Source organism: Hymenobacter sedentarius (assembly GCF_001507645.1).
Taxonomy (GTDB): domain Bacteria; phylum Bacteroidota; class Bacteroidia; order Cytophagales; family Hymenobacteraceae; genus Hymenobacter; species Hymenobacter sedentarius.
The window spans coordinates 4362202-4419872 of sequence record NZ_CP013909.1 but is presented as its reverse complement, the minus strand read 5'-3'; the positions used below and the strand labels follow the sequence as shown (position 1 = coordinate 4419872).

Sequence of the window (57671 nt, the reverse complement as noted above, 5' to 3'; positions counted from 1 at the left end):
ATACGGTGGTGCAGCACTACTTCAACGACAACAGCCGGGGCATCGACCCCTACATTGGCCGCATCTACCAAAACCAGCCCCAGGCTTACCTGCGCACCATGGACGACGACGCCGGGGCCATGTCGGCCTGGTACGTGCTGACCGCCTGCGGCCTGATGCCGGCCTGTGTGGGCCAGCCAGTATATTACCTCAGCCTGCCCCTGTTTCCGGAGGTCAAAATGCAGGTCGGCGCCAAAAACTCGCTGGTTATTCAAACCAAAGACTATGCGCCGAAGCGCCGCTATATTCAGCAGGCCTGGCTGAATGGGAAGCCCCTCACTCGCAACTGGCTAACGCACCGGGAACTCACGGCAGGCGGCACGCTGCTGCTGCAAGCCAGCGATGTGCCCAATCCAGCCTGGGGCCGCCAGAACCCGTGGGTGTCGTCGGCACAGTAAACCACGGAATGAGCGGCTGCTTCAGCTATTGCAAATGGGTGGGCTAGAGTGTGTGGACAGTGCCTGGTCTAATTTTGGGCCATGCGCCGCCACGATTTAAGCGAGAGGGAATGGAAATTGGTCGAACCAAGGTCAAATTGAGTGGTTCAAAGCCGGCTCGGCCCTGAACCTGATTCGCTTGAAGGAAAGCGGCGTGGCGGAAGCAGCGACGCTGTAGTTCCTCAGCTTTTCGCTTCGGTAGAAAAACGGCCGATCCAGATTCTGGAGCGGCCGTTTTTTGTCTGAACTTGCACCTAATGAAAGCCATAACCCAATGTCTGAGCTTGCTGCTATTTGCCGGATGCAGCACTTCATTTCAGCCTTGCCCTGAGGGAATTAACCGGTTGCCCATGTATGGCAGGGCACCAAAGTGCCCGGAACAAGTCCGGGCAGATACAGAATTTCTTGCTGCTTGCGACAAGCAGTTTCCTAGCAGGAAGCTGGCTTCTGAGCACCATGTAAGTAAAGGGTGGGAGTATTTTCAGCAGCGACAATTAGACACCGCGATTATGCGGTTCAATCAGGCCTGGCTGCTCGATAGCACCAATGCAACCGTGTATTGGGGTTTTGCAAGTGTGTTGGGCATGAGGCAGCAGTACCGGGCTTCTGTCCCCTTGTTCAAAAAATATCTTGCGTTGAATCCCACGGAGGCTAATGCTTGGCAGGGGCTATCTACGAGCTACGGTCAGATGTTTTTTCAAACTAAGGACGTTGCGCTGCTTCAGAATAGTATCGAGGCATTGAAGCACTGCGTAAAGCTTGCTCCCCAAAACGCACGGGCATATGGTCAGCTGGCAGGAGCATATTCTTATTTTATCCAAAGGGATAGCGCCAGAAAATATTTGGCAATCGCTGACAGGCTAAACCCGTCAGCAGTCAATCCCGAGGTGCGTAAGATGCTAACGCAGTAGTCAGCGTCGCCAGTCGTGGTCGTGCTGAACGCGAATTTTTGTTGAGCTAAACTTGAGCCAGTCGGGCATCTGCCGCTGCGAAGTGCCGCATGCGGTAGCAGTTCATGGCCATGTAGCCGAGCTGCTCGATGAGGCGGTAGTTGGCCACGGCGCCCACCGCGGCGCCGATGACGGGCACAAGTTGAGCCATTTTGGCGATGTCGATGTAGTCGCGGTATTCCTGCTGCAGGGTGCGCCAGTCAAATTCGTGGACGTCGGTGGGCAGCGTGTGGCGGTAGGTTTCCCAGCTGGCAAGCCGCCGGTAGGTTTCGTTGCGGGTGTGCTGGCTGCTGAACGCCAGCTGAAACACGTGCAGCAGGTACAGCCGCTCGGTGTAGTCGCGCACGTCGTAGCCGTAGAGCGCGGCCACGTCAAAGAGCAGCTTGAGCTTGAGGCTAAGCAGGAGCGGAAAATCGGCCAGGCCCAGCAGGAAGCCCCCGGCGCCCGTGACGGCGCCTTCGGCCGTGGCCATGGTGCGGTAGTCGCGGATGCGGGCGCGCACGGCCTTTTCCCGCTCGGCCAAGGAGGCGCCGGCCAGGGGCTGGGCTGTGGTGTGCGTGGAGCCAAACAGCACGCCGCGCACCATGTGCTTAATGGCCGCCGTGATGGCTTGGTGCACCCGCTCGGGCAGCAGCGCGTTGAGCCGGGTTTGCACGCGGCGGGAAAAGCGGTTCAGAAACGAGGGCGGCCGCTGCATCTCCTGCTGCCAAACCTGCAGCTCGGCAAAGGCCTGCTGTTCTTCGATACTCATGGCGCGGGCGGGGTAGGGTGATGCGGTGCCGCTAAACTACGATGGCCGCCCGCGCCACGTTGAGGTTGCGCAGCTGCCCGAGCACCCGGTGGGCCCGGCTTACAGGGTGGCTACTTCAGGCTCCTGCGCTTCGCGGGGCTTCTGCACCAGGTAGTAGTATAGCAAAATGCCCAGCCCAATGAGGAAGGGCACCAGCGCCAGGTGCTTGCCCGTGACGTGCGGAACGACCTGCACGGTATCGAAGCCGAAAAACTCGCTGCTCATCCAGTAGGAGTTGGCCGCAATCCAGAACACAATGGCCAGGTTGTGCGCCAGCTCCGACTTATAGCCGCGCGTGCGCCAGGCAATGACCAGGGCAATGCCCAGCGTGGGCACCACCATGAGCAGGCCCAGGGGTTTCCAAATCATGCACCAGCTGATGTCTTTCACCAGCCAGAACAGGATGTGGGTGTTCTCCATTTTGCGGTAGGAGGCCGGAATGCTGTAGACGGGTTCGGGCGCGGAGGCAGGCGTGGGGGCGGGCATAAGCCCAAAAATACGGCGCCCGCTACTTTCCGGGCTCCTCAATACCCAAGGCGTGAAGCTGCGGGGCGTACTTCTGGTAAATCACGCGCAAGTCGGCGTTGTGCTTCGCGGCATCGACGCCGATGCTCACGTTGCGGGAGTGGAAACGGTGCAGGTGGCTGATGTGTGGGCACAGCACGGGCAGCTGCCCGGCCAGCAGAAACCGGACGTAGAGGTCGAGGTCTTCGGCCATGGGCAACTCGGCGTCGTAGCCGCCCACTTCGTCGATGAAAAGGCGGCTGTAGCACACGTTGCCCTGGATGAAGTGCTCGGCCCGGAAAATGGCGCGGAGCATGTCGGTCGGCGTCTCGAACTGCCAAGCGTAGTAATCCTCGTTGGGCAGGTAGCGGCCGTGCTCGTCTACGCGCAGGAAGTCGGCCACAAACCACGGCCGGTCGGGGTGGGCGGCAATCTGGGCCGCGTAGTGGTGCAGGGTGCGCTGCAGCATGATGTCGTCATCATCCAAAGGCACCACCCAAGCCTCGGGGTCTGTTTCCTGAATGAGCTGGTTGCGGGCCAAGCCGGCAAGCTGGCGGGCGGGGTCGTGCCAGTGGCGGAGTGGCGGGCCGGGCTGGGCGGCGGCTTCGCGCAGGTAGGCGGCCGTGCCGTCGCGCGAGCCGTTGTCGTAGATAAGGTGTTCGAACGAGAAGTCAAGCGGCGCGCTGACGCTGGCGCGCACGCTGGCCACGGCCTCAGGCAGCAGGTCCCGGCGCTGGTGGGTGGGGGTGATGATGGCAAAGTGCATGGCTTCCTTGTTCGGCTTATGCGCCCAAAAAGTTGCTTACGGCTCAGCTCAACCTTGCTCAGGGGCCAGCTGCGCCACTCGCTTACTGCCACCCAAGTGCCGCTTTGGCCCATAAGGCCGTTACTTTGCCATGGTATGAAAGAGCAGGCAATTTTCAATTGGAGCGGCGGCAAAGACTCGGCCCTGGCGCTGTATAAGGTGCTACAGGGCGGGCAATACGACGTGCTGGAGTTGCTGACCACCGTGAGCGAGCCGTACCGGCGCACCTCCATGCACGGCGTGCGCGTGGCCCTGCTCGAGCAGCAGGCGGCCAGCCTGAGGCTGCCCTGCCGCCAGCTCCTGCTGCCCGAAACGCCCACCATGGAAGCCTACGAGCAGCTGATGACCACCACACTGCAGGACTTGCAGCGGCGGGGCGCCACGGCGTCCATTTTCGGCGACATCTTCCTCGAAGACCTGCGCCGCTACCGCGAAGACCAGCTGGCCCGGCTCAATTTGCAAGCCGTGTTCCCGCTTTGGGGCCAGCCCACCGCCGCGCTTATCCGCGAATTTATTGGGCTGGGCTTTAAAACCATCACCACCTGCGTCAACGAAAAATACCTGGACCAAAGCTTTGTGGGCCGGGTGATTGACGAGGAGTTCCTGCGCGACCTGCCCGCCAATGTCGACCCCTGCGGCGAGAATGGCGAGTTCCACACCTTCGTGTTCGACGGCCCGTTGTTCCGGCAGCCCGTTGCCTTCGAGAAGGGAGAAATCGTGTACCGTAAATACACGCCTGCCCCGAAAACCGACGATTCCGGCTACGACTGCGCCGACGATAGCGCCGGCCCCAGCCCGTTTGATACCGGGTTCTGGTACTGCGACTTGGTCTAGCGGTCGGCGGGTCAGCGACGGAACGGGGCAGAGTTTCTACCGCCGATGCCGACCTAAAAACCGCGCTGCACGTACAGTTGGAGCCCGCCACGGCAGGGCTTATTGCCCGATTGCTGCTGTACCTGGCGGCCCCAAACTCCCCGCTTACCCATGCCCGCCCTCATTCGCAAAGTGTTGAAGCCCGTGGGCTACGTAGCCGGCACGCTTGTGGGCGTGGCGGGCCTGTACCTGGCCGCGGCGTTCGTGCTTTCGCGCATTCCCGTGCCCAAAGCGGACCCCACGGCCTCGCCCGATGTGCTGGTCTTCCTGCACACCAACGGCGTGCACACCGACATCGTGGTGCCCATCAAAACCGCCCAGATAGATTGGAGCAAGCAGCTGCCGTTCAGCAACATCCCTTCCGGCGATACCACCATGCGCTTCATCGCCTTTGGCTGGGGCGACAAGGGCTTTTACCTCGACACGCCCACCTGGGCCGACCTCAAATTCAGCACGGCGTTCGTGGCGGCGTTTTGGCTGGGTTCCTCGGCCATGCACACCACCTACCTGCACAGCATGGTGCCCGGCCCCGCCACGGTGCCGCTGTACCTGAGCCGCGCCGAGTATGCCCGCCTGATTGCCTATATCCAAAACAGCTTTCGCTACGATGCGGCCGGCCACGTGCAGCACATTAAGGGCCACAGCTACGGCCCCGACGACGCGTTCTACGAAGCCAAACGGGTCTACAGCTTCCTGTACACCTGCAACACCTGGACCAACGACGCCCTGAAAGCCAGCGGCCAAAAAGCCTGCCTCTGGACGCCCTCCGACCGGGGCATGTTCTACCAGTACGGCCATTAGCGGCACGCCCTTGCTTTGGTCTTTTGTTGAGCCAACCCCCAGACACAAACCGGCCCCGCTGGCTGCAAAGCCAACGGGGCCAAAATGGGTGAAACCATCGTGCCGACGGCTATGCCGGCTTAATTAAGCCACACATCGGCAATCTGCTCGAAGCGGTGGGCAGCGAAGGCGCCATAAGGACGCTCGGCATAAAAGCCGAGGACGTGCACTTGGGGCTTGCCGGTGCTCACGTGTGGCAGCACGCGCACGGAGTACACACGGCCGGCTTCGGGCCAGTCACCAACGTAGTCGGCGGGGCGTTGCGTGTCGTTCACGCAACGAGCGAATTGCTGCAGGGGCAGCGGCGTAGGGAGCTTGACTTTTGACATAACCAAAGTTACCAATTATACGATAAACTAAAAAGCTTGGAAATGATTTTTTTAGTCTTATTTAGAGAGAAGCGCTTGAATTACTTTAATTTGACATAACTATGTTACGAAGCTCGGTGAGGTACGTTGCCAGTATCTAGTTGGATTGTAGAAAGGCGTTAAAACAATTTACTAAAGTAATTAGTAAATAGCAACCCCAAGCCAACAGCTCAGGCGTTTGGGTGCTCTTATGTCCGCTTTCCTCTACAATTTCATAGCCGCCGCCCACCTCATCACTCGGGAGCTGCCGCTTTTTGGTTGCCCTATTCCGGCGGGCTTCCCGGCGGGTATCCCGTCGCCGGCCGACGACCACCTCGACGCGCCGCTCGACCTGACCAAGCACCTGTTTCAGCACCCGGCCTCCACGTTTCTGGCGCGCGTCAGCGGCGATTCCATGATTGGGGCCGGCCTTCACCCCGGCGACCTCGTGGCCGTGGACCGGGCGGTGCGCGCCCGCGATGGCAGCATTGTGGTGGCCGTGGTGGAAGGCGAGCACACCATCAAGCGCCTGCAGATGCGGGCCGGGCAGCCGTGGCTGGTGGCCGAGAACGCGCGCTACCCGCCGGTGGCCGTGGACCGGGGCGTGGGGCTGGTGGTTTGGGGCGTGGTCACGCACGTCATCCACCAATTAGCTGAGCAGTAAGCCGACGAATGGAAAATAACCCGTTAGCAAGGCCGCGCCCGTTAGCAAAATCACCACGCCCGTATGTACGCCCTCGTCGATTGCCATAATTTTTATGTTTCCTGCGAGCGGGTTTTTGCGCCGCACCAGGAAGTCAAGCCCGTGGTGGTGCTCTCGAACAACGACGGCAGCCTGATTTCGCGCTCCGACGAGGCCTAGGCTCTGGGTCTGAAGATGGGCGAGCCCTACCATCTGGTGCGCCCGCCGCGCCCTAGCACGAAGCGACTGTGCTATCCGAAGCCCTGGCCACCTTCACGGCCAAAGCCGCCGAGAAGCTGCGGCGGCACGGGCTGGCCGCGCACTTGGTCACGGTCATACTGGGTACCAACCGCTCTGCCGCTACGGCCGAGCCCACCACCCACACGGCTGTCATCAGCCTGCCCCACGCCGGCCACGACGTGACCATGCTAACCCAGGCCGCCCTACGCGGCCTGCACCGCTTGCGCCGCCCGGGCGTGGCGTACCACCGCGCCGGCATCCTGTTCACCGGCATCCTGTTCAGTGGGCTGGAGCCGGCCGGCCAAGCCCAGCTTGGCCTCTTTTCCAGCACCGCCGCCGACCAGCAGCGCCGCCAGCAACTCATGGCCACCCTCGACGCCCTGAATGCTCGCTTCGGCCAGCAACTGGTGCGGCTGGCCGAAGCTAGCCCGGCTAAAAACCTCGACGGCCAGCTCAACGAGCCCGCGTCGAACGGGCCGCGCGGCGCACAGCAATTGTACACCACCGGCTGGGCCGAAGCTCTGGCAGCTGCGCTGAGCTACTTAACGACTTAATGGACCATTACGGCCCGGGTGCGCACCCCGGCGGTGCCCTGCGCCCGCACCGTGTAGACGCCGGGCGCCAGGCCCGCCAGGTTCAGGCGCGCCAAGTTGCCGCTGCCGGCCTGGGCCCGCACCACTTGCCCCAGGGCATTGATAACGTGCACGCTCACCAAGCCAAACCGGGCGGGCAGCTCCAGCTGCAGGGGCCCGGAAGTGGGGTTGGGAAATACGCTGAACCCTTCCGCTAAGGCGGCCGGGCGCGTGGGCAGCAGCGTAGCATAAGCGTTGCGTGCGGCATCGGCCGCAGCTTGCAGCTGCGGCAGCGAGGTAGCCACCAGTAGGGCAAAGGTCACGGTAGTAGAGTCGCCGGGTGCCAGCCGGGTGATGCGGGTGCCCACCACCTGCGATACATCGGCGCCGCTGGGCAGGCCCGCGCTGCGCTGGGCGCGGGCGGTGCCGCTGCTCAGGGTCAGGAATTTTTCGGCGAGAGAGAAGCCGTCGGCCAGGCGCACGGGCGTGCCCGCGGGGGCGTTATTATTAATGGAGTACACGGCCGGGGCGCCACCGCGCAGCAGCCGCACGCCGGCGTAAGAAGCCGGTAGGGTGGAGGTGGACTGCTGGCTCAGGGCGTAGGTGTAGCCCAGGGCGCGGGTGCTGTCCCAGGCCGCGGCGTTGCTGGCGCCGCCATCGGGCGTGGGCAGGTCCCAGTCGGTATACAGGCCGGCATAGAGCGGCTTTAGCGTATCGGCGGTGAGGTTCTTGAGTGAATATTCCAGCAGCACAAAGTCGCGGCGGCCGGGCGTGCTCCAGGCGTAGGCGCGCTGACGCACGGCCATGCCCACGCTCCGAATGCGGCTGCCCGCCACCGGAATGGTGTCCTGAAACGCCGCCCGCACTTCTTGGTCGGCGCGGGGCCCGGGCTGCTGGCGCGTGGCCTGGCCAAGGCTGAAAAACGACTGCCGCGCCTGCCCGCCGCTGGAGCGCAGCCGGTCCGAGACCCGGGTGGGCGTGGTGGCCAGCAGCAGGCCGCCCTCGCTCAGGATGTTGCCGCTGCCCCGGTACGTCAAGCCCAAACCCACGGAGCCGGCCAGGTCATCAAACGCCAGGTTGCCGCGGCTGGTAAGCGTCACGGCCAGGTCGCTGGCGTTGAGCACCACGTAGTCGGGGTTGAGCACGATGTCGAGGTACTGGTCGGACTGGTAGCCGCCGGCGGCCGTGAGGCGGTAGCGCAGCGTGGCCGTGGTATTGAGCGGAATGCCGCTGGTGGCCACGGCCAGTCGAAAAGGAGTGCCGGCGTTGTTGGCCCGGCCCAACATGGCCAGGTTGCCGGCGGCAAAAGTGCCCTGCCGCACCGTGATGTAGGGCGAGAGCGCCGTGAGCGTGACCGTGAGCCCGGCAATGGGCTGCAACAGGTTTTGCACGTTCACCGCCAGCCGGATGGTGTCGCCGGGCAGGTAGGCGGGGCGGGCCGGGGCCAGGGTGCTGGTGAGCACGCGGGCCTCTTGGCGGGAGGTTTGGGTGAGGGCTTTCAGCACGTTGAGCCGGCCGGTGCCCAAGCGGGTAGCCCAGGCCGCGTTGGCAGGCAGGCCGTCGATGTTGTCGGTGGTCTGGCGGAGCTGGGCGGCTACCTGGTCGGCGGTGAACTGCGGAAACCGCCACCGCACCAGCGCGGCCGCGGCGGCCACCAGCGGCGCGGCAAACGAGGTGCCGCCCACGGCCACGTAGTCGGCATCGGCAGTGCCCTGCGGAGTGGTGCCATGGTAGCCGTAGGTGGTGAGGATGCTCAGGCCGGGCGCCACCAGGTCCACACGGTGGCCGTAGGTGGCGGCCGGGCTTTTCTGGTCTTTGTTGTCAACGCCCGACACCGACAGCACGTGGTCGTAGGAGGCGGGGTAGAACTGCAGGTCGGCGTTGGTGTTGCCGGCGGCGGCCACCAGCACGGCGTCGCGGTTTACGGCGGCGTAGGTCATGGCGTCCTGCTCGTAGCGGGAGTAGCCGCCGGCGGCGCCCCAGCTCATGTTAATCACCTTGCAGTTGTGGTCGGCGGCGTACACCACGGCCTCCACGCCAGCAAAGTAGCCGGTAGGGGTGTTGGGGTAAATGTTGAGCGGCAGAAACCGGCAGCGGTTGCCCAGGCCGGCGATGCCCACGCCGTTGTCGGTACGGGCGGTGGCCACGCCCGCCACCAGCGTGCCGTGGACGATTTTGATGTCGTAACCGGGGTCGTTGTCGTTGTTGGCCAGGTCCCAGCCGGTAAAGTTGTCCACGTAGCCGTCGCCGTCGTCGTCGCGGCCGTTGATGGGGTCGGCGTAGTTGTGCTTAATCTGCTGGCGCAGGTCTTCGTGGGTGAGGCGCACCCCGCTGTCGGTGATGCCGATGACGATGGAGCTGTCGCCGCGGGTCACGTCCCAGGCCCGGTAGGCCTGAATCTGCTTTAAGTAGTACTGGCTGGCGGCGAGGTCGGTGAGGGTGGAGTCGGCCAGCGGGTCGTTGGGCTGGTACTGCGGCATGCGGATGTAGAGCGGCTCCACATACTCGACTACGCCGGTGCCCAGGAGCACGATGCGGGCACGCTCGAGGCTCAGCGTGACCGGCACCTCAATTTGGTAGATGCCGCGCAAGTTCACGCTGCCGCGCTTCTCGAGGCAGGGCGCCAGGGCACGGGGGAACTTCTGCTGCCGGCCGTGGGCGCCCAGCGCGCGCAGGGCCGCGTCCACGGCGGTGGCCGGGCGGCCGGGCAGCAGCTTTAGCACCAGGCGGCCTGGCACGGTAGGGGGCGCAGTGGCCGCCCCGGCCGCCAAGGTCAACGTGTTAACTAACAGAAGCAATAGCAGGCGTAACGTGTTTCTCATCAAGTAAAAGAATAGGGTATGCGGTAGGATAAAGTGTGCCTTCTACGGGCATGCAGCGGCTTGGGTGAGCAGCCAAAAGCAAAAAGTTGAACAATTGATGAGAGCGAGACCTAACTAATTAATTAAATGTACAAAAGAAAACATTTTCGCTTGATTATGCCATTGGTTATAAGGCACTGCGGTTCTGGCGCAGGCGCCTAGCCGTAACTTGCGTAGCTGTTATTTCTCCGTCCTGCCATCGCCTTTTCTACTTCCCACCCACGATGATTGCCAAGCACCAAGCCACCCTCGACGCCGCCGTGCAGGCCCTGCACGGACGCACCTTCTTCGCCGCCTTTCCCGAAAACCCATCGCCCGAAATCTACGGGGCCGATGCCGACGTGCAGGGCCGCGAGAAATTCGCTGCCCTGCGCGGCCAGCACTTCACGGAGCTGCAGCAAGGCCCGCCCGAAGGATGGGCCGGCCAGGAAGAATCGCCCTACGAGCAGGCGCCGCTGGGCATTAAGTACCCGTTCTACTCGCCCGATACGCTGGTTAAGCATGCCCAGGGAGCGTTTGACGAGTGGCGCAAGGTGAAGCCCGCCCTGCGCGCGGCCCTGCTCACCGAGGCGCTGGAAGGCATGAAGAGCCGCTTCTTCGAAATTGCCTACGCCACCATGCACACCACGGGGCAGGCCTTCATGATGTCGTTTCAGGCCAGCGGTCCCCACGCCGCTGACCGCGCGCTGGAAGCCATTGCGGCCGGCTACGAGGAGCAAACCCGCTTCCCCGAAGAAACCCGCTGGGAAAAGCCCATGGGCAAGTACAGCATTGCCCTGCACAAGACCTGGCGCGCCGTGCCCAAGGGCCTGGCCCTGGTCATCGGCTGCTCCACGTTTCCCACCTGGAACACGGTGCCGGGCATGTTTGCCTCGCTCGTGACCGGCAACCCCACCATCATCAAGCCCCATCCCAAAGCGGTGCTGCCCATTGCCATCGTGGTAGCCGAGGTGCAGAAAGTGCTCCAGGAGCATGGCCTGAACCCCTGCATCTGCCAGCTGGGCGTCGACGCCGACGACCATCTTATTGCCAAGGAGCTGGCTGAAAACCCCGCCATTAAGCTCATCGACTACACCGGCGGCTCGCAGTTTGGCGACTACATCGAGAGCCTGAAGGGCAAGACGGTATTTACCGAAAAAACGGGCGTCAACAGCATCATCCTTGACTCCTGCGACGACCTGGACAAGGTGGCCCAGAACCTGGCTTTCTCCGTCAGCCTCTACTCGGGCCAGATGTGCACCGCGCCCCAAAACTTCTTCATTCCCGAAACCGGGGTAAAAGTGGGCGACACGCAAGTGCCCTACGAGGAAGTGGTGCAGAAACTAGCGGCCGCCGTTACGGGCCTGGCCACCAACCCCAAGGCCGGCGCGCACGTGCTCGGTGCCATCCAAAATCCCGGCACGCACGAGCGGGTAAAGCAGCTGGCCTTCGAAGGTGGCCGCAGCATTCTGGACGCCGGCAGCGTCGACCACCCCACCTTTAAGAATGCCCGCACCTGCTCGCCCAGCATTCACGAAGTCGATGCCCGCCACGTGGAGCAGTTCAGCCAGGAGCTGTTCGGCCCCATCATGCTGGTCATCAAAACCAAGAGCACGCAGGAGAGCATTCACCTCGCGGCCAAGCTGGCCCGCGAGCACGGCGCCATTTCGTGCGGGGCCTACACCACCGACCTTATCGTAAAGGAACAGATTATGGACGAGATGAGCCTGGCCGGCACGCCCGTCAGCTTCAACCTCACCGGCGGCATCTATGTGAACCAGAACGCCGGCTTCTCCGACTTCCACGTGACCGGCGGCAACCCCGCCGGCAACGCCAGCTTCACCAACCCCGAATTCGTCATCAAGCGCTTCACCTGGGTCGGCTTCCGCGAACCAGCATAGTTTAATGAAGAATGAGGAATGAGGAATTAGCCCAACGACCAATTCTTCATTCCTCATTATTAATTCTTCATTAACGAAAAAGCCGCCGCTTCAGTAGAAGCGGCGGCTTTTTCGTTAAACCCCCATGGTGAATTTGTAATTTTTGGCGGCTTTGGTAGTTTTAAATTTTCCCTGTCTTCTCGGGTTGAAATCGATGATGGGGTGCACGTTGTTTTCGGGTCGGAAGTGGGCTTTGGCCTTTTTGCCTTTCGACGATTCGGTGGTGTGCGCGTAGTTGCGCTTGGCTTTCAGGTGGGGCTTTTTGCCCTGGGCCTGGGCATGGCTGGCCGTGGTGACCAGGAAAGGAAACAGCAAGAGGAGGAGGAGCTTCTTCATGGCGAATAACGGCTAAGGGGATAGAATCGGATGGAAAATAAAGCTGCTGGCAAGGGTGGCCGTGCGGTGGCCTACGGGGCTGAAACGTAGATACTGTTCAGCGGGTTGTCGGTTTTAGTGTGGGCCTAAAGGGCTACAAAATGTTCCGTAAATCCTCGCGCAGATTTTCGATTCCGCGCAGAATCTGGGCCCATACACTGGGCTCGGTGCCATCAGCGGGAGCGGGGGCTTGCACGAGCTGCTGGGCCAGGCGTGCGCGTTTGGCTTCGAGGGCTTCGGCGTGGGCCTGGTAAGTATTGGGCGAACCCGCGGCCGTGGCGTGGGCGCGGTTATGGAGGGTCTGGATTTTGGCGTCTAACTCGCTCAGGGCTTGGCGCAAGGCGTGTTCGGACAACTGCGGCGGGCGCTGGGCATCGGGGCCGGGAGTGCTGGACATAACGAAGGAGGCGGGGATAAGGAGTTGATTATTGTACTGCCTTCCCCGCGGAAAAGATGCCTCCCCGCCTAACTTATGCAGTAGCTCCCGCTTCCCAGGTCCGCCCCGAAACCACCAATCCAGCTCAATTTGCCCTGAAAACCGCCTCCTAATCGACCAGAAAGACGCGCGGCAGGCCGGCTTCCCGCGCCAGGGGCGCTGCGCCCGATTGCCAGAGCGCGGCCAGCACGGCATTGGCGGTGGGGGCCAGCTCGGCGTGGTAGTCTTCGTGCAGCCGGGCGGTTTGCTTCAGGGCCTCGTGGGTGCGCTTGGTGAGGTGCTGGAGCAGCGGCTGCGTGGGGCCGTGCAGCCGCGCCGTGACGGCGGCCTGGTGCCGGAACACGTTGGCCAGCAGCCGCCAGCTTAGCTCAACTTCGCCGTAAGTATCCTCCGTAATCTTAGCGTGGTAGGCCAGCCGCACCTGCAGCTGCCGCAGTATCACGAGCAGGTCGTTGGGGGTTTGGTGGAAGCCCCGCACGGGGTCGTCGACTTGGGCCCGCAGCACGGCGCGGCGGGTTTCCAGCGCCTCGGGCCCTTCGAGCAGGCGGTAGGCCAGCTGCTCGGTGAGCACCACGTCCTGGGCTACGAGGCGGGCCAGGAGCTGGTCTTTCTCTTTTTGCGGAAGCTGAAAAAGCGCTTTGCGCAGGTCGGGTGGGAGGGCGGGCATTACTGGTTTAGCGGTGTTGCAAATGACGCTTCAGTTGCAAGCAGTTGCTTGCTGTCAAATAAATCAACAAAGCGAATGGAATCCCCCATTGAGGTTGGTGAAAAGAAATTAAAATTTCACGCCATTGCTGGAATACCTTCCACAGGTATTCTCGCTCTGGGCTAAAGATTGGTTCTATATAAGATGGCCCGTACGGATAATTTTCTGCTTTGTAGGGTGGCTTTGGATTCCATAAATCAGTCACCCAATTATCAAAGCGCAATAAATAAGAGGTGGAATGATACAAGGGAGGAGCGAAGCGTGGTAATTCGATGTAACGCACGCATTGTCCCAGTGGAAAAGTGTTTTTCTTTTCACCAACCACGGGCCGCACTGTTATCGCGTAAAAGGTTATGGGCGTGTGTACAATGTCGAACCAGTATTTCTTGATGTTGTACTGACTCATTAGGTCCAAAACGAGCACAAATTCAGCATAAGTAGCAGAGGAGCTAAAAGAAACACGCAATCCATCATCGTTTGCGGAGTTAGCTTCCAAGCCAGCTACTGCCGCTAAAAGCTGCTGTTTTGAAGTAGCATCAATACCCTGATGGCCATTCAGGGTGACGTCCCGCCATCTGCGAAATGAGTCCAGTCTTTGCCTCGACCATTTTATTGGGTTAGGAGGATTGGTTGGAAAGTCGTCCTGCAGATTTAGAGCCGGCATCGTTAACGGTACCACCGATTTCCTGCTCAACTTTTCTTGCCACGACCCAATAGCGACGCATCCCAGCCACAGCAGCCCCGCCAGCGCCAGCAGGCCCGGCGGAAATAGCAGCTGGCGGCGGTAGCGGCGGGGTAGGTACAAGTTCATGGCCGAAATAAAGCAGTGAGTTCGCGTCTTGTGGTGAAGCAATGCGCCAAAACGAATGTAGAGGCGCAACACTTTGCGTCTTCCATCTGGACGACAACGTGCGCACGGTGCAACCAAGGAGACGCAATATTTTGCCTCTCTACTTGAGCCTCGTGAAATAAAACGTATAAAACAGCCCACCGTTCCCCAGCGGGAGCGGTGGGCTGTGCGGGTGGCAGTGCAGGCCAGGTCTAGCCTTCGCTCGAGGGCACAATGTTCTGGTTTACCCGAAACAGATTCTGGGGGTCGTACTTGGTTTTAATGGCCACCAGGCGCGGGTAGTGGCTGCCGTAGGTGGCCTGCACGCGGTCGGTGCCTTCGTCCATCATGAAGTTGCTGTAGGCGCCGCCGGCGCTATATGGGTGCAGCGCCTGCCAGTACTCTTTGGCCCACGAAATCAACTTGTCGTTATTGGCCGGGTCGGGGTCGCTGCCCAAAATCACCATCGACCACGTGGCGTGGCGGTAGGCCCAGGCCGTGGCGTCGGGGGCCACGCGGGCAGCTGCGCCGTTGATGGGGTACAGGTGCATAGTGGACAGCGGAGTGGGCAGCATTTCGGCAAAACGCAGGTGAATGTCGATGGCCTCGTCGCTGAGTTCATTCACAAAATCGGCCTTCCAGTAATATTGGTAGCCTGGCGGCACCAGCCCATCGAACATGCTCTGCAGGACGGGCACGGGCAGGGGGCCCACCAGGTCGAGGGCCGGCGGGAAGGCCTGCCGGATGGGCGCAAAGGTGGCGTCGGCCCAATCGGGCGGGCCGGTGTAGTTCCACACGATGCCCACCATCTTTTTCATATGCAGGTGCTCGGGGAAGGGCGGGCCGGGCGGCACGGTCAGGAAGGCCAAAAAGCCGTTCACGTCGTCTGCGGCCGTTTTGATGAAGTCCTGGTACCAGCGCATCAGGGCGGGGGCATCGCTCAGCTCCCAGAGCATGGGCCCGGCATACACCGTGCTGATGGGGTGCGACCGAAACAGGAAGGACGTGACGATGCCGAAATTGCCGCCGCCCCCGCGCAGGGCCCAAAACAGGTCGGCGTTTTCCTCGGCCGAAGCCTTTACCAGTCGGCCGTTGGCCAGTACCACGTTGGCTTCCAGTAAATTGTCAATCGAGAGGCCGCACTGGCGGGTGAAGTAGCCTAGCCCGCCGCCCAGCGTGATGCCGCCCACGCCGGTCGTCGAGATGATGCCGCTGGGCACCACCGCCCCGAAGGCGTGCGCCACGTGGTCGAGCTGGCCCAGGGTGCAGCCGCCCTCCACCCGCACGGTTCGGGTGTCGGGGTCGACGTACACGCCGTTGAGCTGCGACAAGTCAATCACCAGGCCGTCGTCGCACAGGCCCATGCCGGCGGCGCTGTGCCCGCCGCCGCGCACCGCCACCAGCAGGTGGTGCTCGCGGGCGTAGTTCACACACGTAATCACGTCGGCCACGTCGGCGCAGTAGGCAATGCCGGCCGGGTGCTTGTGTATCATGCCGTTGTGCACGCGACGGCTGGCATCGTACTCGGCGTGGTGGGGCTCGATTAACCGGCCGCGCAGGTCAGTTGCGAGTTGCGAAATGGTTTCTTCGGCTATCATAGCAGTAGCGGGAAAGCGGCACCTAAGCGCCCGTGGAAGGAAAAGTCTTTCCCTAATTTAGCCGCGGGCCCCTGCTTTACATTGGACAAAAGTGACAGCCAAATGCGGGCCGCTCACTGCGTACCCAGCTGATTAAAAGCCAGATAAATGGTGGTGGTAACTGTGCTGAATCAGCGTGGGGAGGTCGTCGGTGTCGCCGGTAAGCAGCTGCGACGGAGCCTCTCCGCAAAAGAGCTTGACCTGCCGAATCAGGTGCGACTGGTCGCAGTAGCCGCCCGCGTAAGCGGCGTCGAGCCAGGAGTTGTGGGCCGTTTGCCGGACCCGCAGCATGGCGTTGAAGCGAATGATGCTGGCAAACAGCTTGGGCAAAATGCCCACTTCGGCCCTGAACTTGCGCTCCAGTGTGCGGCAGCCCACCCGCAGGGATTGGGCCAGCCCGCAGATGGACAGATTGCCCCGCGCGCTTAGAATAAGCTGCACAGCCTGGTCGATAATGGATTCGACTGCCGGGCCTTTGCCCAGGAAGCGCATCAGGAATTCTTCCACCACGGCCACCCGCGCTGCGGCCTCGCCGGCGTCGCACACCCGGCCGGCCAGGTAAGTGGCGCCGCCGCCCAGCACCAGTTCGGCATCCACGGCCCGGTCGGTGTAGGGAGCCATCGGTATGCCGAAAAGGCGGTAGAAGCCGGTGGGCTTAAAATGAACCCCCAGCACCTTTAGCCCACCGCAAGCTTCAAGAAACACATACTTCCGAAGCTGGCCAAAAACGAAGCTTTCGCTTAGCAATTCGTTCCGGTGGTGGTCATTTTCGAGCTGTAGTCGGTCGCCGTATTGCACCACTAGGCCGCTGGTTCCGCTGGGCGTCAGCTTCACCCGCTGGTAGCCCTCCCAGGGGTTGCCCTCCAGCACGTAGTAGCTGTCGATAAACGGGGCCAGCGGCTGGCAGGGAGCAAACACCTGATAAAACATAGCCGGGACACCAGCAGATTTCTTTCGTTTTGCCGCCCGGCTGCCGGGCAGCCGGAACAACGCACTGGTATCCGTAATTTACTGATTTTACTCCATATTATTATAAGGAGTGGTGGCGGGCGGTGCACTCCCCAATCGGCTGCGAAATGAGCACCTTTGCAGCTGCCCGGCCCGCAGAAAATTGGGCTGAAACCCCGGCGTCCGGCAACAATTTGCGGGCTCTGCCGGTCTGCGTGGTCTTACTTTCGTTGTCGTTCATGCCTGTTCGTTACCTGTTGCTTTTGGCGCTGTTGCTGCCCCAGCCGCGCGCTTTTGCCCAAACCCAGCCCGCTGATACCGCCCGCGCCGTGGCCCTGCCCGAGGCCACCGTGACGGGCTACGGCCAGCGCCTGCCGTTACGCCGCACCGCGGCGGCCGTGGGCGTGCTTGAGGCCCGCACAATTGAGCAATTCAGCCCCACGGCCCTCACGCAGGCCGTAAATACGCTGCCCGGCGTGCGGCTGGAGGAGCGGGCCACGGCCAGCTACCGGCTCAGTATTCGGGGCAGCACGCTGCGCTCACCCTTTGGGGTGCGCAACGTGAAGGTGTACTACAACGGCATCCCGTACACCGAAGCCAGCGGCAGCACGCCCCTGAATTTGCTCGACCCCGCCATTATCGGGCGGCTGGAAGTGCTGAAAGGACCCGCCGGCAGCGTGTACGGCGCGGGCACAGGCGGCGTGGCACTGTTCAGTACGCCGGAGGTGGCGGCGGGCACCAGCCGGGTAGCGGCCGGGGCCACGGTGGGCAGCTACGGCCTGCGCCGCAGCACGATTATCGCCGAAACCGGCAGTGCCACCAGCAGCGTGCGGGCCCAATACGCGCACCAGGAGCTGGATGGCTACCGGGTGCAAAGTGCCCTGCGGCGCGACGTTTTTACGCTGGATGCCCACACCGTGGCCTCGACCAAAACCACGCTGGCGGCCCATCTGCTCTATACCGACATCAACTACCAGCTGCCCGGCGGCCTCACGCGGGCCCAGTACGCGGCCGACCCGCGGCAGGCGCGGCCGGGCACGGCCACCGCCCCCGGCACCGTGGCCCAGCAGGCTTTCTACGCCTCGCGCACGGGCCTGCTGGGCCTCACGCACGATTACCGCTTTACCGAGCAGCTGGATTTGCTAACCACGCTCTATGGCAGCGGCACGGCCATACGCACGCCGTATTTGGTAGACTATGAGCGCAATACGGCCCTGGGCCTGGGCGGCCGCACGGCCCTGAGCTACCGCACGGCGCTGGCCGGGCGGGTGCTGCGGCTGCAGGGCGGGGGCGAGTGGCAGGGTAGCTTTGCCAGCGGCCGCAGCTACCAAAACAATGCCGGCACGCCCGGTGCGCTACGCTACGACGACGAAATCACGACCGCCACGGGCTTTGTTTTTGCCCAGGCCGACTACGCGCTGCCTGCCGATTGGCTCCTGACCGTGGCCGCGAGCTACAACCGGCTACACTACGGCATTGCACGGGTGAGCAATGCCGCCACGCGCCCCACGGAGTACCGGTTTAGCCGCGATTTCCGGCCCGAAGTGTCGCCCCGCGTGGCGCTGCTCAAGGAATTCAGCCCCACTTTATCGGTTTATGCCAGCGTCAGCACCGGCTTTTCGCCGCCCACGATAGAGGAAATTCGGCCCTCCGATGCCAGCCTGAACGGCGAGCTGCAGGCCGAGCGCGGCACCAGCTACGAGCTGGGCGCGCGGGGTAATTTCTTCGCCAATCGGCTGGTATATGAGCTGACGGCCTTTGACCTGGAGCTGCGCCAAACCGTGGTGAGCAGCACCACCGACCAGGGCACCGTTGTGTTCCGCAACACCGGCAGCACCCACCAGCGGGGCCTAGAAGCGGCGCTGAGCGGCTGGCTGTGGCAAGCGGCCCCGGCGGCGCCCGGCCCGGGCACGGCCCCCTCCGGCCTGCGGGCCTGGGCCAGCTACGCCTACAACAACTTCCGCTTCGGCAGCTACCCCAGCAGCGGGCGGGACTTGCACGGCAACCGCCTCACCGGCACCACGCCGCACACCCTCAGCGCCGGGCTTGATTTCAGCCATGCCACCGGCTTTTACCTCAACCCCAACCTAAGCCACCAGGCCCGTGTGGTGCTCAACGATGCCAATACCGAGGAGGCGCCGGGCTATTGGGTGTTTGGGGCGCGGGGCGGCTGGCGGCGCACCTGGGGCCGGCTCGAAACCAACATTTACGCCGGCCTCGACAACGCCACCAACCGCAAATACAGCCTGGGCAATGATTTGAATGCGTTCGGCGGCCGCTATTTTCAGCCGGCGCCGGGCCGCAGCTGGTATGCCGGGGCGCAATTGGGCTGGCGGTGGTAGCGGGGCACTTTTCGAACACAAAAAAGGCCTGCATCACCCGATGCAGGCCTTTTTTGTGTTTAGGGCCGGGGCATTGTCGGCTGGTTAATCCAGGGGGAGCGGGGGCGCTTGGTGGGCAGGCGCGGGAGCAGTTTCGTGGGCTTCCGGGGCCTGTTCGTTCAATTGGGTGGGCTGGGCCGGAGTGGTGGGGGCGGTGCTGTGGCTGGCCGCATACTGGAATCCGATAGCGCCTTTTTCAGTGGCGGGACTGGCGGGGGCGGTGGGGGCCGGCGCGCGATTGGTGGGGTGGCTGGCCGGTTGGAGCGGGGTGCTCACGGATATTTCTATCGGGATAGAAAACGTGAGCTTCGTTGGGCTTTCGGCGGGCGTCTGGGGGTTTGTCGCCGCCATAGGAGCCGGGCTGGCGGCCGCCGCTTGGGTAGGCATGGCCGCAGCCGGAGCGGTGATTACGACCGCCACCGGAGCGGGGCTGGCGGCGGCGATGGGGGCAGGAGCAGCGGCTGCTAGTGGCGCGGGAGCGGGCGCAGCGGCGGGGTTTTGAGCAGGAGCGGCGGCAACGGGAGTGGGGCCGGCAGCCGCGGCGGGCGCGGCTGCTGCCGGCGGCGCGGGCGTGGCATCAGCGGCGGCTGGAGCGGGGCTGGCGGCCGCGGCTGGAGCCGGGGCGGCGAGCTCTTGGTGGGGGGCTTGGGCGTCTTGGTGGCTGGCCAGTGGCGTCGGCGCGGAGGGGTCTGGGGTATCCTGCGTATCCATGGAAGTGAAAATGAAATAAAGGTGGAAAACAAACGGGCTCAGCCCGACGATGAAAATTATATATCCCTTTAGAACAGCAGATTGCCCCGAATAACCTGCTGCGTTGCGTGCCTCCAAGCGGGAGGGCCTCTCTTCGCTCAATTTACGCATTTATGCGTTTGAAATTAGCATGTTATCGACAATAAGTTTAACTCACTCCGGATGCTCATCGATGCCTTGTACTCAGTAGGTACACCGGCCCTCTACTAGCCGCAGCCTCAGCAGTGCCGATACCAAAACGCACGTAGTACCAGGGCGCAGTTGGGCTGAAATGGCATGGGGCAGGAGGGACGGTGGCCGGGCACGGCTGGCGGCCAGGCTGGGAATAAAGCATGCGGGCGGTCGGCGCCTCCTCCCGGATATCTGGAAGAAATGCCCGGCCGCTTTTTCGTGACCAGAAACCCGGCCCTGCGAACCAACGGGCGGTGCAATTGCCAAAGGATACACCTCAGCTAACCGGCCCCGGGCCGGGGAAGTGTACGGTTGTGGTTTGATGGGTCGGCGATAATTCAATTTTGCTTGCCCGGGTAGGCAGTAACCTGAACCGTGCTTGGGGCCGCAGAAAAAAAATATCTCAAATCCGCAAAGTCTTTCCGGCTCAAAAAAAACGCAAGCATTGGAACCTCGACCATACACCGGGCTAAAAGCTTCTTTAAACTACGGTTTGAGCTAAAACTCAAGGGCAGATATAGCGTTGTTTTATATAGTACAATCTATATAAACTTACTGTTTTTCAGTGAGTTGTAAAATTTTGTTATTGCATTGAGTATCAATCCGGCAGGCAATAACCAAGTCGAGAATAGAATAATTACTCATGGACGAGTTTGTAACAATATTTACTTTAAATACGATTAATCGAATCTATCTTCAGAAACGTACTCACGCATCGGCCGCACTTACCCCGCCGTAGCACTACAGCCAATATTCTATGGAATGTGAAGAATTTACTCCAGCAGCCTCGCTGCAAAACATAGTAGAGTGCTATTGGAATTTCGAAGAGGCCGGCTCGGCTACGCCGCTGCTTCACCCCGTTCTGCCCTCGCCCAAGCCCTCTATTATCGTGGTGCTGGGCAAGCCCAACCACCCGGTGACCTGTGAGGGCGCCAACGGCGAATGCATTGAGGAAAGCTGGATGCTGGGCCAGGTCACCGACCACCGGCTCAACCTGCGCTGCGCCCGGCCGGCCAGCCTGTTTGGGGTCATGTTTCAGCCCACCGGGTTTTACCAGCTGTTCGGCATGTCCATCGTGGTGGCGGCGAGCATGGGGACGGAGCAGGAATGTGCCCCGCGGCAGTTTGGCGAGGCCCTCACGCGCCGGGTGCAGGCCGCTACCAGCCCCGCCGAGTGCGTGGCCGCCGCCGAAGAGCTGCTTCTGGCCCAATTGAGCCGCCGCCGCGCCACCCCCGCCATCGAAGAAGTGGCCAAAGCCCTGCGGCAGCGGCGCGGGCAAGTGTGTGTTGATGAGCTGGCCCGCCTGGCCCACCTGAGCCGGCGGCAGCTCGAGCGCCGGTTTCGGGAAGCGGTGGGCGTTTCGCCCAAGCTTTTTGCCGAAATCAGCCGCTTCGCGCAGGTATTTCAGCTGTTGAAGGAGCAGCCCGATGCCAACTGGCAGGACGTGACCCACGCCTGCGGCTACTTCGACCAGGCCCACTTCATCCGGGAGTTCCGGCGCTTCACGGAGGAAACCCCAACTGCTTTTTTTCAGCAATCCCGCGAAATTAATCGGGTTTTTTGGGGCCGCTAGGGGCATGTGTCGCATTTGTACAATGCGCAGTATTGTTATAAGTTAATCTTTATTAAAATTCTGGGTCTCGCTTTAACGCACTGGTTGTCAAAAACAACCGCGGGAGGCCTTTGCCTGCATTTTCCACCCTAATTCTACTCCTATATGACATAAATGATGCACGTTTCAACCGCCTGGGTTGCCAGGCACGTGGCCAGATGGTCCTTCCAAATACCGCCGCCACATTTCCTTCTCGGTCCGGGTTCGACGCTTAGTTGAGTCGTGTCACGGTGGCTGCCAGGCAGCCAAACATGTTCACTTCACCCCTAACCATTCTTTATGTAAAACATGTTATCATGAGTAATCAATCCTCTTTTCACATACGTGGCCATAACTCCGATACAGTCGGGTGTTATGGCTTCGTCACATCCCGGCCGGGCGGGACAAAAAACCCACCCGGAGGGGCCCATTGGGTCGTCAGCTGGCTGCTCACGCTGCTGCTGCTGGCGGGCTTTAGCTCCAACGTGCTGGCCCAAGTCAATTGCGGGTTTGTGACCTACACGCAGGGCGGCTACGGCTCGCCGGCCCACGGGAGCAACCCGGGTACCCTGGTGCAGACCCGCTTCGCCAGTGCCTTCCCCAGTGGCCTCGTCATTGGGTGCACAGGCGCCGGTGGCCACACCCTTACCCTGACTACTGCGGCGGCGGTCACCGCCTTTTTGCCCTCGGGCAGCAACCCCGGCGCCCTGACCCAGAATTACATAAACCCGGGCCATAGCTATTCCAGCGAGTTTGCGGGCCAGCTGGCGTCCCTAACGCTGTCGGTTCACTTTTCGTCCACCAACCTGGGAGGTGCCGTCATCACGACGGGCACCTTTGCTGGTTTGACCGTGAACCAGCTGCTGGTTATCGCCAACAACGTGTACGGCGGGTGCTCTACCCAGTACACGCTTTCGCAGCTCAACACCATCCTCACGGCCATCAACGAGGCCTACGACGAGGGGCACGTCAGCACGCTGCTGAGCTGCTGCACCGTGGCGCTGGGCACCCCCAGCATCACCAACGTGGGTTGCACGGGCGGCAGCACGGGTAGCTTCACCATTGCCGCTACCGGTGGCTCGGGCTTCATGTACGCCCTGGCTACCGTGACCGGTGGTACGGTGGGCACCTACGGCACCGCGCAGGCTTCGGGCACGTTCTCGAACCTGGCCGCCGGCACCTACAGCGTCCGCGTCACGGCCGCCAACGGCTGCACGGCGGTTCGCCAGCTCACCATCAGCCAGCCGCTGGTGTCCTTGGGCATCACCACGGCCGCGGCCACCAACTCCAGCTGCACGGCAGCGGGTAGCATCACGGTAACGGCCACGGGCGGCACGGCTCCCTACACGTACCAGCTGGGCAGCGGCTCGTTTGGCACGAGCAACGTCTTCACCGGCCTGGCTCCAGGCACCTACACCGTCACCGTTCGTGACGCCAGCGGCTGCTCGGTTACCCGCACCAACGTTTCCGTGCTGGGCGTGCCCGGCAGCAACATCGTTTTGGCGCTCTCGAACGTGGTGAATGCCACCTGCACCAACAACGGCTCGGCCACGCTGAGCGCTACCGGCGGCACGGCTCCCTACACCTTCACGCTGACCAACGGCGCCACGGTGCTGACTAGCTCAACCGGTGCCTTCACTGGCCTGCTGCCCGGCACCTACCAGGTGCTGGTGCGCGATGCCAACGGCTGCACCGCTACCTGCGCTGCCATCCAAATCACTGGCACAGCGGCCGTCATTGCCCTGACTCCCACGGTAACCCCAGCCAACTGCTTCGGCACGGCTACGGGCCGGGTGCAGCTGGTGGCTACCGGCGGCACGGCTCCCTACACGTTCACCTTCGACGGCCGGCCCACCAACACCACGGGCCTGTTTGTAGACGTAGCCGCCGGCACATACCCCATCTCGGTGCGGGACGCCAACGGCTGCACGGCCACTGGCACGGTGAATGTTACGCAGCCCGCTGCGATTGCGCTGACGCTCTCGAACGTGGTAAATGCGACCTGCACCACCACGGGCTCGGCCACGCTGGGCGCTAGCGGCGGCACGGCTCCCTACACCTTCCGGCTGACTTCAGGCAGCACGGTGTTCACCAACACCACCGGTGTCTTCACCGGCCTGGGCGCTGGCCTCTACCAGGTATTGGTAACCGATGCGCGCGGCTGCACGGCCACTTGCGCCGCTATCCAAATCAACACCTCGCCGCCCATTACCCTGCTCTCTTCCACGCAGGTTAACGTGACTTGCTTCGGCGCCGCCAACGGCAGCGTTCGGCTCACGGCCACGGGTGGCACGGCTCCCTTCACCTTCACGCTGGATGGCCTGCCCACCAACACCACCGGTATTTTCACCGGCCTGGCGCCGGGCACGTACCCCATTTCGGTGCGCGATGCCAACGGCTGCACGGCCACCGGCACGGCGGTCATCATCACGCAGCCCGCTGCCATTACCCTGACCCTGTCGAACCTGGCGAATGCTACCTGCAGCGCTTCGAATGGCACGGCCACGCTGACGGCTACCGGTGGCACGGCTCCGTTCACTTACACGCTCACTTCGGGCGCTACGGTGATTAGCAACACGACGGGTATCTTCTCGGGTCTGGCTGCTGGCACCTATCAGGTACTCGTAACCGACGCTCGCGGCTGCACCGCTACCTGCGCTGCCATCCAAATCAACAGCACCCCCGCCATTACCTCGCTCACCTCCACGCAGCTGGTCAATGTGAACTGCTTCGGCACGGCCACGGGCCGGGTGCAGTTGGTGGCAGTGGGCGGCACGGCTCCCTTCACCTTCACCTTAGGCAGCCGGACCCCAAACAGCACGGGCTTGTTTGTTGACCTGGCCGCTGGCACGTACGCCGCTTCGGTGCGCGACGCCAACGGCTGCACGGCTTCGGCCGTGGTGGTTATCACGCAGCCAGTAGCGGCCCTTTCCCTGGCCACGGCTAGCGTGGTGAACGCCACCTGCAGCGCCAGCAACGGCTCTATTACCCTGGCCGCTACCGGCGGCACGGCTCCCTACACCTACGCCCTGGACGGCCTGCCCACCAACTCGACCGGTGTGTTCGCCGGCCTGCCTGCTGGTGTGTACCCCGCTTCGGTAACGGATGCCCGGGGCTGCACTTTCGTGCTGGGCAACGTGACCATCCTGGGCACGCCGGCCATCATCTCGCTGGGTTCTAGCCAGCAGGTAAACGTGAGCTGCTTCGGCACGGCTACTGGCAGCGTTCGGCTGACGGCAGTAGGCGGCACGGCTCCCTACACCTACACGCTGGATGCGCTGCCTTCCAACACCACCGGTATCTTCACCGGTCTGGCAGCTGGCACCTACACCACGTCGGTACGTGACGCCAATGGCTGCATCGCCACGGGCGCTTCTGTTGTTATCACGCAGCCGGCTGCTCTGACGGGTACGTTCACCGCCACCGGCATCAGATGCTTCGGTGGTTCGGCTACCCTAACTGGTGCTATCACGGGGGGTACGCCTCCTTACCAGGTTTCGGTCAACGGCGCGCAGTTCGTTCCGGCTCCGGTAGCTTCCGGCTCCATCTCGCTCCCCGCTGGCTCTTACAGCGTGGTAGTGCGCGATGCCAACCTCTGCACGGTTTCGAGTCAAATCGTAATCACGCAGCCCGCGCAAGTGGTGGCCTCGGCTAACACGCCCGTCATCAACTGCTTCGGCGGCACGACGACGCTGACGGCCTCGGCCGTGGGCGGCACGGGCGCTTACCAGTTCTCCTTCAACGGCGACGCCTTCGACGGCCCCAGCCGGGTAGTGGGCGCGGGCACCTACAGCATCGTGGCCCGCGACGCCAACGGCTGCCTCTCGGCCGCCGTAACGCGCGTGGTAGCACAGCCTGCTGCACTGGTTGTAACGCTCTCGAACCTGGTGAACGGCACCTGCACTACCGCCACGGGCTCGGCTACGCTGAGCGCTAGCGGCGGCACGGCTCCCTATGTGTATCAATTGAGCATGGGCAGCACGGTGGTAACGAGCACGACCGGCATCTTCACTGGTTTGGCTGCTGGCACTTATGCGGTTCTGGTGACGGATGCTCGCGGCTGCACGGCCACTTGCGCTGCCATCCAAATCAACAGCATCTTCGCCAACATCGTCCTGACCTCGACGCAAACGAACGTGAACTGCTTCGGCACGAACACGGGCAGCTTCACGGTTACGGCCACGGGTGGCGCAGCTCCCTATCAGTACTCGGTGAACGGTTCGGCCTTCGGCTCGAGCAACACGTTCAGCGGCCTGATTGCTGGCACGTACAACGCTACGGCACGGGACATAAACGGCTGCTTGGGCACCACCACGGTGACCATCACCCAGCCGCTGACCGCCCTGGCCATTGCCACGGCCGTTCCTTCCAACGCTATCTGCACGGCTGCTAATGGCAGCATTACCGTAACCGCTACCGGCGGGGCCGGTGGGTTCCAGTACGCCATCAACGGTGGTGCTTTCGGCTCGAGCAACGTATTTACCGGCCTGGCTGCCGGCAACTACACTGTATCGGTCCGGGACGCCAGCGCCTGCGTCGTAACCAGCTCCACTGTCACCATCCTGGGCGCACCCAGCCCAATTGTCCTCACTTCGGTGGTGACTCCGGTTCGCTGCTTCGGCGAAGCCAACGGCAGCGTTCAATTGGCCGCTAGCGGCGGCGCTGGTCCGTATGTCTTCACCCTTGACGGCCGCCCGAGCAACAGCACGGGCCTGTTCACGGGCCTGGCCGCTGGTACCTATCCCATCTCGGTAACGGGCGCCTTCGGCTGCGTGGCTACCGGCTCGGTGGTTATCTCGCAACCTGCTCAACTGGTGGTGACGCTCTCCAACCTGGTGAACGGCACCTGCACCACGGCTACCGGCTCAGCTCAACTGACCGCAACCGGTGGCACGGGTCCTTACACCTACACGCTGACTGCGGGTAGCACGGTAATTACCAACACCACCGGCATCTTCTCCGGCCTGGCTGCGGGCACGTATGCTGTCTTGGTAACGGATGCCCGCGGCTGCACGGCCACGTGTGCCGCCATCCAAATCAACAGCATCTTCGCCAACATCGTGGTGACCACGACGCAGCAAAACGTAACCTGCTTCGGCACGGCTACGGGCAACTTCGTTATCTCGGCCACGGGCGGCACGGCTCCCTATCAGTACTCGGTGAACGGTACGCCCTTCGCGGAGTTCAACGGCTTCCGCAACCTGCTGGCCGGCTTCTACATTGTGACGGTGCGCGACGCTAACGGCTGCCTGGGCAACACTTCGGTGACCATCACGCAGCCGCTGACGGCGCTGGCCATTACTACTGTAGTGCCAACTAACGCCATCTGCATTGCTGCCAATGGCAGCATCACCGTAACCGCCACGGGCGGCACGGCTCCCTACCAATACTCGCTTAATGGGGCGGCATTCGTTCCCGGAAACGTGTTCACTGGTCTGGCTGCTGGCACGTACACCGTCACCGTCCGCGACGCCAATGGCTGCATCGTAACCCAGAGCGGCGTTTCCATCCTGGGCTCGCCCAGCGCGCTGGTGCTGGCTTCGGCTGTAACTCCGGTTCGCTGCTTCGGCGAAGCCAACGGCAGCGTTCAATTGGCCGCTAGCGGCGGCGCTGGTCCGTATGTCTTCACCCTCGACGGCCGCCCGAGCAACAGCACGGGCCTGTTCACGGGCCTGGCCGCGGGCACGTACCCCGTATCGGTAACCGGCGCCTTCGGCTGCGTGGCTACCGGCTCGGTGGTTATCTCGCAACCTGCTCAACTGGTGGTGACGCTCTCCAACCTGGTGAATGCCAACTGCACGGCGGCTACCGGTTCGGCTCAGCTGACCGCCACGGGCGGCACGGGTCCCTACACCTACACGCTGACCAACGGCGCGACGGTGATTAGCAACACGACCGGCATCTTCTCCGGCCTCGTGGCTGGCACGTATGCGGTTCTGGTAACGGATGCTCGCGGCTGCACGGCCACGTGCGCTGCTATCCAAATCCTGGGTGTACCGTCCATCATTGCCCTCACGCCTTCCGTCCTCAACGCTACCTGCTTCGGCACGGCAACGGGCCGGGTACAGCTGACGGCAGTAGGCGGCACGGCTCCCTACACGTTCACCTTCGACGGCCGCGCTTCCAACAGCACGGGCTTGTTTACGGACGTAGCCGCTGGCACGTACCCCATCCTGGTGCGTGACGCCAACGGCTGCACCGCTTCGGGTACGGTAGTGGTTGGCCAGCCCACGCAGGTGGTGCTTGCCAATGCGGTGACCAACGTGACCTGCTTCGGCGCTAACAACGGTCGGGTTCAGCTCTCCGCTACCGGTGGTACGGGTGCTTACACCTTCACCCTGGACGGTGTCAGCAACGCTTCGGGCCTGTTCATCGGCCTGGCTCCCGGCACCTACCCCATCGCCGTGCGCGATGCCAACGGCTGCGTGGCTACCGGCTCGGTGGCCATCACGCAGCCCGCTCAACTGGTGGTGACGCTCTCCAACCTGGTGAACGGCACCTGCACCACGGCTACCGGCTCAGCTCAACTGACCGCCACCGGCGGCACGGGTCCTTACACCTACACGCTGACTTCGGGTAGCACGGTGATTACCAACACCACCGGCATCTTCACTGGGCTGGCTGCTGGCACTTATGCTGTCTTGGTAACGGATGCTCGCGGCTGCACGGCCACTTGCGCCGCCATCCAAATCAACAGCATCTTCGCCAACATCGTCCTGACCTCGACGCAAGTGAACGTGAACTGCACCGGCCTGAATACCGGCAGCTTCGCAATCACGGCCACGGGTGGTACGGCTCCCTATAGCTACTCGGTGAACGGCGGCGGCTTCGGCAGCGGCAACATCTTTAGCAACCTGGTAGCTGGCACCTACAACGTGATTGTTCGCGACGCCAACGGCTGCACGGCCACGCGTCAGATTGTTATCACGCAGCCGGTTATTGTGCTGGGCATCCCCACGGTAGATGTAATCAATGCTACCTGCATCGGTGCTAACGGCAGCATCACTGTGAATGCTGCTGGTGGCCAGGGTGGCTACACCTACGCTCTCGACAACGGCGGCTTCGGCACGAGCAATGTGTTCAGCGGCCTGGCTGCTGGTACCTACACGGTATCGGTACGCGACGCTGGCAACTGCACCGTGACGCGCTCGAACGTGGCCATCCTGGGCACGCCGAGCACCATCGTACTCGCTTCGGCAGTAGTGTCTCCGGTACGTTGCTTCGGCGAAGCCAATGGCAGCGTGCAGCTCACGGCCACGGGCACGGGTCCCTTCACCTTCACCCTCGACGGCCGCCCGAGCAACAGCACGGGCCTGTTCACGGGTCTGGCGGCTGGTACCTATCCCATCTCGGTAACCGGCGCCTTCGGCTGCACGGCTACGGGCTCGGTGACCATCGCGCAGCCGGCGCCCATCGTGCTGACGCTGTCGAACCTGGTGAATGCTACGTGCACCACCGCTACCGGCTCGGCTCAGCTGACGGCTACCGGCGGCACGGCTCCGTTCACGTACCAGTTGACCAACGGCAGCCTCGTGCTGACGAACTCGACCGGTATCTTCTCGGGCTTGGCTGCTGGCACCTATCAGGTGCTCGTAACCGACGCTCGCGGCTGCACGGCTACGTGTGCCGCTATCGAAATCCGCAGCATCTTCGCCAACATCCTGGTGACTTCGACGCAAGTGAACGTGAGCTGCTTCGGCGCCAACACGGGCAACTTCATCGTATCGGCCACGGGTGGTACCGCTCCTTATCTGGTATCGGTAAACGGCGGTGCTTTCGGCTCGGCAAACGTGTTTGCTAACCTGACCGCCGGCACCTACAACGTGACGGTGCGCGATGCCAACGGCTGCCTGGGCACCACTGCGGTGACCATCTTGCAACCACTGGCTCCTGTTGCTATCGTCGCTTCGGTAAGCAACGCCATCTGCACGGCAGCTAACGGCAGCATCACCGTAACCGCTACGGGCGGGGTTGGTGGCTACCAGTTCTCTCTCGACGGCTACTCGTTCAGCTCGAGCAGCGTGTTCGCGGGCCTGGCCCCTGGCACCTACACGGTGACCGCACGTGATGCTAACGGCTGCATAGCCCGCGCCAACGTGACCATCCTCGGTACGCCCAGCCCAATTGTGCTGACCAATGCGGTGACCAACGTGAGCTGCTTTGGCTCGAACAATGGCAGCGTACAGCTCTCGGCTACGGGCACGGGTCCGTTCGTCTTCACCCTCACCGGCCGTCCCAGCAATGGTACGGGTCTGTTCACGGGCTTGGCCCCGGGTACTTACACGGCGTCGGTAACGGGTGCCTTCGGCTGCACGGCTACCACTACGGTCGTTATCTCGCAACCAGCGGTGCTGGGCGTGACGCTCTCGAACCTGGTGAACGCCAACTGCACCACCGCCACCGGCTCAGCGCAACTGACCGCAACGGGTGGCACGGGCCCCTACACTTACTCGTTGACGATGGGCAGCACGGTGCTGACCAACAACACGGGTATCTTCACGGGCCTGGCTCCGGGTGTCTACAATGTGCTGGTGGTTGACGCTCGCGGCTGCACGGCCACTTGCGCTGCTATCCAAATCAATAGCACCTTCGCCAGCATCGCCCTGACCTCGACCCAGGTGAACGTGAGCTGCTTCGGCGGCAACACGGGCAGCTTCGTCATCACGGCCACGGGCGGCACGGCTCCCTACAGCTATCAGTTGGGCAGCGGAGCCTTTGGCTCGAGCAACACGTTCAGCAACCTGACCGCCGGCACCTACAACGTGACGGTACGGGATGCCAACGGCTGCACGGCCACGCGCCAAGTTGTTATCACGCAGCCCACGCAGCTCGTGCTGAGCTCTACGGCCACGAACGTGACTTGCTTCGGTGCTAACAACGGCCAGGTACAACTCACTGCTACCGGTGGTACAGGGGCTTATACCTTCACGCTGGATGGTGCTAGCAACGCAACGGGCCTGTTCATCGGCCTGGCTCCCGGCACCTACGCCATCGCAGTGCGCGATGCCAACAACTGCACGGCTACGGCCACGTCAGTGAGCATCACGCAGCCTGCATCGGCTCTGAGTGTCGTGTTCTCGGCCACGGTGAATGCCTGCAGCGGCACCGCCGGACAAGCTTCGGTGAGCGCAGTAGGCGGTACGGCTCCGTACACCTATCAGCTCCGCGTTGCCTCCACGGGTGTAGTAGTTGCTACTTCGCCGGTTACGTCGGGTAGCTACAACTTCACGGGCTTGGCCGCGAATACGTATCGGTTGTTTGTAACCGATGCTCGTGGCTGCACCAAGGAGTGCACGACGCAACTGCTCATCACCAACGCCTGCTCGTCCTTCAGCAGCACCGGCAGCAATGGCTCGTCGACTGCTAACTCGGCCGACCAGATTGTGGTGTACCCGAACCCCTTCAAAGAGAAGGCAACGGTTGAGTTCCGTGTAGCCGAAGGTGAGCACTACTCGCTCGCCATCTACGACATGGTAGGTCGCGTGGTGAGCCGCGTAGCCGAAGGCACGGGCGAAGCCAACCACACCTATCAGGTGGTGGTAGGCCAAGGCCTGGAAGAAGGCATCTACATGATGCGTCTGACCCTCGGCAACAAAGTGAAATCGGTCCGTCTCCACGTACAGAAGTAATTCTGTAGCAAGGAGTGTCTAAGAAGCCGCCGGCAATTTGCCGGCGGCTTTTTTGTTTTTGCCAGCCCACCGAACCTCGTCTTGAGCCAGTGCGGAAAAGGGCAGGGGTGAAACGCAGCAGGGGCTTCCATCATTCGATGGAAGCCCCTTTGCACGTACTGCCGCCGCAGCCAAGCGCCAGGGGGCCATGCGGTGCCCCACCCAATCCGGGAGCCCGATGGATGGCTGCCCCCAGCCAGGTCCCGGCTCAGGCTACGCTGAGCTGCGCCAGGTGGGACGCACCAGGATTGCAGGCCGCCATCGTCCAATGGTAATTGAGTTAGAATGAACCGTCAGCCTGAGCAGTGTGCCTGCCGGCCGGCCCTTTTATTGCCGGTTTCAGAAATTATTGATAGGGGTAAAACGGACTGCAGGTAATCTTGGCGGTGCGCGGTGCGCAGGCACTGCTTTACTGGCCTTTAGGTGCTGGGTGTACTAGGCTTGTCACGCAGCAGGCCCCATATATATCATTGTTCCACAAGTATTTAATGGCAAAAAGGGAGCGTATTGAAAATCAGCTTCTCTCGGAAAAGCTATGAGGAGTAACAACCATCTCCTTATGTGCGAGACTTTGATAATATCTATTTTTTATTTGACTAATACAATGTATATTCAAGGACTCAATTACGCCGCGGCCTGCTAAGCTCAGCCGTAGCACTGCTGGTGAAAGTGTATGGTATGGCAGGAATTTACTCCATCGGCTTCCCTGCAAAATATAGTAGAGTGCTACTGGGCCTACGAAGAGCCGAACCCGGCTGCGCCCCGGCAGCACGCGGTGCTGCCCTCGCCCAAGCCGTCGATAATTGTGGTGCTGGGCCAGCACGAGCAGCCGGTGGTTTTCGAAAGCACCAGCGGCCAGCGCATTACAGAAGGCTGGATGCTGGGCCAGGTCACGGACCACCGCCTGAGCCTGCGTTGCGCCCGGCCGGCCAGTCTGTTTGGGGTCATGTTTCAGCCCACCGGGTTCTACCAGCTGCTGGGGATGTCCATGGCCGCCGCGGCGAGCATGGGGCCGGAGCAGGCATGTGCCCCGCGCCAGTTTGGCGAGGCCCTCACGCGCCGGGTGCAGGCCGCTACCAGCCCCGCCGAGCGCGTGGCCGCCGCCGAGGAACTGCTCCTGGCCCAACCGGTGCGGCCCACCCCCGGCACCCCGGTGGTGGAAGTGGTAGCGGCGGCCCTACGGCAGCGGCGCGGGCAGGTATACGCCGACGAGCTGGCCCGCCTGGCCCACCTGAGCCGGCGGCAGCTCGAGCGCCGGTTTCGCGAAGCGGTGGGCGTCTCGCCCAAGCTCTTCGCCGAGATTAGCCGCTTTGCCCGGGTATTTGAGCTGCTGAAGGAGCAGCCCCACACCAACTGGCATGACCTGGCCCAGGCCTGTGGGTACTTCGACCAGGCCCATTTCATCCGGGAGTTCCGGCGCTTCACGGAGGAAACACCCGCCGCCTTTTTTCAGCACGGCCGCGACGCGGACCCGCTGTTTGGGAGCGCCTGAAAACGTCGCATCTGTACAATGCTGGTCCTGCCTATACGAGTATGTTTGCATTATTTTCGACGGGTCAGCTAAACAGTTGATTGTCAATCTGAACACTATAAATTATTTTTTTATTGTTCCACTTTTATCCCCAAATGCTATGACCTAAGCACTTGCACGTTCGTCGGCCTGCCTAGCAGGTGCGTGGCCAACTGGGTCCTTCCAACTGGTGCCACCCCATTTTTCTCTCGGTCCGTGACGGCGCTTCAATGAGTCGTGTCACGGTGGCTGCCTGACAGCCAAACGAGTATCCATTTCACTTTTTCGACTGCTACCGTATGTAAAAATCAGTTATCATGAATAAGCAAACCCCGGCTAACACATTTGGCCTCCACCCCAATGCCCTCGCCTGTTACGTCACCTTGGCTCCGCGCCATGACGGGAAAAATTACCCAACCAAAAGCATGCATTGGGTGGCCAGTTGGCTACTCACCCTGTTCCTACTAGCAGGCTTAGGCTCCAGCGTTGCCGCGCAAGGCAATCTGCCCAATACCAATTGCGGGTTCGTGACGTATACCCAGGGCGGCTACGGTGCCGAGCCGCATGGCAACAACCCGGGCACTATCGTGCGGGCGCGTTTCGAAACCTTCTTCCCCAATGACCTCATCATTGGCTGCACGGGCACCGGAGGGCACACCATCCGGCTCACCAGTGCCGCGGCCGTGGCCGCCTTTCTGCCCTCGGGCAGCAACCCCGGCGTCCTGACCCAGAACTATGTGGACCCCACTAAGAAAAACGGCAATTCCAAAAATAACGGGCCCAATAGCTACTCCAGCGAGTTTGCGGGCCAGCTGGTTGCCCTCACGCTGTCGGTGGCCTTCTCGCCGAATAACCTGGGAAGTGCCGTCATCACGTCGGGCACCTTTGCCGGGCTAACGGTGAACCAGCTGCTGGTTATCGCCAACAACGTGTACGGCGGCTGCTCCACCCAGTACTCACTCTCGCAACTAAATGACATTCTCACGGCCATCAACGAAGGCTACGACGAGGGCCATCGCAGCAACATTCTGAGCTGCCCGCCTGCCTGCACCCTGGCGCTGGGCACGCCCACCATCACCAACGTGAGCTGCTTTGGCGGCAACACGGGCGCCTTCACTATCTCGGCCACGGGTGGCACTACGTTTTCCTATGCCATTGCTCGGGTGACGGGCGGAGTGGTGGGTACCTATGGCACGGCGCAGTCTTCGGGCACGTTCTCGAACCTGGCTGCTGGCACCTACAGCGTTCGGGTTACCTCCGGCAATTGCACCGCCACGCGGTTGGTTACCATCACCCAGCCTTTGTCTGCGTTGGGCATCACCACGGTGGGGGTGGTCAACGCGACCTGCACGGCTACAGGTAGCATCACGGTAACGGCCGCCGGCGGCACGGCTCCCTACACCTACCAGCTGGGCAGCGGCGCCATCGGCACAAGCAACGTCTTCACGGGCCTGGCTCCGGGCAGCTACACCGTCACCGTGCGTGACGCCAGCGGCTGCACAACCACCCGCACCAACGTGGCCGTTCTGGGCGTGCCCGGCAACCTGGTCGTGACGCTCTCGAACCTGGTGAACGCCACGTGCACCAATAACGGCTCGGCTACGCTCAGCGCCAGTGGTGGCGCCGCGCCCTACTTCTTCTCCCTGACGATGGGGAGCACCACGCTCACCAGCACAACCGGTATTTTCAACAACTTGGCCCCCGGAACTTACCAGGTGCTGGTGCGCGATGCCAACGGCTGCACCGCTACCTGCGCGGCTATTGTAATCCTGGGCACCCCGGCCATCATCTCGCTGACTTCGAGCCAGCAGGTGAACGTGAGTTGCTTCGGCGGCACCAACGGCAGCGTTCAGCTGACGGCAGTAGGCGGCACCGCCCCCTACACCTACACGCTGGACGCCCGGCCCACCAACACCACCGGGATTTTCACTGGTCTGGCGGCGGGTACTTATGCTATTTCGGTGCGTGACGCCAACGGCTGCACCGCCACCGGTACGGCCGTTGTGATTACGCAGCCGGCCGTGTTGGGCGTGACGCTTTCCAACTTGATTGACGCTAACTGCAGCACGGCGACGGGCTCGGCCACGCTGACCGCCACGGGCGGCACGGGCCCCTTTACCTTCACGCTCACGCGCGGCACGCAGGTGCTCAATCTCACCACCACTGGCACCAACCGGTCGGTAACGTTCACGGGCTTAGCCCCCGGCACCTACCAAGTACTGGTGACTGATGCCAATGGCTGCACGGCCACTTGCGCCGCCATCGTAATCCAAGGCGTAAACACCATCACGGGCTTGGTGGCTTCTGCCGTAACCAACGTAAGTTGCTTTGGAGCTAACAATGGCAGCGTGACCCTGACCGTAGCCGGTGGGGCGGCTCCCTTCACCTTCCGGGTTGATGGGCAGACGATTGTGAGCAACAATAGCACGGTGACCTTCACGGGCCTGGCCCCGGGTACGAACATTCCCATTTCAGTAACAAGCGGAAGCTGCGTCTTCACCGGCACATCCATCAACATCACCCAGCCAGTGGTATTGGGCGTAACGCTCTCCAACTTGGTGAATGCTACCTGCACGGCTTCGACCGGCTCGGTGACGTTGGCAGCGACTGGCGGTACCGGTCCATACACCTACACGCTGACCATGGGTAGCACCGTTCGCACCATTGTCGACGGGGCTTCGGCCACGTTCTTGGGCTTGGCTCCGGGTATCTACCAGGTACTGGTAACCGATGCTCGCGGCTGCACCGCTACCTGCGCTGCTATCGAAATCCTTGGCGTGAACAACATCACGGCCTTGACCGAAACGGCGATTACGAATGTGACCTGCTTCGGCGCCAACAACGGCCGCGTTACCTTGACGGTGGCCGGTGGGTCGGCTCCATTCACTTTCACGGTGGACGCCCGCACGATTGTGAGCAACGACCGCACGGTGACCTTCACGAACCTGGCTCCTGGTACGAACATCCCTGTATCGGTAACCAGCGGCACCTGCACGTTTGCCGGTGCGTCTATCAACATCACGCAGCCCGCGGCGTTGGGCTTAGGCCAGACCATCGTGACAAATGCTAGCTGTGCTGGCCTAACCGGCTCGGTAACGACGCAGGCTACGGGTGGCACTGCTCCTTATACCTACAGCCTGCTCGGCCCGGGTGTTCGTCTGCCACAAGGACCCACTGCCGGCGCTGTTACCTTTAGCGGTCTGGGGGCTGGCACCTACAGTGTCAGAGTCGTTGATGCCAATGGCTGCGAATTCACGGGTTCTTCGTTCAGCATCCTCGGCGTGAACGCAATCACGACGCTGAGTGCAGTAGGAAGTCCAATTGTATGCTTCGGCACCAATAGCGGAAGCGTAACGCTGGCCGTGGCCGGTGGCACGGCGCCGTTTACCTATACCTTGGTAGGCCCCGGCGGCACCATCATCGTGTCGGACGGCTCTTCGGTGACCTTCCAGAACCTGGCCCCGGGCACCTACACGGGGTCGGTACGTGATGTTAACGGCTGCACGGCTACGGCCAACTCGGTGACCATCACGCAGCCCGCCGCTGCGCTCCAGGTCATCTTTGGCGCTACCGTGAATGCTTGCAATGATGCTTTTGGTCGGGTATTCGTGAGCGCCAGCGGCGGTACGGCTCCCTACACGTATCGCCTCAGCTTGGCTTCGGCTCCCAATCCGGTCGTTGCCAGTTCGGGAGCGGTTGCTGATGGGTTTACCTTCACCGGCTTAACTGCCAACAACTACCTGCTGACGGTGACCGATGCCCGTGGCTGCACGGCCGTGTGCCCCACTCAGTTGCAAATCACCAATGCCTGCACCAGCTCGACCTCTTCCGCTCTGACCGCCTCATCGGGTGGCACCCTCAAGATTGGTTCGGCTGACGTGTCGCTGCAAGTGTACCCGAACCCCGTTCGCGAGAGGGCTACTGTTGAGTTCCGCGTGGCCGAAGGCCAGAGCTACTCTGTAGCCATCTACGACATGGTGGGCCGCGTGGTACGCAACGTCACCAAAGGCGTAGGCGAAGCCAATCATACCTATCAAGTGCCCGTGAGCCTTGGTTTGGAAGACGGCATGTACCTGGTACGCCTCACCACTGGCAATACTGTGAAGACCGCTCGTCTCAACGTGCAGAAATAATGCTGCAGCCTTGAGTGTACAAAAGCCGCCGGCATCCGCCGGCGGCTTTTTTGTTACTGCCCAGCCAGGTTCGCGGCAGCCTATAAAAATTGGGCTGATTAGCACTTTGGGCTAAACGCAAAAAGGCTTCCATTTTCCAATGGAAGCCTTTTTCAAGTGGTCAGAGCCTTATTTGGAGGGCTCTTGCTCTTCGGGCAGCGTGAAGGCCCGGTCGCTGGGGTCGGTCAGCTCGCGGGGCAGGTTCTCGTCCGACGCGGGGGCGGGGCCGGAGAGGGTGCGGGCTTCGCGGTCCATGCGCATGGAGTCGTCCTCCAGGTCGGCCATGGCCTGGCCCGAAGGGTTGTTGTCGTCCACAATCTGACCGTAGGTTTCAGCGTCCAGCATGGGCGTGGAGGCCCCGTCTCCGGCGTTGGGGTCTTGGTTGTTTTCGAATTGGTCTGAATTTTCAGGAGACATCGTTTCGTATGGTTAGCAGTGCGCCTTGAGCAGGGCCCGGGTGTACTGATTGTGGATAATAGCTTATTCCTGGCCGTCTTTAGTGCTGGCCGATTCGTCGCGGGTGTTGTGCGTGCCGCCTCCGGCATAACGGGGGTCGTCGAGGGCCCAGGCGGCGCGTTGCTCGTCGTTGTCCTCGTTCTGGGTGGCGCGCACGGCGGCGGGGTTCTGGTTTTGCTCCACGTGGCCGGGCTGGTCGGCGGGGTTGCTGGGGGCCTCGCGGGCGTCCTTATCCCGGCTGCGCAACTCGCTGAATTCGTCGGGGTTGTCGTTGGAGCCGTCGCGGCCGGAATGCTGGGCCGCAGTCGGCGCGTTGGGGTCGATGCCGCCGAACTCCCCGTAGTTGGGGCTGGTGGCGGTCAGAATGGGGTCGTTGGGGTTGGGGCGGGCCGTGGCCGCGCGTTGTTGCTGGTCTTCGGGGCGGGTGTCGTTGGCCGGCGAATTGGAAGTGTTTTGCGTATCCATGGGAAAGAAGAAAGTAAGAAACGAATCGGGCCAAGCCCGTCTTTTGGTCTCTTTACGCAAACCAGCCGCCGCCGGCTATTTTCACGTACTGGCGCTGCCTTTCCCCATCGATTTACCCACTACCAAGCATGGCAATTCAGCACAATTCCAACGACCAGCAGTTCACCGTTATCCGCCGCGGCCACGAGGGCGAGCTGGCCTATTCGCTTCCCGCCGAGGGCATCATCGATTTCACCCACACCTTCGTAGCCGAGGAGCTGCGCGGCGAGGGCGTGGCCGACGAACTGGCCCGTGCCGCCCTGGAGTTTGCCCGCAACGAGAAGCTGAAAGTGAAAACCTCCTGTTCCTTTATGGCCAAGTTTGTCCGGCGCAATCAGTCGGAATACGCGGACCTGTTGGCCTAGAAATCTTAGAGGCTAGCCCGACCTTGGTTGTGTTTTTCTAATCGTCTGTCATGCAGAGCGCAGCGAAGCATCTTATCAGGTTCGAACAAATCGTTCCGCGGCGATAAGATGCTTCGCTGTGCTCTGCATGACAGGCGATTAGCCTTTCCACTCCAAAGCAAGCAAAAGCCCCGGCCGTGTCATACGGCCGGGGCTTTTGCTTGCTTTGAAGTGGGGTTGAGTTACTGCACCACCACGCGGCCCGTGTATTCAAGGCCGGCGCAGGTTACGCGCACGGCGTACAGGCCAGCGGGCAGGCCGTGCAGGTCCACCAGCGTCGCATCGGTGGCGCTGAGCTGGGCGGTGCGCTGGCGAACGGGGCGGCCCAGCATATCGAGCACGGCCACGGTGGCGGCGCGGGCGGTGGGCATGCCGGGCAGGCGCAGCTGCACAGTTCCGGTGGCGGGATTGGGGAAAATCTCCAGGGTGTTGCGCAGCACTGTGGCGGTGCGGGTGGCCGTGGGAATAAAGCAGCCGGCACTCACGTAGCTGCCGACGCCGGTATAGTTATCGACGCCGCCGGCCGACCACGTGACGCTGCCGTACGGGCCGTTCCAGCGGCCGCCCTGGCTTACGGTGGGCTGGCGCACCAGCGTGTTGTTCAAAGTTGAGCCGTTGGGCACGGTCCAGGCGCCACCGGCGGGTGTCTGGCCAATCACCCCGATAACGTCGAGGGTATCGGTGCCATCGAAAAGCGCTATTGCATCATCGCCATTGAAAAAAGCCACCCCGCTCTGCAGGTCGGTTTGAGCAGCTACGCCGGGGTCGGTCACGCCGGTGTTGGCAACCACGTAAACATCGCCGGGCGCAATGGTGCCCGTGAGCTGCTGCGTGGTAGTGGGGGTGGTGGCGCCGTTGGAGTACAGCACCACGCGCTTGCCGTTGAGCGACATGGGCGCGTTGGTGGGGTTATAAATCTCCACCACTTTGGTGTTGCCCAGCTGCGACTCCACGTACTGCGAGAAGTAGGCTTTGGTGCAGGGCGCACCCGCCGGGGCGGCGTCATCGTTCACGATGGTGAGTACGTGGGCCCCGGGCGTGCCCCGGATGATGGTAGTGTTGGAGGGCGCGCCCAGCACCAGCCGCACGGTTTCGCTGGGCTCGTAGGTGGCGTCGCCCACCACGGTCACCGTCACGGGTTGGGTGAGCGCCGTGGCGCTGGGGAACGTGACGGTAGTGGTGGTGAGGGTGTAATCGGTGGGGCTGGTGGCGGTGGTGCCGGCCGCATCCACCGTCACGGGCACTGTGATGGGGAAGCTAAGACTGCTTGGGTTGGTCAGGACGACGTTGGCGGTGTAGGTGGTGGTGCCGGCGTTACCTTCCGCAATGTTGCCCGCGGCCGTGGCGAAGGCCAGCATAGGAGCGGGGCCGTCGTCGTTGGTCAGGGTGAGGGTGTGGGCGCCGGGGCTGCCCACGCTGGTGCCGGTGCTGGGGTTGGTCAAGGTCAGGACCACGGTTTCGTCGGCTTCGGGCTGGGTGTCGCCGTTCACGGTCACGGTCACCGTCTGGCTGGTGGAGCCGGCTGGGAAGGTGACGGTGGTGGGCGAGGCGAAGGCAAAATCGGTGCCGCTGGTGGCCGTGGAGCTGGTGGCGTCCAGGTTCACCTGCACGGTGACGGGGGCGGTGGCGGCCGGGGCCAGGTTCAGGGTCACGGTGTAGGTGCTGGTGCCGGCGTTGCCTTCGGCGATAGCCCCAGTGGTGCTGGCAAAGCTGAACAGCGGGCCGGGAGGCGCCGGGCCCCAGGCCGTGGCAACCGTGGCGGGGTAAGCAATGTAGGGGTTGAAGTTGCCCTGGCTGGCGGCTACGCGGTTGTTGCGCTCAATTTCGTGGGCATCTACCGGGTCGGCGAGGTGCCAGGCGTAGAGGGTATTGATGTCGGCGGTGGCGCTGATGTTGTTGTGGCCCGTCAGAATCAGGTCGGGCTGGTCGGCGTGCACGGTGTAAAAATAGAAGATGGCGCGGGCCACGTTGCCCTTGTGGTCTTCTCGGGGCTCAAACTGGGTGTTGGTGTCTTCGCTCCACTCGTCGAGGTTGGCGGCCGGAATGGTGGGCTGGCTCACGAGGCCGCGCATCCAGGTCTGGGTGGTTGCGTCGGGAATGTCGGCGTAGGGGTCCGAGCCGCGCAGGTTGTTCCAGGTATCGTAGGTCGGGAACAGGTGGTGCATGTCGGAGCGCATCCGCACCGTCTGGTTAAACCACGACTGCGGCACGGTGTGCTCGCAGTTAATGCGGCTGACCACGGTGGTGCTGGTGTTCGTAGCGCTGTAGGGCACCGTTTCCTGGTACCCCGAGTACACGCAGGTCACTGTGTTGTTGTAGTTGTCGGCGTAGTTGTACATCTTGCCGCGGGCCGTGGCGTAGCTCAACTCCACGCGCTTGCCGTCGTACCAGTTGGTGCGGTACCAGTCGCGCAGCTGCACACCCGATAAGTTGGCCGGCGGAGCGGGCGGCAGGGGCGGCACGGTCTGGGCCTGCAGGGCCGTCGGCGCCAGCCCAAGCACGACCACCAAAGAAGCGAAAAAGTGTTTCATAGATTTGAATTAGAGGGGGAAGGAACAAAGGTAAGCGCTGGAGTAGGTGCCGTGATAAGCTCGGCCGTTACCATATCAAGATGACTTCCGGCGTACTTTCGCCCACCCGTTTATCCGTTCACTTTACCACCCATTTTCCATGGCTGACATCACCCCCGCCGAACTCCTGCAGCGCCAGAAAGCCGGCGAATCTCCTCTCATTCTCGACGTGCGCGAACCCTGGGAGCACGAGGAAGGCCGCATTCCCGGTGCCCAAAACATTCCGCTCAACTCACTGCCCGAAAAGCTCGACGACCTCGACGAGTGGAAAAATCAGGAAATCATCGTCCATTGTAAAGGCGGCGGCCGCGCCACCTCGGCCAAGGCCTACCTCACCCAGCAAGGCTTCACCAACGTGCGCAACCTCGAAGGCGGCTTCCAGGCTTATATGGCGGCTGGGATTTAGTATAAACGCACCCGTCGGCACCTCACCCCCAGCCCCTCTCCCGCGGAGAGGGGAGCCACGGCGGCGCTATTGTCATTGCGAGGAGGTACGACGAAGCAATCCATCCTGGTCTCAGCGACTAGCTCAATAATGTGACAAGCCCCGGCACTGCGCAGTGCCGGGGCTTTTGCTTTAAAAGAGTTTGTCACAAATCGGAGTTGGTCCCACCGATAGGACGGATTGCCGCGTTCCGCTGCGCTTCATTCGCAATGACGATAGCGCCGCCGTGGCTCCCCTCTCCGCGGGAGAGGGGCCGGGGGTGACGTTCTACAGGAGTGAGGTTCACCGCCCCAGCAAAAACGGCAGCGCCAGTGCCACCCGCTTTTTCCATGCTGCCTCGTTGTGCTCCGCGCCGGGGAAGCTGCGTGTTAGCCACGCTTTTGAGTTGTAGTGGTGGGCCCGGAGCACGCTGTCGATGCGCACCTGATGGGGCTCATACCAGGCGTCAAGGGTGGCAGAGCCATAGTCGAAGTACAGCTTTGGCTTATTGCGGCTCGGCAGCTTCTTATCCAGATACTGCACCATAGCCTCGGTAAAGGCCGGTGAATTCTCTTTGAGGCTCAGCGGCCAATGCGTCGAAAAGCAGGCCGCGCCCCCAAATACTTTGGGATATTCCAGCGCCGCGTATAGCGAAATCAGCCCGCCCATGCTAGAGCCGGCCACGAAGGTGTCGGCACGTCGAGGCGAGGTCTGGAAGTGCTGGTCTACGTAGGGCTTCAGCTCCTGCACTATGAACTTCAGGTACTCATCGGAGAGCGGCGCACCGGGCCGTTCCAGCTCAATTTTGGCGCGCTGGGCGGCGCTCATGGTGTAGTAGGGCTTGGCCGGCGTGTATTCCGGCAAGCGGCGGTCGGTGTTCCAAATGCCCACCACAATGCACGGACGTATCTCGCCGCGTTGGCGCAGGGCGGCCAGGGTGCTGTCTACTTCCCAGGCCACGCCGTAGCCGGCCTTTTTGGGGTCGAAGAGGTTTTGCCCGTCGTGCATGTACACCACTGCGTAGCGGGTGCCGGGCTGCGGGTAGCCGTCCGGCAGCCAGATATCGATGTTGCGCGGCTTTACATAGCGCGACTGAAAATCGGCCACATGCTCTATCCGGCCGGGCGCGGCCGGATTCGGGGCATCCGCACTTACCAGGGCCAGGAGTAAAGGCAACGCGGCCAGCCAAGAAGAAAAAGCCATGGGAAGCAGGAGAAATGTAGAGACGCGACACTTCGCGTCTTGCTAGTGAACGATGAAGGAATGACTCATTAGCCGCACAGTTCCAGAGCCGCAAACCGAAGTTCAACGTCAGCTAAAGCCGCATTTCTACGAGCCGGCCGGCACCTGCAATTTGCCATCGGCGGCATAGGCCAGCTCGCCCCGGTCCACCAACTCGCGCAGCGTGGCCGTAATGGCAGCGGCTTGCTGCGGCGCGAAAGCTGCCAGCAGCTGGCGCGGCGTTTGGGCAGCTTGCCGCACGTGCTGAAGCAACGGCTCCCGCAGCGAAGCCACCTCCGCGGCGGCCTGAGCTGCTTTTTTTTCGGCCAGGCACATGTCGCAGACCCCGCAGCGGGCCGGGTCGGTTTCGTCGAAATACGTGAGCAGCAACTGCTGGCGGCAGCGCGTGCCCACCAGGTATTGGGCCACGGCGTTGGTTTTGTGGCGGGCCAGGTCGCGGGCCGCCGTCATGCGCACCTGGTCGATGGGCAGCTTGGGGGCATCGAAGCGCGGCGTGGTGAACATGGCTTGTGGCGACTCCCGCCGGGGCTGGTAGTGCAGGATGCCCGCCGTGTGCAGGTAGCGCAGCTGCTGCCGCACTTCCACCACGCTGCGGCGCAGGTGCGTGGCCAGGGAGTTTTCTGAAATGGTCTGAAAATCGGCAAACAGCTCGCCCCCGTGTATCCGCAATAGCGACTTTATGAGCAGGTCGTGCTGGGCATTGGCCACTTGGAAGGCATACAAATCCTGGTGGTTCAGTACCAAGTGCACCCGCGCCGGGGTGTTCACGGCCTCGTTGAGCTGCACAAAGCCTTCGCGCTGCAGAATCTTGAGCGAGTTGTGCGCGTCCACGGCCTTGATGCGGTAGGTTTCGGCAAACTGCTGAAGCTCGAAATCGAACGCGGCCAGCTCACCGCCGCCCACGGCCGTGCGCGAATAGTTGGCCAGCGCCTGGTACACGCGCCGCACCGTATCGAGCGGCGGAAACGATTGGTTGGTGCGGCGGCGCAGCTCGTCGCCGTCGTTGGGCCCGGCCAGGAGCACGGCAAAGGCATACTGGCCGTCGCGCCCGGCGCGGCCGGCCTCCTGGTAGTAGGCCTCCAGCGTATCGGGCGCGTCGAGGTGGGCCACCAGGCGCACGTCAGGCTTGTCGATGCCCATGCCGAAGGCATTCGTAGCCACAATGAGGCGGACTTTGTCGGCAATCCAGTCCTGCTGCACCTGCGTGCGTTTGTCGGAGGGCAGCCCAGCGTGGTAGGCCGCTGCCGAGAACTTGTGCTGCTGCAGAAAGGCCGCCGTGTCCTCCGTCTGCCGGCGGGTGCGGGCGTACACGATGCCGGTTTTGCCGGGCCCCACGCCGCGCACCACTTCCAGCAGCCGGCGCAGCTTGTCTTCGGTTTGCAGCACCGAATATGACAGCTTGGGCCGGGCAAAACTTTGCCGAAAAATGCCGAAGCCCGGCCGGAATTTTAACTTCTCCACAATGTCGGCCTGCACCTGGGCGGTGGCCGTGGCCGTGAGCGCAATCACCGGCACGCCCGCCGGCAAGGCCTCCCGCAGCTCGGCAATGCGCAGGTAGGGCGGCCGGAAATCGTAGCCCCACTGCGAGAGGCAGTGCGCCTCATCAATGGCTAGCAGGCCCACGTTCATCTTCTTTACCCGCACCTGAAACAGCTCGGTGAGCAGCCGCTCCGGCGACACGTACAGGAACTTCACGCTGCGGCCGTACACGCAGTTGTCCAGCGCGTGGTCGATTTCCTGGTGGCTCATGCCCGCGTAAATGGCCTCGGCTTTCAGCCCCCGCTTGCGCAGGTTGTCGACCTGGTCCTTCATCAGCGCGATGAGCGGCGACACCACCACGCAGATGCCCGGCCGCGCCAGGGCCGGCACCTGGAAGCAGATGCTCTTGCCGCCGCCGGTGGGCAGCAGCGTCAGCGTATCGTGCCCCGCCAGTACCGAGGCAATGATTTCCTCCTGCCCCGGCCGGAACGCCGTGTGGCCCCAGTGCTCGCGCAGCAGCGCCAGGGGCGAGGTTTCGGGAGGAGGGGAGGACATGCGGCGAAGATACTGCCGCCGAAAATCCGAATCGTTCGTTATGGACAAGAGCGGGTACCGTTGCGTGAGATCCGTACGGCCGGCAACGTGCTCCAGGCACGGGCGTTATCGCACTGGTTCACGCGGGGTGCGATGAACCTGAAGGCGAGTTGGACGCCCCGCGAAGGAGGGAATGTGCCCGCGGCCCGAGTGAAAAAAGTGTCCAACGAGTATTTGTATACCGACTGACGGAACTGCCCAATCGGCCGACCGTCCAAGGTCTGTTTCAGAACTACGCGAGAAGGCCCGTCGAAGAAGTCAGCTGTTTGCCCAGGTAAGGCGCATACGGGCGCACCCCGCGGCGCCCCTTCCCCTCACCCCTTGAACCCAAGGCTGTCGGGGCGCTGGTCTGGCGGTTTTTTCCATGCCTGCGAATACTCCCCAACTCTACTACCGTAATCTGCTCAGCAGTATTAGCTACGACCCCCTCAGATTTGTGGTCCTGACCTGGTCGGATGTGCCGGTCGCCTCCGCCGAGTTGCATTCCCTGTACGCCCATACCCTCTAGGCCCTCCGACACCACGCCACCTGTAGATTGCTGACCGACCAAATGCACCGGCAGCCCTTGGCGGACGAGATGCAGACCTGCATTGTGGCGCAGTGGATTCCCCAGGCCATCGCCGACTGCGCCTATAGCCACTGCGCGATTGTGGAAAGCCCCCACGAAGGCAGCCGGCAGAGCGCGCGGGCCGTAGCCGCCTGACCGGCCCGCTCGAGTTTCGGTACTTTCCGGAGGAAACCGAAGCCCGCGAGTGGCTCCAGACCACCTTATGGGCATTGGGGCCATCTCCTGAGCGGCAGGCGGCAAGAAGTAGTCGGCGATAAGGAATTGCCTTCAACGGGGTGGCAATGCCAGCAAAGGCGCGGCGTGTGCTCGGCCGGCCGCGCTACTTGCCCACGATTGCGTAAGTTCGGTCCGTGAAGCTGGAGCAGTTTGGACGCAACACGAAGCTTCTCAGGGGCCGCTGCATACACCACAGCCCCGCTAATACTGCCTCTCTTCCAGGCTCTCGCCCTCTTCAGCAGCCTTCCCGGCCCCATTGTTTTGCAATGCAACTTCTGGCGTCCTACCCTTATTTAAAGCTTTACCTCCACGAGGGCGCTGGCCGCGCGCTGGAGGCCCAGTGGACCGGCGTGGCAGCCAGCCCGGTGCTGCGCCGGGCCACGCTCGAATGCATCGAGCTGGCCCGCGCGCACGGCGTTACTGGCTGGGTGGCCGACGACCGGCGCCTAGGCCCAGTTAGCCCAGTGGACCTGTCTTGGATATACACTTACGTCTTCCCTTTATTGGTCCAGGGGGGCGTCCGGCGCTTCGCCCGCCTCGAGGCCGAGGACCCGCAAACCCAGCGGGTGGTAAGTCGAGTCCAGGAAATCGCCGCGCAAAAACTGACCTTCGAACTGTGCTCGTTCAACGACCCCGCGGAGGCGCGGGCCTGGGCCTGCGGGGGCAGCCTTAGGTAGCTCAATTAGGTCAATAAAAACGGGTAGAAAGCAAAAGTAAGTTGTTCACGATGAGCCTACTGCCAATTGCGGCCCAATTGCGGCGCGCGCCGAAAACCAGTCTCTCGGGTAAGTGGGGTGGTACCGCCTCAGCCAAGGGGTAGACCCTTGGAACACAAAAACGTCCTGCTAAGCCAGCGGCTCAGCAGGACGTTCTGCGTTTTTGAGCTTATTTACTTGGCCGTCGGATACCAGTTGCGCAGCCGAACGTCGATTTTCTTGTTGGCCGCGTTCACGGTTTTCTTGAAGGCGGCCACGTCGCTCAGGCCGTTCTGGCCCCGATAGTGGTACGGGTACACAATGCTCGGCTTGAAGGCCAGTACGCCCTGCGCGGCCTGGTTCACGTCCATGGTGTAGGGCAGGTTCATGCACACGAACGCCACGTCGATGCCCTTGAGGGCGCGCATTTCGGGAATGTCTTCGGTATCGCCGGACAGGTACACGTTTTTGCCGCCCAGGCCCAGCACGTAGCCGTTGCCGCGGCCTTTGGTATGGGGCGCGTCGGCCGCTTCAGGCAGGTTATACATCGGAATGGCCGACACCGTCATACCCAGCGTGTCGAGCCGCTGGCCGTTGCTGAGAATGCGAACCTGCGGTTTGTACTCCGCCGGCAGCTTCTCGGCCACTGCTTTCGGCACCACCATCAGGGCCTTACCCACCGGGAGGCCCGCCAGCGTCTTCGGGTCCAGGTGGTCGCCGTGAATGTCGGTTATCAGGATAACATCGGGCGCGGCCAGCCCGGCATAAGCCTCGGCACCACCGTAGGGGTCCACGTAAATGGTCTTGCCGTTCCAGGTAAATACCACGCTGCCGTGCGTGATGGGCTGCACCGTGAGCGGACCTTTTTTGGTCGGAATCTGGTCGGCGGCCACACGCGGCGCGGCAGCGGTGGCGGTAGTTTGGGCTTGCGCCTGAATTGAAAAAACAGCCAGAGCGGCCGTAAGGAGGAGTGTTGATTTCATCAATTTTGTGTCTGTTGATTAAGAGTTGTTAACGGATTTTTCTGCAGCATGGCCCTGTAGCAGCGGCTGCCACCGAAAACCGTGACCATAACCTAATAGCCCCGCACAAGTTCAGCCCAGATTGCAGCCCGGCCAATAGCGGCCCCAGCGCAGCCCGTGTTGCCTGGGCGCTCCATGTTGGCCTTAATTAAAATTTTGGCCCAAAATACAACTGGGTTCATCACCAGGATAAAGCAGGCTAGACCCAAGGAGCCGTGTACTAGCTGCCCTGGTCGGAATACACGACGAGCCCGGCCGGGGTCCGGCGCATGACCAGCGCGGCGCAGGGCCTCCGCCTTAGAACGTGTTTGGGAATTTAACAGAACGTCATGCTGAGCTTGTCGAAGCATCTCTACCGCTTCGTTGAACGGCCCAACCGAAGCGGTAGAGATGCTTCGACAAGCTCAGCATGACGTTCGAAAAGTGATTTTATCAAAATCCAAACACGCTCTTAGACGCCTCGTCATATGTGCTTCGTTTATCGGGCGACGTTCCGCGCTTTTTAGCTGTCATCACAGAAGAGATATATCTCCTTCTTCTGTCCGGCTAAGCAAGACCTCCGCAGTACACGCAATACATAATAAAATAAATTTTTAATACATAAAATACAGTAACTTATTGGAACATTGCCTTTAACTGGCAATCCCACGCTGCTCTTCGCCATGCCTTCCGTACTTAATTGGCTGCGGGCGCGCCCCTGGGTGCCCGCTTTGCTGGCCCTGCTGGTGCTGCTGCCCGCGCTGCTGCTCAACCTGGGCCTGCTCCCGCTCATCGGCGATGAGCCCATTCGGGCACTGGTGGCCCTGGAATTGAAGCTGCACGGCAATTTCTTTGTTTCGACGCTCCAGGGCGAGCATTATTTCAACAAGCCACCCTTATTCAACTGGCTGCTGGTGGGGCTTTTCCAGCTTTTTGGCTCCGTCGAGGAGTGGGTGATTCGCCTGCCCACGGTGCTGGCGCTGCTGGGCATGGGGGCGAGTCTGTACTATTTCGTGAGCCGCCGGCTGGGTTGGGCGCTGGGCGTAGCCGCCGCGCTGGCCTTCATCACCAGTGGGCGCATGCTGTTCTACGACTCCTTCCTGGGGCTGATTGACACCCTGCACGCCTTGGTTACCTACCTCGGTTTCATGGCGGTGTTTGAGTTGGGCGAGCGGCGGCGCTGGGTGGCCCTGTTTGTGGTGAGCTACGCCCTCACGGCGGTGGGCTTTCTGCTCAAGGGCCTGCCGTCGCTGGTGTTTCAGGCGGTGGCGCTGGGCGTGTATTTCGGGTTTGTTGACGGCCACTGGCGGCGGTTGCTGTCGGGGGCGCACGCCCTGGGGCTGGGCGTGCTGTTGGGGTTGCTAGGCGGCTACTTTGCGGTGTACCGCCATTTTTACCCCCTGCACGATTATTTGGCCACGCTCCTCGACCAGTCGATGCAGCGCACCGTGGCCGCCCACGCCTGGTGGGAATCGTTGGCGCATCTGGCGAAGTTTCCGCTTGATTTCATCTCCTATTTCCTGCCCTGGACCCTGCTGTTGCTGTGTTTGGTCCGGCCCGGCTGGCGCCAGGTGCTGCGCGAGCAGCCCTTCCTGCGCTTCAATGCGGTGCTGTTTGCCGCGCTCACGCCGGTGTTCTGGCTATCGCCGGGCACTATTCCGCGCTACTTGTTCGTGCTCACGCCGCTGTGCTTCACGGTGGCGGTGTATTTCTACCAGCAGTTCTGGGCCGAGCGCCGCTGGCCCCACCGGGTGCTCGATGCCGTGCTGCTACTGGCCATGGCGCTGGTCAGCCTGAGCCTGGTGGCCGTGCCGTGGATACCAGCGGCCGCCGTGCAGCCCGGCGTGGTCTGGAAATCGGCGGCGGGGGTGCTGGCGCTGGCCGGCTGCACGCTGGCCTTCGGGTACCTGCCGGCCCAGCGGCTGGCGTGGCTGGGGCTGTTTTTGCTGTGCGCGCGCGTCGTTTTCAACTGGTTTGTGCTGCCCGCCCGCCTGCTCACCCGCGACGAAACGCCCTATCGCGCGGCCGCCATCCGGGTGGCGCAAATAGCCGGCCACGCCCCGGTGTACAGGCTGGCCGATACCCACGTCGATAACGACGAGGCGTTTTACATCACGCGGGGCACGGGCCACATCGTGTATTCGTCCACGTCGCCGCAGCTGCCCGCCGCTCCCGCCCCAAACGCCTTCTATCTGGCCGAAGACCGGTGCCTTACCGGCCGGCGCTACCGCCAGTACTACGAGTTCGTCATCGACCGGGGCATCCGTCTGCACCTGGTGAAATTCAACTAGTAGTCCCTATTTTACTTGCCAAACAGCGGTTTCCACCGCCACTTCTACCGGTGCCTTGACCCTCCCGCCCTCCCTGCGCACCGCCCTGCTGCTGCTGCTGAAGCTGGGGCTGCTGGTGGCCGCGCTGTGGTTCGTGTTTCGCCGCATCAGCCCCCGCCAGGTGGCCCAGGTGCTAGCCAGCGTGCAGCCCGGCTGGCTGGGGCTGGCGGTGGGGCTGTTCGCCGTTTCCAAGTGGCTGGCGGCCCGCCGCCTCAACTGTTTTCAGCGGGCCATCGGGGTCGATTTATCCGAAACGGCCAACCTGCGCCTCTACTGGCTGGGCATGTTCTACAATCTTTTTTTGCCCGGCGGCATCGGCGGCGATGGCTACAAGGTGCTGGTGCTGCGGCGGGCCTACCCGACCAAAACCACCGCTTTGGTGCGCGCCCTGGTGCTGGACCGCGTGAGCGGCCTGCTGGCACTGGGGGTGCTGCTGGTAGCCCTGGCCTGGGTGGTGCCCCTGCCGCTGCCCGGGCTTTGGGTTTGGCGCGGGGTGGCAGGCCTTGGCGCAGCGGGCCTGCTGCGGGGCGGAGCGGCCGTTACGGGGCGGTGGTTCGCACCTTTCAGCCCCACGTATTGGCACACCCAGGCACTGGCACTGGGCGTGCAGGCGGCCCAGCTGCTGTGCACACTGGCCTTGCTCGCCGCTACGCATACCACCACGCAACTGCCGGCGTATTTGCTGGTTTTTCTGGCTTCGTCGGTGGCCGCGGCGTTGCCCTTCACGGTGGGCGGGGCGGGAGCGCGCGAGGTGGTCTTTCTGCTCGGGGCGCAGTGGCTGGCGCTTAATGCGACGGTCTCGGTCAGCCTCAGCTTGCTCTTTTACCTGCTCTCGGCGGCCGTGGCGTTACCGGGGGCATTGGTAGGCGGAACAAGATTGCAGGGGGCAATGGAGCGCGGTTAAAAACCGATGTTTACCCAGGTGCGGCTCAGATTTCATCGTACCGAATCAAGCTGCCGCCCAGGTCCACCAGATGGTCGCGCCAGGTGCTCCCGCGCCAGAACTCATACTCCGTGCGGCGGGCCAGGTACGAGCCAGGCCGGTCGCTCAGGCCGGGGTGGGTCATAAATTCCACGGTGGGGCCGTGCCGCCGGGCGCGGGCCAGCCCCTGCGCAAACAAGGGCAACGTGGCCGTCTGTGCCGCCGAGAAATCGGCCGCCAGCGCATTGGGCGTGGCAAACCCCCGCAGGCCGCCGGAAGAAATGCGGCCGAATACGTTCAGAATGCGGCCGCGCTGCCCGTAGCTGGGCTGGGGCGTCCAGCGCCGCAGCCGCCGCACGCCCAGCTGGCCCAGTATGCGCGTAAGGGTAGGCCCCAGCCGGGGGTAAAGGTGCAGGTGCCGGTGCGAATCGGCATGGCTCGGGGAGAGGCCGTGGGCGCGCAGGCGCTCAATCTGGGCGGTCAGCTCCACGGCCAGCTCGGCCGGCCGCACCTGGCCGGCCAAGTAGCGCAGCCACAGCCGCTGCGCGGGCCAGAAATGGCCATCCGGCCCCAGCAGGCTGGGCACCGCAGCGGCCGGGGCCACCGGCGGCCCCAAAATCAGGTTCAGGTGGTAGCCAACCGATACGCGGCCGGCGAACCGGCGCAGGGCGGCCAGGTCTGTTTCGCTGGCCAGGTTGGCCATGACGGTGGTGCTGCTGAGGCAATCCTGGGCGGCCAGGTCGAGAATGGCGGCCGTGGCGGGCGCATCCCAGCCAAAGTCGTCGGCGTTGATGATGAGACGCAGCGCCATGCTTAAAGCGTTGGGGACGGCGCCCGCAGCTCGTGCCGCACCACGTAGGGTGCCCGGTTGCGGCGGGCGTAGTAGGCGTGCGTGCCAATTTCGGCCAACAGCCCGAAGCAAATCAGAAAAATGCCGCTCATTATCAGAAACAAGCTGAAAATAAACTCCATGGGAAACCGATGGGAAATATTCACCCCAAAGAAAACGGAGCCGACCAGCAGGCCGGCCGTGGCCAGCAGCCCCACGGCCAACGTCACTATCCCAAGCACCCCAAACAGCCGGAACGGTTTGCGCGAGTAACGCAGAAAAAAGCGCAGCATCACCAAATCGACCACCACCACCAGGGCTTTGCCCAGGCCGTAATGGCTGGCCCCAAACGGCCGTTGGCGCACCTCAATCGGAAATTCGCGGTAGCGAATGCCGCGCTGCGCCACCAGGGCCCCCAAAAAGCGGTGCGAGTCGCCGAGCAACTCTACGTTGCGCAGCAGGTAGCGGCGGTAGGCCTTGTACGTGGCCCCAAAATATTCGAGCTGCACCCCCGATAACAGGGAAATGACCTTGTGGGCCGTATTGGCGAGCAGCGAATGGGCGCGGCCCTCGGGGCGCTTCGCCTTGGCCCCGCTCACCATGTCGTAGCCCTCGCGGATGTAGGCCACAAACTGCGGGAGGTAGGCGGGGTCGTGCTGCAGGTCGCCGTCCATGGCCACCACGATGGCGCCCCGGGCCCGCTCAAAGCCCGCCCGTAGGCAGAGGGTCTGGCCGTAGTTGCCCGCTAGGTCGATGCCCACCACGGCCGGGTTTTCGGCAGCCAGGGCGGTAATGCGCGCCCAGGTCTGGTCTTCGCTGCCGTCGTTCACCAGCAGCAGCTCGTAGGGCAGCCCGTGGGCAGTCATCACGCCATCAATCTGCTCGGCCAGGGGGCGCACGCTGTCCTGCTCGTTGTAGAATGGCACCACGATGGATACCAATTCCTCGGTTTCCACGGCTGGTTCAGTAGCTGGGCCGGCCGGTGGGGGAGCAAGAAAATCAGTGCACATGGGTTGCTGACTGGTCAATGGGGCCTAGTTGTAAATATAAATTTATTTTATTTATTATTGGTTAAGCACAACTACTGCTAAAGCACAACTCAATCAGCATTGGAGAAAAGCAGCCTGCAGCGCCTTTTGAAGGGTGTTAAAGTCACAGGTTTGTCTCTCCCCATCAGTGGCTGGTTGGTCAACGACAGGAGGTAGGCGGGCCAGCTGCATCCGGGGCCGAAAGAGCCGCTGCTCACCCCACTTCGGCGGAAGCCATGCACGCAGCGACATCAGTGGCAATTGCTGACCCGGATGGCGACGAGGACGTGAATTTCGTGGCAGGCGTGGGCAACGCCAGTCCGCTTATCCGGGTGCGTTTCAACCAGGGCCCAACCTGCACGGTGGCCCACACCGCCCGCCACGCTCAGCCCGGCCGGGCTGAGCGTGGCGGGCGGTGAACTGAGGCTTGCGTCCCCGCGCACGTTTCAGCTGCAGGTTTTCAGCACCAGCCAGTAAGGCGACTTCTGGTCCAAAGCAGAAGCTGTTCCAGGCGTGTATTATTACCGTTGGAACTACTCCACGGAGTGCAGTCCTATCGAGCACACCGTGAAAGGTACCGTAGCGCTCGTTCGCTGGGGCAGGTTAATGACTAATTGAGGAAATCCGGGGATGAAAAAGCCCTGCCTCGGCTACCCCAGCGATGCACGCGACCATGAATGGGTGTTTGGGGCCGCTTATTGGGGCTCTACCCTTCATTTTCGGTGCGGCGAAAGCGCTCAATGGCTTTTGGGGTTTGTAAGCGCCGCCATAGATTGAGCTCACATTATTTATTTTCAAATAATTACAGTGTAAGAACGAAACCGCTGCACAGTCAGAAAACTGCTGCTGATATAGCTGGATTAAATGGCGATGCGCAACTCGTCCTTGCTGCCTCCAGAAGCTCCAACAGCCGTTTTGAAGGGGTTCTTAACGACTTATCAGGTGCTATTGCCTGGCTGAAGCGACAATACGGTTTTTAGTCATCCCTTCGTTAAAACATATTCAATCAGGGGCGGATCATATCGGTTTGCCGTGCATAAAGACGGGTTGGTCGTGCTTATAATACCGTTGGTCGCCGTGTTAGCTTAAACAACTGGTAAATTGCAGGCGTTATGTAATTGAGTTTATTTATAGAGCTATGCATTAGGGCAGAAACAATTCCCGCCGTTGCCCCGTGCCTTTGGTCAGTTAGCTCAACCCATTTATTTATCTATTATAGATAGGATGTTATGCTTAGTTCGTTCCCAACCCAGCCGGCTATATGACCGAGCTACAGCTGTATGCCACATTTGGGGCAGATGCTTCAAGGCAAGCACTGGTGGTCGGGATAACTGCCTTAGTCGTGTTAGGAAGCCTGCTTTATTGGCTAACACAGTACCTGATGCGCCAACAGTTGCGAACCCGGAAGCAGGAGGCGCGAATTCGCAATCGTATTGCCGCTAATCTGCACGATGAGCTGGGGTCGCTGCTCCTGCGTATTCAGCTGCAAACCGAAACCCTGCTGATGCAGCCCCGCGAAGACGAAGTCAGCCTGGAGCGGCTGCTGCATACCACCCGCTCGGCTTGCTCAGCCCTGCGCGATGTGGCGTGGGGGCTGGATGCCGAGGCCGATACGATGAACGCGCTGGAAGACCGCATGCGCGACATGCTCGACCAGTTGGCGCTGAGCACTTCGCTACACATCCGCTTCGCAGTGGAGGGAATGGAGGATGTAGCGATGCTGCCGGCCCGGTTGCGACAAGAACTCTACCTGGTATTTAAGGAAGCTACCACCAATGCCGTTCGCCACGCGCAAAGCCCTGTCTACCCGGCGGTACGCCTGTATCGTCAAAAAAACTCCGTAGTGTTGGAGGTTCAGGACGATGGCCGCGCAATGCCCCTGGCCGCCCAGGCTGGGATGGGCCTGCGCAACATGCGGCGCCGCGCTCTCGCCGTGGGGGGCACATTGGATGCGGCGCCGCGGGCCGACGGTCCCGGGTTTCGGGTCCGGTTTTGCGCGCCGCTCCACACCCCGGCTCCACTGAAATGGCCCTTTAGAGGCTAAACCAGCCCGCGCAGGTGCTGGCTGAGCAGCTGCGTGCGGCTGTTGACCTGCATTTTGCGGTATACGTGCTTGACGTGGGTGCGGATGGTGAGCGTCGACAAATCGAGGCGCGTGGAGATTTCCTTGTCGCTGAGCCCGTCCACGATGCCCTGCAGGACCTGCCGCTCGCGCGGGGTCAGCAAATCGGAGTGCGTGGTGGGCGTGGGCCGAAAGTGCGAGAGCACCTTTCGGCTGATGGCCCGGCTCATGGGCGCCCCGCCCCGGGCCACTTCCAGCACGGCTTCCTTGAGCTGCGCCAGTGGCGTAAACTTGGCCATGTACCCGGTGGCGCCGCAGCAGAGCGCCTGGTAAATGTGCTCCACGTCCTCGTAGGCCGTGAGCATTATCACCTCCATGGCGGGGTATTTGTCCTTTAGCAGCGGCAGGGCCTCGGTGCCGCTGATGCCGGGCAGGCCAATGTCGAGCAGCAGCACCTGCGGCACCAATGCCTCGTCCAGCTGCTCCAGCAGGTCCTCGATGGAATCGGCCGCCAGCACCTCGCAGATTTCCGGTTGTTGACTGAAATAATTCCTCAGAGATTCGAGCACGCTCAGGTCATCCTCCACAATACCTAGTAATAATGACACCACACCTAATTTCTGTACTTAATGAATAATATATTATTTTTTACTCTTCTCTTTCGGACGTGCCCTTTTGCTCCATTGCTACGGGAGCCAACTGCTTTACCGCGTGATAGAAACCGCTAATAAGTTCTTTGGAAGATATCTGGCGAAGGTAGGCTGAACCCCAAAGGGGAGTAGGCTCATTTCCTACCCTATTTGCGGGTGTCCATGCCGAAACGGCGCGTAAGGGTGCGGGCCGTGGTCCTGGCGGTTATCCTTGAGGAATTAACCTTACTTTTGCTTAACTATGAAACTGGGGATGAGCGGGGTTTCCGGCATGAATGTTCAGCTAACGGCAGGTTCGCCGATACGGTTGGCTTTGGCAGAAATAAGCGGCGTGGCCTGACCCGAATTTAGGGTAGATGCTTTGTGCAATTGCGCACTTGGATTACCAGACCTTTGCCTGGCAGCCCTTCTGCTGTTGAACGGCTTATTCCGTTTCGGGCTTAAACCGGTGTTGCTTCCAGTTAGGAGGCGTGCCCACGCGCCCCTGGTTGGTCCCGGGGCAACCAGAACTTAGTTTAATGAACGCACCCATGGGCCACCGCGACGACAACGACATGCTGAAGCAAGAGTCCGGCCATGCGCACAACCGCTTCGAGCTGGCCCAGAGCGAGCAGCGGTTTCGGCTGCTGTTCGAAAACAACCCCACCCTGGCGGTATTTCAGGACATCAACGGCTTGGTGCTGGACATCAACCCAGCCTTCCTGACCTTTCTCCACAAAGCCAAGCACGAAGTCATTGGCCAGCATCTGCACGATTTCCTGCCGGCCGAAGTACGGGCCCTGTTTGGGGAGAAATTTAAGGAAGCCATCGGCGGCCATAAAGTGCACTTTGAGGTAACGGTGCAGGGCCAGTACGGCGAGCAATACCTGAAGGTGAACAAAATACCGCTGGTGGTGGAGGAGCGGATTATTGGGCTGCACGTGGCGGCGGAAGACATCACGGAGATGGCCGCGGCGCAGAACCTGATCAAGCAGCAGGCGACGGCGCTCACCACGACCTTGGAAAGCATTACGGATGCATTTTTTTCGCTGGATAAGGACTGGAACCTGACCTACATCAACCGGGAAGCTGAGCGGCTCATTAACTTGAGCCGGGAGCAAAGCCTGGGGAAAAACATCTGGCAATTATTCCCCGAAGAAGCGAACGGCACCTACCGCCGGCAATACGAGCAGGCGCTCGAAACTGGAAAAACGGTACAATTCGAGACCTTTTTTGCGCGTGAAAGCCGCTGGCTGGAATTCAAAGCCTATCCTTCTGCCACCGGGCTATCCATCTATTTCTCGGACATCAGCGAGCGGGTGGAGGCAGATAAACAGCTCAAGCTGCTGGCCCTGGTGGCCCAGGGCACCGATAACGGCGTCGTCATCACCGACGCGCAGGGGCGCACCGAATGGGTGAACGCCGCCTTTACCCGACACACGGGCTACGCCCTGGCCGAGATGCTGGGCCAGCGGCCGGGAGCCATGCTCCAGGGGCCCGAAACCGACCCGGCCATGGTGCAGCGCATCCGCGAGCGGATGAAGCGCCGGAAGCCCTTTTCGGTGACCATCCTCAACTACAAGAAGTCGGGGCAAAAGCTGTGGCTGGCCATGGACATCACCCCCATCTACAACGACGCCGACGAGCTGACCCAGTTCGTGGCCCTGATGCAAAACATCAACTACCGCAAGGAAATCGAGGCCAGCCAGGCCAAAATGACCCAGGACCTGTACCGGCACAACCGCGATTTGCAGCAGTTCACCTACGTCATTTCCCACAACCTGCGCGGGCCCCTGGCCAATGCCCTGGGCCTGGCCAAAATGCTCACCAAAGTGGATAAAAACAGCGAGGCGTTTACGGTTTCGCTGGCCCACCTGCGCGAGAGCATGGGCCAGGCCGATGAGGTACTCAAGGATTTGAACCTGGTGCTGTCCATTCGGGATAAGCAGGACATTCAGGCGCAGGAAACGATGCCGCTGGTGGACGTGTGCGCGCAAGCGGTGAACAACCTGGATGAGGCGTTGCAGCAATGCGGCGGCCGGGTTAACCTCGACATAGCGGCGGGCCTTGTCGTGCACGGCAACCGCGCCTATCTCTACAGCATCTTCTATAATCTGTTGTCGAACTCCATCAAGTACCGCTTCGCCGCGCGCCCGCTGAAAGTGGATATCAGTTGCGAGCCCGGAGACCATGGGGGGCCCACCATCAGCTTTACCGACAATGGTTCCGGCTTCGACATGTTTAAGGCGGGTTCCGACGTATTCCAGCTCTATAAGCGCTTCCACACCAACCAGCGCGGCCGGGGCATCGGCCTGTTCCTGGTCAAAACCCACGTGGAAGCAATGGGCGGCAAGATTGAAGTGGCCAGCGACCTGAATTTTGGGACCCGGTTTCTGATTCACCTCGACCGGCACTAGCATGCGCACCTACCTTATCGACGAGGACCCTATCAGCCTTTTCCTGACCGAGCACGTGCTGCGGACGGAGGGATTTGCCGATGACATCCGGGCGTTCACCGCCGCCGAAGAGGCCCTCGCCTACCTGGTGCCGCGCATAGCCACTGCGGTGCCCCGGGTTATCTTTCTGGACCTGAATATGCCGGTGCTGGATGGGTGGGGCTTTCTGATGGCTTTGACTCCTTATGCGGCCGCGCTGCAAGGCCGCTGCCGAATCTACCTGCTCACT

43 protein-coding genes and 1 pseudogene (2 of these 44 only partly in view) are annotated in these 57671 nt (G+C 62.0%); 23 read left to right on the top strand and 21 right to left on the bottom strand.

Annotated elements, in window-relative coordinates; translation table 11 throughout:
• On the top strand, positions 1 to 437 hold the 3' portion of the coding sequence (locus AUC43_RS18040; protein ID WP_068198846.1) for a glycoside hydrolase domain-containing protein. Its footprint begins 1630 nt before the window's first position; the window shows 437 of its 2067 coding nt (coding positions 1631-2067); the start codon falls outside the window, past its left edge; the stop codon is at positions 435 to 437.
• A 296-nt stretch (positions 438 to 733) separates the two neighbouring features.
• The gene (locus AUC43_RS18035; protein ID WP_071885963.1) at positions 734 to 1387 is read left to right on the top strand and encodes a hypothetical protein; all 654 of its coding nucleotides are present in this window, start codon (positions 734 to 736) and stop codon (positions 1385 to 1387) included.
• A 46-nt stretch (positions 1388 to 1433) separates the two neighbouring features.
• Here the strand turns inward: AUC43_RS18035 and AUC43_RS18030 are convergent, their stop codons facing one another.
• The 3 genes from AUC43_RS18030 to AUC43_RS18020 all read right to left on the bottom strand — a co-directional run bounded on the left by AUC43_RS18030 (position 1434) and on the right by AUC43_RS18020 (position 3486).
• Positions 1434 to 2177 (bottom strand): EcsC family protein, encoded by a 744-nt coding sequence (locus AUC43_RS18030; protein ID WP_068196958.1) that lies wholly within the window; start codon positions 2175 to 2177, stop codon positions 1434 to 1436.
• A gap of 99 nt (positions 2178 to 2276) precedes the next feature.
• Positions 2277 to 2702, bottom strand: coding sequence for a hypothetical protein (locus AUC43_RS18025; protein ID WP_199243478.1), 426 nt, complete (start codon positions 2700 to 2702; stop codon positions 2277 to 2279).
• Positions 2703 to 2724: 22 nt separating this feature from the next.
• Complete coding sequence (locus AUC43_RS18020) at positions 2725 to 3486, bottom strand: glycosyltransferase family 2 protein (RefSeq protein WP_068196956.1); 762 nt, start codon at positions 3484 to 3486, stop codon at positions 2725 to 2727.
• A 135-nt stretch (positions 3487 to 3621) separates the two neighbouring features.
• Here AUC43_RS18020 and AUC43_RS18015 point away from each other — a divergent pair, with 135 nt between their 5' ends.
• The gene (locus tag AUC43_RS18015) at positions 3622 to 4359 is read left to right on the top strand and encodes a Dph6-related ATP pyrophosphatase (protein ID WP_068196954.1); all 738 of its coding nucleotides are present in this window, start codon (positions 3622 to 3624) and stop codon (positions 4357 to 4359) included.
• Positions 4360 to 4509: 150 nt separating this feature from the next.
• Positions 4510 to 5199, top strand: coding sequence for a TIGR02117 family protein (locus AUC43_RS18010; RefSeq protein WP_068196951.1), 690 nt, complete (start codon positions 4510 to 4512; stop codon positions 5197 to 5199).
• Between the two features lie 119 nt (positions 5200 to 5318).
• On the opposite strand, the gene AUC43_RS18005 is transcribed toward AUC43_RS18010, so the two are convergent.
• Positions 5319 to 5567: a hypothetical protein gene (locus AUC43_RS18005; protein WP_068196948.1), complete on the bottom strand. Its 249-nt coding sequence runs from the start codon at positions 5565 to 5567 to the stop codon at positions 5319 to 5321.
• A 229-nt stretch (positions 5568 to 5796) separates the two neighbouring features.
• Here AUC43_RS18005 and AUC43_RS18000 point away from each other — a divergent pair, with 229 nt between their 5' ends.
• The 3 genes and pseudogenes from AUC43_RS18000 (at position 5797) to AUC43_RS17990 (ending at position 7061) form a co-directional block, all read left to right on the top strand.
• Positions 5797 to 6249 (top strand): LexA family protein, encoded by a 453-nt coding sequence (locus AUC43_RS18000; RefSeq protein ID WP_068196944.1) that lies wholly within the window; start codon positions 5797 to 5799, stop codon positions 6247 to 6249.
• A gap of 63 nt (positions 6250 to 6312) precedes the next feature.
• Positions 6313 to 6444, top strand: a pseudogene (locus AUC43_RS20215) (Y-family DNA polymerase); the annotation flags it as partial.
• A gap of 71 nt (positions 6445 to 6515) precedes the next feature.
• A complete protein-coding gene (locus AUC43_RS17990) occupies positions 6516 to 7061 on the top strand; it encodes a DinB/UmuC family translesion DNA polymerase (protein WP_068196940.1) in 546 nt (181 codons plus the stop codon).
• Here AUC43_RS17990 and AUC43_RS21785 read toward each other — a convergent pair.
• Entirely contained in the window at positions 7058 to 9901 is a 2844-nt protein-coding gene (locus tag AUC43_RS21785) for a S8 family peptidase (RefSeq protein ID WP_082685194.1), read from the bottom strand. The two genes, AUC43_RS17990 and AUC43_RS21785, sit on opposite strands and share 4 nt — an antisense overlap.
• Positions 9902 to 10164: 263 nt before the next feature.
• Here AUC43_RS21785 and paaN point away from each other — a divergent pair, with 263 nt between their 5' ends.
• The gene (paaN, locus tag AUC43_RS17980) at positions 10165 to 11820 is read left to right on the top strand and encodes a phenylacetic acid degradation protein PaaN (RefSeq protein ID WP_068196930.1); all 1656 of its coding nucleotides are present in this window, start codon (positions 10165 to 10167) and stop codon (positions 11818 to 11820) included.
• Positions 11821 to 11934: 114 nt separating this feature from the next.
• On the opposite strand, the gene AUC43_RS17975 is transcribed toward paaN, so the two are convergent.
• From AUC43_RS17975 to AUC43_RS17955, 6 genes are all read right to left on the bottom strand, one after another.
• On the bottom strand, positions 11935 to 12195 hold the full coding sequence (locus AUC43_RS17975) for a hypothetical protein (protein ID WP_068196927.1): 261 nt from the start codon (positions 12193 to 12195) through the stop codon (positions 11935 to 11937).
• 133 nt (positions 12196 to 12328) lie between these two features.
• A complete protein-coding gene (locus AUC43_RS17970) occupies positions 12329 to 12631 on the bottom strand; it encodes a hypothetical protein (RefSeq protein WP_068196924.1) in 303 nt (100 codons plus the stop codon).
• A gap of 148 nt (positions 12632 to 12779) precedes the next feature.
• On the bottom strand, positions 12780 to 13337 hold the full coding sequence (locus tag AUC43_RS17965) for a hypothetical protein (protein WP_068196920.1): 558 nt from the start codon (positions 13335 to 13337) through the stop codon (positions 12780 to 12782).
• A 7-nt stretch (positions 13338 to 13344) separates the two neighbouring features.
• Positions 13345 to 14187, bottom strand: coding sequence for a hypothetical protein (locus AUC43_RS21125; protein WP_157781162.1), 843 nt, complete (start codon positions 14185 to 14187; stop codon positions 13345 to 13347).
• Between the two features lie 230 nt (positions 14188 to 14417).
• The gene (locus AUC43_RS17960) at positions 14418 to 15803 is read right to left on the bottom strand and encodes an FAD-binding oxidoreductase (protein ID WP_068196904.1); all 1386 of its coding nucleotides are present in this window, start codon (positions 15801 to 15803) and stop codon (positions 14418 to 14420) included.
• A gap of 132 nt (positions 15804 to 15935) precedes the next feature.
• Entirely contained in the window at positions 15936 to 16760 is an 825-nt protein-coding gene (locus AUC43_RS17955) for a helix-turn-helix domain-containing protein (RefSeq protein WP_157781161.1), read from the bottom strand.
• 269 nt (positions 16761 to 17029) lie between these two features.
• Here AUC43_RS17955 and AUC43_RS17950 point away from each other — a divergent pair, with 269 nt between their 5' ends.
• Positions 17030 to 19132: a TonB-dependent receptor family protein gene (locus tag AUC43_RS17950; protein ID WP_071886130.1), complete on the top strand. Its 2103-nt coding sequence runs from the start codon at positions 17030 to 17032 to the stop codon at positions 19130 to 19132.
• 84 nt (positions 19133 to 19216) lie between these two features.
• On the opposite strand, the gene AUC43_RS21340 is transcribed toward AUC43_RS17950, so the two are convergent.
• The gene (locus AUC43_RS21340; protein ID WP_199243477.1) at positions 19217 to 19882 is read right to left on the bottom strand and encodes a hypothetical protein; all 666 of its coding nucleotides are present in this window, start codon (positions 19880 to 19882) and stop codon (positions 19217 to 19219) included.
• Between the two features lie 967 nt (positions 19883 to 20849).
• Here AUC43_RS21340 and AUC43_RS17940 point away from each other — a divergent pair.
• The 4 genes from AUC43_RS17940 (at position 20850) to AUC43_RS17925 (ending at position 36994) form a co-directional block, all read left to right on the top strand.
• Complete coding sequence (locus AUC43_RS17940) at positions 20850 to 21665, top strand: helix-turn-helix domain-containing protein (protein ID WP_068196892.1); 816 nt, start codon at positions 20850 to 20852, stop codon at positions 21663 to 21665.
• 335 nt (positions 21666 to 22000) lie between these two features.
• Entirely contained in the window at positions 22001 to 31312 is a 9312-nt protein-coding gene (locus AUC43_RS20705; protein ID WP_199243476.1) for a T9SS type A sorting domain-containing protein, read from the top strand.
• A gap of 712 nt (positions 31313 to 32024) precedes the next feature.
• Positions 32025 to 32843 carry an AraC family transcriptional regulator gene (locus tag AUC43_RS17930; RefSeq protein WP_068196888.1) on the top strand — a complete coding sequence of 273 codons (819 nt, stop codon included), beginning with the start codon at positions 32025 to 32027 and terminating at the stop codon, positions 32841 to 32843.
• 545 nt (positions 32844 to 33388) lie between these two features.
• Positions 33389 to 36994: a T9SS type A sorting domain-containing protein gene (locus AUC43_RS17925; RefSeq protein WP_199243475.1), complete on the top strand. Its 3606-nt coding sequence runs from the start codon at positions 33389 to 33391 to the stop codon at positions 36992 to 36994.
• Between the two features lie 168 nt (positions 36995 to 37162).
• On the opposite strand, the gene AUC43_RS17920 is transcribed toward AUC43_RS17925, so the two are convergent.
• Positions 37163 to 37450 (bottom strand): hypothetical protein, encoded by a 288-nt coding sequence (locus AUC43_RS17920; RefSeq protein WP_068196883.1) that lies wholly within the window; start codon positions 37448 to 37450, stop codon positions 37163 to 37165.
• 63 nt (positions 37451 to 37513) lie between these two features.
• Positions 37514 to 37954, bottom strand: coding sequence for a hypothetical protein (locus AUC43_RS17915; protein ID WP_068196880.1), 441 nt, complete (start codon positions 37952 to 37954; stop codon positions 37514 to 37516).
• A gap of 128 nt (positions 37955 to 38082) precedes the next feature.
• Here AUC43_RS17915 and AUC43_RS17910 point away from each other — a divergent pair, with 128 nt between their 5' ends.
• Positions 38083 to 38358, top strand: coding sequence for a GNAT family N-acetyltransferase (locus tag AUC43_RS17910; protein WP_068196875.1), 276 nt, complete (start codon positions 38083 to 38085; stop codon positions 38356 to 38358).
• 221 nt (positions 38359 to 38579) lie between these two features.
• On the opposite strand, the gene AUC43_RS17905 is transcribed toward AUC43_RS17910, so the two are convergent.
• Entirely contained in the window at positions 38580 to 40928 is a 2349-nt protein-coding gene (locus AUC43_RS17905) for an endonuclease (protein WP_068196872.1), read from the bottom strand.
• 139 nt (positions 40929 to 41067) lie between these two features.
• Between AUC43_RS17905 and AUC43_RS17900 the strand changes: the two genes are divergently transcribed.
• Positions 41068 to 41373 (top strand): rhodanese-like domain-containing protein, encoded by a 306-nt coding sequence (locus AUC43_RS17900; RefSeq protein ID WP_068196868.1) that lies wholly within the window; start codon positions 41068 to 41070, stop codon positions 41371 to 41373.
• 321 nt (positions 41374 to 41694) lie between these two features.
• Here the strand turns inward: AUC43_RS17900 and AUC43_RS17895 are convergent, their stop codons facing one another.
• Together AUC43_RS17895 and AUC43_RS17890 are read right to left on the bottom strand one after the other, a co-directional pair.
• Positions 41695 to 42594 carry an alpha/beta hydrolase gene (locus tag AUC43_RS17895; protein ID WP_068196865.1) on the bottom strand — a complete coding sequence of 300 codons (900 nt, stop codon included), beginning with the start codon at positions 42592 to 42594 and terminating at the stop codon, positions 41695 to 41697.
• Between the two features lie 126 nt (positions 42595 to 42720).
• The gene (locus tag AUC43_RS17890) at positions 42721 to 44667 is read right to left on the bottom strand and encodes a RecQ family ATP-dependent DNA helicase (RefSeq protein ID WP_068196861.1); all 1947 of its coding nucleotides are present in this window, start codon (positions 44665 to 44667) and stop codon (positions 42721 to 42723) included.
• A 574-nt stretch (positions 44668 to 45241) separates the two neighbouring features.
• Here AUC43_RS17890 and AUC43_RS21120 point away from each other — a divergent pair.
• Positions 45242 to 45409, top strand: a complete 168-nt coding sequence (locus AUC43_RS21120; RefSeq protein ID WP_157781160.1) for a hypothetical protein — start codon at positions 45242 to 45244, stop codon at positions 45407 to 45409.
• 347 nt (positions 45410 to 45756) lie between these two features.
• Positions 45757 to 46167 (top strand): hypothetical protein, encoded by a 411-nt coding sequence (locus AUC43_RS17885; protein WP_068196858.1) that lies wholly within the window; start codon positions 45757 to 45759, stop codon positions 46165 to 46167.
• Positions 46168 to 46379: 212 nt separating this feature from the next.
• Here AUC43_RS17885 and AUC43_RS17880 read toward each other — a convergent pair whose 3' ends face one another.
• Positions 46380 to 47168, bottom strand: coding sequence for an MBL fold metallo-hydrolase (locus AUC43_RS17880; RefSeq protein WP_068196855.1), 789 nt, complete (start codon positions 47166 to 47168; stop codon positions 46380 to 46382).
• Positions 47169 to 47869: 701 nt separating this feature from the next.
• Between AUC43_RS17880 and AUC43_RS17875 the strand changes: the two genes are divergently transcribed.
• On the top strand, positions 47870 to 49477 hold the full coding sequence (locus tag AUC43_RS17875) for an ArnT family glycosyltransferase (protein WP_157781159.1): 1608 nt from the start codon (positions 47870 to 47872) through the stop codon (positions 49475 to 49477).
• Between the two features lie 55 nt (positions 49478 to 49532).
• Positions 49533 to 50420: a lysylphosphatidylglycerol synthase transmembrane domain-containing protein gene (locus tag AUC43_RS17870; RefSeq protein WP_068196849.1), complete on the top strand. Its 888-nt coding sequence runs from the start codon at positions 49533 to 49535 to the stop codon at positions 50418 to 50420.
• A gap of 25 nt (positions 50421 to 50445) precedes the next feature.
• Here AUC43_RS17870 and AUC43_RS17865 read toward each other — a convergent pair whose 3' ends face one another.
• On the bottom strand, positions 50446 to 51249 hold the full coding sequence (locus tag AUC43_RS17865) for a carbohydrate deacetylase (protein WP_068196846.1): 804 nt from the start codon (positions 51247 to 51249) through the stop codon (positions 50446 to 50448).
• A gap of 2 nt (positions 51250 to 51251) precedes the next feature.
• Positions 51252 to 52277 (bottom strand): glycosyltransferase family 2 protein, encoded by a 1026-nt coding sequence (locus AUC43_RS17860; protein ID WP_082685192.1) that lies wholly within the window; start codon positions 52275 to 52277, stop codon positions 51252 to 51254.
• A gap of 272 nt (positions 52278 to 52549) precedes the next feature.
• Between AUC43_RS17860 and AUC43_RS21115 the strand changes: the two genes are divergently transcribed.
• Positions 52550 to 52714 (top strand): hypothetical protein, encoded by a 165-nt coding sequence (locus tag AUC43_RS21115; protein ID WP_157781158.1) that lies wholly within the window; start codon positions 52550 to 52552, stop codon positions 52712 to 52714.
• 974 nt (positions 52715 to 53688) lie between these two features.
• On the top strand, positions 53689 to 54339 hold the full coding sequence (locus AUC43_RS17855; RefSeq protein WP_199243474.1) for a sensor histidine kinase: 651 nt from the start codon (positions 53689 to 53691) through the stop codon (positions 54337 to 54339).
• On the opposite strand, the gene AUC43_RS17850 is transcribed toward AUC43_RS17855, so the two are convergent.
• On the bottom strand, positions 54336 to 54965 hold the full coding sequence (locus tag AUC43_RS17850; protein WP_199243473.1) for a response regulator: 630 nt from the start codon (positions 54963 to 54965) through the stop codon (positions 54336 to 54338). The two genes, AUC43_RS17855 and AUC43_RS17850, sit on opposite strands and share 4 nt — an antisense overlap.
• Before the next feature lie 560 nt (positions 54966 to 55525).
• Between AUC43_RS17850 and AUC43_RS17845 the strand changes: the two genes are divergently transcribed.
• Complete coding sequence (locus tag AUC43_RS17845) at positions 55526 to 57403, top strand: PAS domain S-box protein (protein ID WP_082685191.1); 1878 nt, start codon at positions 55526 to 55528, stop codon at positions 57401 to 57403.
• Between the two features lies 1 nt (position 57404).
• Positions 57405 to 57671 carry the 5' portion of a response regulator gene (locus tag AUC43_RS17840; RefSeq protein WP_068196832.1) on the top strand. The gene runs 153 nt beyond the window's last position, so 267 of the gene's 420 nt are visible here — the first part of the coding sequence; its start codon is at positions 57405 to 57407; its stop codon lies off the right edge, out of view.

Coding starts and splice junctions, on each gene's coding strand:
- AUC43_RS18035 (WP_071885963.1), top strand. CDS start 734: ATGAAAGCCATAACCCAATGTCTGAGCTTGCTGCTATTTGCCGGATGC.
- AUC43_RS18030 (WP_068196958.1), bottom strand. CDS start 2,177: ATGAGTATCGAAGAACAGCAGGCCTTTGCCGAGCTGCAGGTTTGGCAG.
- AUC43_RS18025 (WP_199243478.1), bottom strand. CDS start 2,702: ATGCCCGCCCCCACGCCTGCCTCCGCGCCCGAACCCGTCTACAGCATT.
- AUC43_RS18020 (WP_068196956.1), bottom strand. CDS start 3,486: ATGCACTTTGCCATCATCACCCCCACCCACCAGCGCCGGGACCTGCTG.
- AUC43_RS18015 (WP_068196954.1), top strand. CDS start 3,622: ATGAAAGAGCAGGCAATTTTCAATTGGAGCGGCGGCAAAGACTCGGCC.
- AUC43_RS18010 (WP_068196951.1), top strand. CDS start 4,510: ATGCCCGCCCTCATTCGCAAAGTGTTGAAGCCCGTGGGCTACGTAGCC.
- AUC43_RS18005 (WP_068196948.1), bottom strand. CDS start 5,567: ATGTCAAAAGTCAAGCTCCCTACGCCGCTGCCCCTGCAGCAATTCGCT.
- AUC43_RS18000 (WP_068196944.1), top strand. CDS start 5,797: ATGTCCGCTTTCCTCTACAATTTCATAGCCGCCGCCCACCTCATCACT.
- AUC43_RS21785 (WP_082685194.1), bottom strand. CDS start 9,901: ATGAGAAACACGTTACGCCTGCTATTGCTTCTGTTAGTTAACACGTTG.
- paaN (WP_068196930.1), top strand. CDS start 10,165: ATGATTGCCAAGCACCAAGCCACCCTCGACGCCGCCGTGCAGGCCCTG.
- AUC43_RS17975 (WP_068196927.1), bottom strand. CDS start 12,195: ATGAAGAAGCTCCTCCTCCTCTTGCTGTTTCCTTTCCTGGTCACCACG.
- AUC43_RS17970 (WP_068196924.1), bottom strand. CDS start 12,631: ATGTCCAGCACTCCCGGCCCCGATGCCCAGCGCCCGCCGCAGTTGTCC.
- AUC43_RS17965 (WP_068196920.1), bottom strand. CDS start 13,337: ATGCCCGCCCTCCCACCCGACCTGCGCAAAGCGCTTTTTCAGCTTCCG.
- AUC43_RS21125 (WP_157781162.1), bottom strand. CDS start 14,187: ATGAACTTGTACCTACCCCGCCGCTACCGCCGCCAGCTGCTATTTCCG.
- AUC43_RS17960 (WP_068196904.1), bottom strand. CDS start 15,803: ATGATAGCCGAAGAAACCATTTCGCAACTCGCAACTGACCTGCGCGGC.
- AUC43_RS17950 (WP_071886130.1), top strand. CDS start 17,030: ATGCCTGTTCGTTACCTGTTGCTTTTGGCGCTGTTGCTGCCCCAGCCG.
- AUC43_RS21340 (WP_199243477.1), bottom strand. CDS start 19,882: ATGGATACGCAGGATACCCCAGACCCCTCCGCGCCGACGCCACTGGCC.
- AUC43_RS17940 (WP_068196892.1), top strand. CDS start 20,850: ATGGAATGTGAAGAATTTACTCCAGCAGCCTCGCTGCAAAACATAGTA.
- AUC43_RS20705 (WP_199243476.1), top strand. CDS start 22,001: ATGAGTAATCAATCCTCTTTTCACATACGTGGCCATAACTCCGATACA.
- AUC43_RS17930 (WP_068196888.1), top strand. CDS start 32,025: ATGGTATGGCAGGAATTTACTCCATCGGCTTCCCTGCAAAATATAGTA.
- AUC43_RS17920 (WP_068196883.1), bottom strand. CDS start 37,450: ATGTCTCCTGAAAATTCAGACCAATTCGAAAACAACCAAGACCCCAAC.
- AUC43_RS17915 (WP_068196880.1), bottom strand. CDS start 37,954: ATGGATACGCAAAACACTTCCAATTCGCCGGCCAACGACACCCGCCCC.
- AUC43_RS17910 (WP_068196875.1), top strand. CDS start 38,083: ATGGCAATTCAGCACAATTCCAACGACCAGCAGTTCACCGTTATCCGC.
- AUC43_RS17905 (WP_068196872.1), bottom strand. CDS start 40,928: ATGAAACACTTTTTCGCTTCTTTGGTGGTCGTGCTTGGGCTGGCGCCG.
- AUC43_RS17900 (WP_068196868.1), top strand. CDS start 41,068: ATGGCTGACATCACCCCCGCCGAACTCCTGCAGCGCCAGAAAGCCGGC.
- AUC43_RS17895 (WP_068196865.1), bottom strand. CDS start 42,594: ATGGCTTTTTCTTCTTGGCTGGCCGCGTTGCCTTTACTCCTGGCCCTG.
- AUC43_RS17890 (WP_068196861.1), bottom strand. CDS start 44,667: ATGTCCTCCCCTCCTCCCGAAACCTCGCCCCTGGCGCTGCTGCGCGAG.
- AUC43_RS17885 (WP_068196858.1), top strand. CDS start 45,757: ATGCAACTTCTGGCGTCCTACCCTTATTTAAAGCTTTACCTCCACGAG.
- AUC43_RS17880 (WP_068196855.1), bottom strand. CDS start 47,168: ATGAAATCAACACTCCTCCTTACGGCCGCTCTGGCTGTTTTTTCAATT.
- AUC43_RS17875 (WP_157781159.1), top strand. CDS start 47,870: ATGCCTTCCGTACTTAATTGGCTGCGGGCGCGCCCCTGGGTGCCCGCT.
- AUC43_RS17865 (WP_068196846.1), bottom strand. CDS start 51,249: ATGGCGCTGCGTCTCATCATCAACGCCGACGACTTTGGCTGGGATGCG.
- AUC43_RS17860 (WP_082685192.1), bottom strand. CDS start 52,277: ATGTGCACTGATTTTCTTGCTCCCCCACCGGCCGGCCCAGCTACTGAA.
- AUC43_RS17845 (WP_082685191.1), top strand. CDS start 55,526: ATGAACGCACCCATGGGCCACCGCGACGACAACGACATGCTGAAGCAA.